Raw genomic sequence first — 56,269 nt, 5'->3', positions numbered from 1 at the left:
ACCGCCATCGTGATGGAAAACGATCTCTATCGTCATGCGCCGGCGGCGCAGGTGGATGCGGCGTTGGCCAAGGTCAACAACCTGATCGTCGCCGACCACCAGCGCACTGCGATCATGGACAAAGCCAACCTGATCCTCTCCTCGGCCAGCTTCGCCGAGAGCGACGGTACGCTGATCAACCAGGAAGGCCGCGCGCAGCGCTTCTTCCAGGTATACGATCCGGCTTACTACGACGACGCCAAGAAGAATCAGTTCACCGTGATGCTGGAAAGCTGGCGCTGGATGCACTCGCTGCACTCCACCTACACCAGCCGCCACGTGGACTGGACCCAGCTCGATGACGTGATCGCCGCTTGCGTTGCCGCGTTGCCGCAGCTGCAGGGCATCGTCGACGCTGCGCCGGACGCGACTTTCCGCATTCGCGGTCAGAAGCTGGCGCGTTCGCCGCACCGCTCCAGCGGCCGTACCGCCATGCGCGCTAACATCAGTGTGCACGAGCCGCGTCAGCCGCAGGATAAAGACACCATGTTCGCCTTCTCGATGGAAGGGAACAACAGCCCGCTGGCCGATCGTCAGCAGATCCCGTTCGCCTGGGCGCCAGGCTGGAACTCACCGCAGGCATGGAACAAGTTCCAGGCCGAAGTGGGCGGCAAACTGCGCCACGGCGATCCGGGCGTGCGTCTGATCGAAGCGGGGGAGGGCAGCCTCGGTTACTTCGATCGCGTGCCTGCCGCGTTCAATCCGGTCGACGGTTGGCGTGTCGCGCCTTACTACCACCTGTTCGGCAGCGACGAAATGTCGCAGCGCTCTCACGTGATCCAGCAGCGCATGCCGGAAGCCTACGTGATGGTCAACCCGGCCGACGCGGCGACGCTTGGCGTCAACGCGGGCAGCCTGGTGGAGTTCAGCTGTGCGGGCCAGACCCTGCGTCTGCCGGTGCGTCTGAGTGAAACCCTGACCCAGGGCCAGGTTGGTTTGCCGCTCGGCTTGCCAGGGATCCCGCCGATCTTGGTGGGTGCTAAGGTAGACAATCTGCGGGAGGCAGCACGATGAGCTGGTTTACCCCTGAGGTGATCGACATTCTGATCGCCATTCTTAAAGCGGTCGTGATCCTGTTGGTGGTCGTGGCGTGCGGGGCATTCATGAGCTTCGGCGAACGCCGTCTGCTCGGCCTGTTCCAGAACCGCTACGGACCGAACCGCGTAGGCTGGGGCGGCTCGCTGCAGCTGGTCGCCGACATGATCAAAATGTTCTTCAAGGAAGACTGGGTACCGAGATTCTCCGACCGGGTGATCTTCACCCTGGCGCCGATGATCGCCTTTACTTCCCTGTTGCTGGCATTTGCCATCGTTCCGGTCAGCCCGACCTGGGCGGTGTCCGATCTCAACATCGGTATTCTGTTCTTCCTGATGATGGCCGGCCTGGCGGTGTACGCCGTGCTGTTCGCCGGATGGTCGAGCAACAACAAATACTCGCTGTTGGGCGCGATGCGCGCCTCCGCGCAAACCCTGAGCTACGAAGTGTTCATCGGCCTGTCGCTGATGGGCGTGGTGATGCAGGCGGATTCGTTCAACATGCAGGCCATCGTTGAATCCCAGGCGCACGTCTGGAACGTCATTCCGCAGTTCTTCGGCTTCGTGACCTTCGCGATCGCCGGCGTGGCGGTGTGCCACCGTCACCCGTTTGACCAGCCGGAAGCCGAGCAGGAACTGGCCGACGGTTACCACATCGAATATTCCGGCATGAAGTTCGGTCTGTTCTTCGTGGGGGAATACATCGGTATCGTCACCGTGTCCGCCCTGATTGTGACGTTGTTCTTCGGCGGCTGGCAGGGTCCGTTCCTGCCGCCATTCATCTGGTTCGCGTTGAAAACGGCCTTCTTCATGATGATGTTCATCCTGATCCGTGCCGCGCTGCCGCGTCCGCGTTATGACCAGGTGATGTCCTTCGGCTGGAAAGTGTGCCTGCCGCTGACGCTGCTGAACCTGCTGGCAACCGCCGCGGTCATTTTGTACAACGCTCAATAAGGGGTGAATAAACCATGACATTGAAAGAGTTAGTGGTTGGTTTCGGCACCCAGGTGCGCAGCATTTGGATGATTGGCATGCATGCCTTCGCCAAGCGCGAAACCCAGATGTATCCGGAAGAACCGGTTTACCTGCCGCCGCGCTACCGTGGCCGCATCGTGCTGACGCGCGATCCGGACGGCGAAGAGCGCTGCGTCGCCTGTAACCTGTGTGCGGTTGCCTGCCCGGTCGGCTGTATCTCGCTGCAAAAAGCAGAACAGAAAGACGGCCGTTGGTATCCGGAGTTCTTCCGCATCAATTTCTCGCGCTGCATTTTCTGTGGCCTGTGCGAAGAGGCTTGCCCGACTACCGCTATCCAGCTGACGCCGGATTTCGAACTGGGTGAGTACAAGCGTCAGGATCTGGTGTACGAAAAAGAAGATCTGTTGATCTCGGGGCCGGGTAAATATCCGGAATATAACTTCTACCGGATGGCCGGTATGGCGATTGACGGCAAAGCCAAAGGCGAAGCCGAAAACGAAGCCAAACCGATCGACGTCAAAGGTCTGTTGCCCTAAGGAGCCAGCAAGCATGGAAATTGCATTTTACCTGGCAGGTTTGATTGCGGTGGCCGCGACGATTCGCGTGATCACCCATACCAACCCTGTACATGCGCTGCTGTATCTGATCGTCTCGTTATTGGCGATCTCGGCAGTCTTCTTCTCGCTCGGCGCCTACTTTGCCGCCGCGTTGGAAATCATCGTCTATGCGGGCGCCATCATGGTGCTGTTCGTGTTCGTGGTGATGATGCTGAACCTCGGCAACGTGCAGCAGCAAGAGCGCGACTGGATGAAGCCGACGGTGTGGATCGGGCCTGGCCTGTTGTCGCTGGCGCTGCTGGTGGTATTGATCGTCGCTATTCGCAGCGTATCCGACCAGGGTATCAGCGGCGAGATGGTCGACGCGAAGGCGGTGGGCATCAGCCTGTTCGGGCCTTACGTATTGGCGGTTGAGCTGGCCTCAATGCTGCTGTTGGCGGGTCTGGTTGTCGCCTTCCATATCGGCCGCGAGCACAAGCCTGGCGAGGTGCTGAGCAACGCGCCGGCGAGTGGCGAAATGGCGAGAAGAAAATCGGAGGAGCAAGCATGATCCCTCTTCAACACGGCCTGATCCTGGCGGCTATCCTGTTTGTGCTCGGGCTGACCGGGCTGCTGGTGCGCCGCAACCTGCTGTTTATGCTGATCAGCCTGGAAGTGATGATCAACGCTGCGGCGTTGGCGTTTATCGTGGCGGGAAGCTACTGGGGCCAGGCGGACGGTCAGGTGATGTACATCCTGGCGATCAGCCTGGCGGCAGCCGAGGCCAGTATCGGCCTGGCGCTGCTGCTGCAGCTCTACCGTCGTCGTCATACCCTGAATATTGATACTGTCAGTGAGATGCGCGGATGAACCTATTATATTTAACAATTCTGCTACCGCTGATCGGGTTCCTGCTGCTGGCATTTTCCCGCGGTCGTTGGTCTGAGAACACGGCGGCTACCGTCGGCGTGGGCTCTATCGGCCTGGCTGCGCTGGTCACGGTGTATGTGGCGATGGATTTCTTCGCCCAGAAAGCCGCCGGCGTGCAGCTGTTCGAGCAAAGCCTGTGGACCTGGATGGCCGTCGGCAACTTCAATATCGGCGTGACCCTGGTGCTGGACGGCCTGTCGCTGACCATGCTGTCGGTGGTCACCGGCGTCGGCTTCTTCATCCACATGTTCGCCTCCTGGTACATGCGCGGTGAAGAGGGCTACTCGCGCTTCTTCGCTTACACCAACCTGTTTATCGCCAGCATGGTGGTCTTGGTGCTGGCGGACAACCTGCTGCTGATGTATCTGGGTTGGGAAGGCGTGGGCCTGTGCAGCTACCTGTTGATCGGTTTCTACTACAAAGATCCGGCCAACGGCGCGGCGGCGATGAAAGCCTTCATCGTGACCCGCGTGGGCGACGTGTTCCTGGCGTTCGCGCTGTTCATCCTCTACAACGAGCTGGGCACGCTGAATATCCGCGAGCTGATGATCCTGGCACCGCAGAAACTGGCGGTGGGCGATACGGCCATCACTTGGGCGACCCTGATGCTGCTGGGCGGCGCGGTCGGTAAATCGGCGCAGCTGCCGTTGCAAACCTGGTTGGCGGACGCGATGGCGGGCCCAACCCCGGTTTCCGCACTGATCCACGCGGCGACCATGGTGACCGCGGGCGTCTATCTGATCGCCCGTACGCACGGCCTGTTCCTGATGGCGCCAGAAGTGCTGCACCTGGTGGGCATCGTCGGTGCGGTCACTCTGCTGCTGGCCGGCTTCGCCGCACTGGTGCAGACCGACATCAAGCGCGTGCTCGCTTACTCCACCATGAGCCAGATCGGTTACATGTTCCTGGCGCTGGGCGTGCAGGCATGGGACGCGGCGATCTTCCACCTGATGACCCACGCGTTCTTCAAGGCGCTGCTGTTCCTGTCGTCCGGTTCGGTGATTCTGGCTTGCCACCACGAGCAAAACATCTTCAAGATGGGCGGCCTGCGCAAGAGCATCCCGCTGGTGTACGTCTGCTTCCTGGTGGGTGGCGCGGCGCTGTCTGCGTTGCCGCTGGTCACGGCCGGCTTCTTCAGTAAGGACGAGATCCTGGCGGGCGCGATGGCCAACGGCCACATCAACCTGATGGTGGCCGGCCTGGTCGGCGCGTTCATGACCTCGCTGTACACCTTCCGTATGATTTTCATCGTGTTCCATGGCGAAGAGAAAATCAAAGCGCATGCCGGTAAAGGCATCACTCACCACCTGCCGCTGCTGGTTCTGCTGGTGCTGTCCACCTTCGTCGGCGCGATGATCGTGCCGCCGTTGCAGGGCGTGCTGCCGGATACGACCGAGCTGGCGCACGGCAGCGTGCTGACGCTTGAAATCACCTCCGGCGTGGTGGCTATCGTCGGCATTCTGCTGGCGGCCGCGCTGTGGCTGGGCAAACGCAGCCTGGTCAACAGCATCGCCAACAGCGCGCCGGGGCGTTTCTTCTCGACCTGGTGGTTCCATGCCTGGGGCTTCGACTGGCTGTATGACAAAGTGTTCGTCAAGCCGTACCTGGGCATTGCGAAGCTGCTGCAGCGCGATCCGCTGAACTCGCTGATGAACCTGCCGGCCGTCTTCTCCCGCTGGGGGAACCGCGGTCTGACGGTGAGCGAGAACGGTCAGGTGCGTTGGTATATAGCGTCTATGGGTGTGGGTGCAGTGGTCGTATTGGCTCTGTTGATTTTGGTTTAATTGAATAATTTAAACAGACGCATTTTTCGGGCGTAGCGCCGGGCAGGCGCTACGTACAAAGTTTGAAATTATTCGTATAAGGGACACAAAACGCCATGCTATTACCTTGGCTAATTCTTATCCCCTTTATCGGCGGTCTGCTGTGCTGGCAGCTTGAGCGCTTCGGTACTAAGGTGCCGCGCTGGATAGCGCTGATCGCAATGGGGCTGACGTTGGCGCTCTCTCTGCAGCTGTGGATGCAGGGCGGCTATACCTTGACCACGCCGAAAGGCATTCCGCAGTGGCAGAGCGAATTCCTGCTGCCGTGGATCCCGCGCTTCGGCATCTCCATCCACCTGGCGCTGGACGGCCTGTCGCTGCTGATGGTGGTGTTGACCGGTCTGCTGGGCGTGCTGGCGATCCTCTGTTCCTGGCGTGAATTCCAGAAGTATCAGGGCTTCTTCCACCTCAACCTGCTGTGGATCCTGGGCGGCGTTATCGGCGTGTTCCTCGCCATCGACATGTTCCTGTTCTTCTTCTTCTGGGAAATGATGTTGGTGCCGATGTACTTCCTGATCGCGCTGTGGGGCCACAAGGCGTCGGACGGTAAAACCCGTATCACCGCGGCGACCAAGTTCTTCATCTACACCCAGGCCAGCGGTCTGGTGATGCTGATTGCGATCCTGGGCCTGGTGTTCGTGCACTACAACGCGACCGGCGTGTGGACCTTCGATTACGAAGACCTGCTGCAAACGCCGATGTCCCACAACGTGCAATATCTGTTGATGCTGGGCTTCTTCATCGCCTTCGCGGTGAAAATGCCGGTGGTGCCGCTGCACGGCTGGTTGCCGGACGCGCACAGCCAGGCACCGACCGCAGGTTCCGTCGACCTGGCGGGCATCTTGCTTAAAACGGCGGCCTATGGCCTGCTGCGTTTCAGCCTGCCGCTGTTCCCTGAGGCTTCGCACGAGTTTGCGCCAATCGCCATGTGGCTGGGCGTGATCGGTATCTTCTACGGCGCCTGGATGGCGTTCGCGCAGACCGACATCAAACGTCTTATCGCCTACACCTCGGTTTCGCACATGGGCTTCGTGCTGATCGCCATATACACCGGCAGCCAGCTGGCTTACCAGGGCGCGGTGATCCAGATGATCGCGCACGGTCTGTCCGCCGCCGGTATGTTTATCATCTGCGGCCAGCTGTATGAGCGTCTGCATACCCGCGACATGCGTCAGATGGGCGGCCTGTGGGGGCGGATCAAGTTCATCCCTGCGCTGTCGCTGTTCTTCGCCGTGGCTACGCTGGGGATGCCGGGTACCGGTAACTTCGTCGGCGAATTCATGATTCTGTTCGGCAGCTACCAGGTGGTGCCGGTGATCACCGTGATTTCTACCTTCGGTCTGGTGTTCGCTTCGGTTTACTCGCTGATCATGATGCAGCGCGCTTATTACGGTGCGCCTAAATCCGACCAGCCGCTGCAGGGCATGACCGCGCGCGAGCTGTTCATCATTCTGCTGCTGGTGGTGTTGCTGGTTCTGCTGGGGGTTTACCCGCAGCCGATTCTGGATACTTCCAACGCGGCGATGAGCAACGTGCAACACTGGTTTGGTTCGTCAGTTTCAGCAATTTCAACAACAAGGCCGTAATTCGCCATGACAATAACTCCTCAACAACTGATCGCACTGCTGCCGCTGTTGATCGTCGGATTGACGGTGGTGGTTGTGATGCTAGGCATTGCGTGGCGACGCGACCACTTTATCAACGCCACCCTGACCGTGATCGGTCTCAACCTGGCGCTGCTTTCGCTGTACTTTGTCGGCCAGGCAGGCCCAATGGACGTCACCCCGCTGCTGCGGGTTGACGGTTACTCGATGTTCTACACCGGGCTGGTGCTGCTGGCGAGTCTGGCGACCTGCACCTTCGCGTATCCGTGGCTGGTCGGCTATCCGGATAACCGCGAAGAGTTCTACCTGCTGGTGCTGATCGCCGCCATGGGGGGCATCCTGCTGGCGAGCGCCAACCATCTGGCTTCGCTGTTCATCGGTATCGAGCTGATCTCGCTGCCGCTGTTCGGCCTGGTGGGCTACGCCTACCGCCAGAAGCGCCCGCTGGAAGCCGCCATCAAGTACATGTTGCTGTCCGCCGCCGCGTCGTCGTTCCTGCTGTTCGGCATGGCGCTGCTGTATGCCGAGTCCGGCGATCTGTCGCTGGCCGGCCTCGGCAAGAGCCTGCAGGAAAACATGATGCACCAGCCGCTGATCCTGGCCGGTATGGGCATGATGATCGTCGGTCTGGGCTTCAAGCTGTCGCTGGTGCCGTTCCAACTGTGGACGCCGGACGTGTATCAGGGCGCGCCTGCGCCGGTCTCGACCTTCCTGGCGACCGCCAGCAAGATCGCGATCTTCGCGGTCGTGATGCGTCTGTTCCTGTATGCCCCGGCCGCCGACAACGAGGCGCTGCGCATGGTGCTGTCGATCATCGCGTTCTGCTCTATCTTGTTCGGTAACCTGATGGCCATCAGCCAGACCAACATCAAGCGTCTGCTGGGCTACTCGTCGATCGCTCACCTGGGCTACCTGCTGGTGGCGCTGATTGCGGTGCAAACCCATCAGCTGTCGCTGGAAACCGCCGGCGTTTACCTGGCCGGTTACCTGTTCAGCAGCCTGGGCGCCTTTGGCGTGGTCAGCCTGATGTCCAGCCCGTACCGCGGCCCGGATGCGGATTCGCTGTTCTCTTACCGTGGTCTGTTCTGGCACAAGCCAATCTTGTCCGCGGTGATGACGGTGATGATGCTGTCGCTGGCCGGTATCCCGATGACGCTGGGCTTTATCGGTAAGTTCTTCGTGATCGCGATGGGCGTCAGCGCACACCTGTGGTGGCTGACCGGCGCAGTCGTGGTAGGCAGCGCCATCGGCCTGTACTACTACCTGCGCGTGACCGTCAGCCTGTTCCTCAGCGCGCCGGAATCGCTGCAGCGCGATACCCCGAACAACTGGGCGTTGACCGCCGGTGGCGTCGTGGTGCTGATCTCAGCCGCGCTGGTGCTGCTGTTGGGCGTCTATCCGCAGCCGCTGATTTCGCTGGTGCAGATGGCTCAGCCGACGTTCTGATAACGCTTCAGACGGTAAAAAGGTCGCTTCGGCGACCTTTTTTTATGGGGAAACGGCACTCAGCCGTAATGGGCGCTAAACGAGGTTTCCAGCGCCTGCACCACCGCGCGCACGCGGGCGGCGCGTTGCAAATCGGGATGCAGCACCAGCCAGATATCCACCCAGTCTTTGTTCTCCGGGAGCAGGCGCATCAGCTCCGGGTCTTTGTCCGCCAAAAACGCGGAGAGCAGGCCGATGCCCAGCCCGCTGCGGGTGGCGGAGCGCAGCAGCAGCTGCGAATTGCATTGCAGCACGACGTTGGGCTCGTGCAGAGCCTCGCCGCAGAAATTGTTCCAGTGGCGCGGCACCAGCTCGCGCGGGAACATCAGCAGATCGTGGCCGCGCAGCTGCTCGCCCCTGACCGGCATGCCGCGCCGCGCCAGGTAGTGCTGAGAGGCGTACAGACCCATTTCGATGGTGGCTAAGCGTTTGATGATCAGCTCATCGTCATCGGGACGGGCGCCGCGGATCGCCAGATCTGCGCCGTGGTAAGAAATATCGGCGATGTTGACCGCCGTCAGCAGCGTGACGGTGATGGCGGGGTAGCGTTCCCGCAGATCTTGCAGCGCCGGCATCACGAAGGCTTCGGCCAGGGTGTCGGTGGTGGCGATGCGCACGTTGCCGTTCAGGCTTTCGTCACCGCTGGCGGCTTTACGGTTGATCGCCTGCACCGCATTTTCCATCTTCATCACGTCCGCCAGCATTTCCTCCCCCAGCGGGCTGAGGGCGAAGGATTTCGGCGTGCGGATAAACAGCTTGGAGCCGAGCGCATCTTCGAAAGCGGACAGCCGTCGACCGACGGTCGCCTGATCGACATGCAGCTGGCTGGCGGCTTTGCGTAGCGTGCCACAGCGTGCGACGGCCAAAAAGAAGCGCGCGTCGTCCCAATTCATCATGCCATTTCCTCTCTGCAGATTTGTCGGCACCGTGGGGCACGGGCCAAGCCAGGCGAACAATAACGGTTTCTATCATAAAGCGTTGTTCCGTCCGGGGGGAGACAAAGACGGTTAACGGCCTGCACATCGGCGGTTATTTCTCCGGTGATGCAAGAATGCATCAGGGTGATTCATTCTTGACGATACTTCGCCCGTCGCCGTAACGCTATGATAAGCGCCGTTCCCGGCTCGTCGGGTGAGGAAAAACGTCGATGGCAGGCCGCCACCTGCCGACTTTGGGAGTTAAAGCATGTCAGAAAATACCGCCATCCAGGACACGGTGCCGAAAAACGCGCAGGCATCGCGCATGGGTATTCTATTGTTCCTGGCATTGGCACTGATGTCGGCATTGCTGAACAGCAGTGCGCCGACGCCGCTGTATCCGCTGTATCAGCAGCAGCTTGCGCTGAGCTCCGTCAGCCTGACCGTCGTTTACGGCGCTTACGCCGCCGGCGTGCTGATCGCTTTGTTCGGCGTCGGCAATCTGTCCGGCAAAGTGAAGGATTTGCGCAGCATGATCGTGCCGGCATTGCTGGTGGTGTTGAGCGGTGCGCTGCTGTTCGCGCGGGCTGATACCTTTGCCATGATGCTCATGGCGCGACTGTTAGCCGGGGTGGGCACCGGGGCATTGACCGGTGCGGCAAACATCGCGTTGGTGCGTTTTGGGCCACGAGACGGCGGTAAAAACGCCGCGCTGATCGCCACGTTGTCCTTTACCACAGGATTGGCGCTGGGCCCGATCTTCAGCGGCATCGCTTTGCAGACCGGTTTTCATCCCACGACGCTGCCGTTCGTTTTCATCATGGTCATTGCCGCCGTGGCTGCGTTGGGCGTGATGTTCTCGTGGCCGCGTGGCGTGGTTACGGCGCCGACCCATGCTACGCCGGCTGCGACAGAAAAAAGCTCGCTGCTCGATGGCCTGCGCGCCACCGGCGGTAAATTCTATGTCTGTGCCGGGGCGCTGTTTATCTGTTGGGCCCTGGCCGCCAGCATTTTGGCTATCGGCCCCAGCGTGGCGGAAACGCTGTTAGGCCTGCACGCTCGAGGCGTCTTTGGCTATGCGATTGCGGTTTATCTGTTGATCGCCGGTATCAGCCAGATCCTGAGCCGCCGCCTTAACGCCCGCCATTCGCTGTTGTTCGGTTGCCTGGCGCAGGTGCTGGCGGCGGTGGTATTCGCCGTGGCGATCCAGTGGCATTCACTGTGGCTGGCGGCTGCGGGGCTGGTGGTGGCCGGCTATGCTTACGGCGCCATTTTCGTTGGCAGCGCGACCCTGGTAAACCTGATTTCGCCGCCGGCCAGCCATGCACGTTTGCTTTCGCTGTTTTACGTTATCGCTTATATCGCCAACTGGGTGCCTATCTTGCTGGGGATCGTGGTCGACCGTGTCGATCTACAGCAGGCAACCCATCTGCTGTTCCTTAGCAGCACCACGGTATGCCTGTTGTTGGCATGGATGACGGTACGTGCTGGGTTCCCACGTTAATATTTTTGTGATTGAAGTCTCTTTTATTTAATTAATTATTCTTTAATTGCATTTATATTGTGATTTTAATCACATGAAATGACCGGCTTTCGGGTAAACTGCGCGCTTTCGTTTTGCCGCGGGTCACTTTATGAACGTTCTTTTCGCCATTGCCGTTACTACCGGGATCCTCTCCGGCGTGTGGGGCTGGGTTGCCGTCAGCCTAGGGCTGATCGGTTGGGCCGGTTTTCTCGGCTGCACGGCGTATTTCGCCTGCCCGCAGGGTGGGTTGAAAGGGCTGGTGATCGGCGCGTTGACCTGCTGCAGCGGCGTCTTCTGGGCAATGGCGATCATCCACGGCAGCGAACTGGCGCCGCAGTGGAATCTCTTGGGGTATCTGCTGACCGGCGTCGTGGCATTCCTGATGTGCATTCAGGCTAAACAGCAGTGGCTGGGGTTCGTGCCCGGCACCTTTATCGGCGCCTGCGCGACCTTCGCCGGCGGCGGTGATTGGCCGCTGGTGACGCTTTCCCTGCTGGTGGGCCTGCTGTTCGGCTATGCGATGAAAAACAGCGGTTTGTGGTGGGCGGCGCGCAGCGAAAAAGCCCGCGCTACGCCGCCGATGGGCTCGAATGCCGGCTCAAACGGTGCCGCCGAGTGAGAGGCGGTAATACAGATCGTGGCGCTCGGCGCAAGGTTCGCCCGCGATCCGCAACAGCAGCATTTCGGCGGCGGTTTTCCCCATGTCAAAGCGCGGCGTGATCACGCTGGCGATGCTCGGCGTGGTCGCCTGGCCAATATCCAGGCCGTGAAATCCCGATAACGCAACCTCTTGCGGCACGCGCACGCCGAGACGCAGACAGGCCTGCAACACGCCCACTGCCAGATCGTCGTTGGTGCACAGGATACCGTCGAGCTGCGGGTAGCGTTCGCGCGCCATCGCCAGCATGTCGGCGCCGATCGAAACCGAAGAGACCCGATGCGGCGCGATCTGACGCGGCGTTTGCCCCTGAGCCGCCATGGCGCGGCAGTACCCCCGATAGCGTTTATTGTCGCGGGCGTCCGACATGGCGCCAAAGTAAACGATATGCCGTTTGCCGCTGGCGAGCAGCGCTTCGGTCATGTCATACCCCGCCTGTTCATTATCGAACCCCACCGCAATCCGCCCCGGCGGCGCGTCGAGATCCATCACCTGCGCGAGGGGGATTTTGGCGGCGCCGAGGTAGGTCTCTGCGCGCAAGGTATGCGCAGAATCGGTGAGGATCAGCCCGGCGATCGGGTAGCTCAACAGCTGCGCGATCTGCTCTTCTTCCCGTTGCGGGCTGTAATCGTAGTTCATCACCAGCGTTTGGTAACCCCGTGCTTGGGTAACGGATTCGATGCCGGCCAGCAGATCGGCGAAGATCTGGTTGTTGAAGGAGGGGACCAGCACGCCGAGACGCGGTTTTCTGCCGGCCTGTGCGGCATCGGCGCCGGTGACGTTCAGCTCCCGCATGACCTGCGCAATGCGTTCGGCGGTGTCGGCCGCCACTTTTTCCGGCGTGCGCAGGAAGCGGCTGACGGTCATTTTGGTCACGCCGGCCAATTGTGCGATGTCCTGTAGCGTAACGCGGGGGTGTTTCATTCGGTGGCCTTCACGGGCGGCGCGGCAAGGGCGGATAGCGGTATGTTAACAAATCGATTTGGCGATAACAATGAATGCACCTCTATTGAAAATAGCCATTTTTCAATCGGATAGCTGATTTTTACCCGCGTGCTGCCTGCGTGAGATCACGTTAAGGGTAACAGGGTTTCGTAACATGATTTTCAGTGATTTCCATCACGTTTTTACCGGTAACAATCGGCTGAGATAGAGGCCTGTCCGATTGGAGGCCTGATGGCCGGGAATCACCATGAACAATCTGTTTTCACTGGATAACAAAATCGTCTTGATCACCGGCGCCTCGCGCGGCATCGGTTTTCTGCTGGCGCGCGGCCTGGCGCAGCAAGGCGCACATATTCTGGTCAACGCCACCACCGAAGAACATGCCCGGCACGCCGCCGAGCGCCTGCGCGAAGAGGGCCTGCGTGCCGATGCGGCGGCGTTCGACGTCACCGATTCCCAGGCGGTGCAGGCCGCCATCGACCGTATCGAAGCGGATATCGGCGCGATTGACGTTTTGATCAACAACGCCGGCATCCAGCGCCGCCACCCGTTCACCGAGTTTCCGGAGCAAGACTGGGACGACATCATCGCCGTCAACCAGAAGGCGGTCTTCATCGTGTCGCAAACCGTGGCGCGTTACATGGTGCCGCGCCGGCGCGGCAAGATAGTCAACATCGGCTCGATGCAAAGCGAGCTGGGGCGGGACACCATCACCCCTTATGCGGCGTCCAAGGGGGCGGTGAAAATGCTGACGCGCGGCATGTGCGTGGAGCTGGCACGCTACAACATTCAGGTCAACGGCATTGCCCCCGGCTATTTCAAAACCGAGATGACGCAGACGCTGGCCGACGATCCGGCCTTCACCGCCTGGCTGACCCAACGCACACCCGCCGCGCGCTGGGGCGATCCGCAGGAGCTGATCGGCGCGGCGGTGTTCCTGGCCGCCGACGCCTCCGCTTTCGTCAACGGGCAGCTGCTGTTTGTCGATGGCGGCATGTCGGCGGCGGTGTAACTTTTTTTCGTGGAGTCTTGAGATGAAAATTCAAACTCAGTCCTGCGTGGTCAATGGCAAACGAGACGTGGCGGTGATCGCGCAAGAAGTGGATTACCGGGGGCAGGGAACGCTGGTGAAAATCAGCCGCGGCGGTATCTGCGGCTCGGATCTGCATTACTTTCAGGAAGGCAAGGTCGGCAATTTTCAGGTGCGTCAGCCGATGGTGCTGGGCCATGAGGTGATCGGCGAGGTGGTCGCCAGCGATTCACCGCGGCTGCCGGTCGGGCAGAAGGTGGCGCTCAATCCCAGCAAACCCTGCGGGCAGTGCAAATACTGTCTGGAGCAGCAAAGCAATCAATGCGTCGAGATGCGTTTTTTCGGCAGCGCGATGTATTTTCCGCACGTTGACGGCGCTTTTACCCAATACAAAGTGGTGGATAGCGCGCAGTGTGTCCCTTACGGCGCCGATCGCGACGACAGGGTGATGGTGTTCGCCGAACCGCTGGCGGTGGCGATCCACGCAGCGAAACAGCCCGGCGACGTGACGGGAAAAAAGGTCTTCGTGTCCGGCGTCGGCCCGATCGGCTGCCTGTTGGTGGCGGCGCTGAAAGCGCTGGGCGCCGCCGAGATTGTCTGTGCCGATCTCAGCCCGCGCTGCCTGGCGATCGCCAGGCAAATGGGGGCCGATCGGTGCCTGCATGCCGCGGACGACGATGTTAGCGATTATCAGCAGGGCAAGGGGTATTTCGACGTCGCCTTCGAAGTGGCGGGGCATCCGCAGTCGCTGCAGCGCTGTCTGGAGATCACCCGCGCCAAAGGCACCGTGGTGCAGGTGGGCATGGGTGGCAGCTTTCCCGATTTCCCGCTGATGTTGTTGATCGCCAAGGAGTTGAACCTGCTCGGATCCTTCCGCTTCGTGGCGGAGTTTGCGCTGGCGGTGGCGTGGCTGGCCGACGGCGTGGTCGATCCGCTGCCGTTGCTGTCGGCGGAGTTCGCCAGCGGGCAGCTGGCGCAGGCGCTGGAGTTTGCCGGCGATAAGCGCCAGGCCGCCAAGGTGCAATTGGTGTTTTAGGGTAAAAGTCCGATGGCCGCAGGCGGCGATCCTTGTCTATAGTGTAGGAACGCTTAATTTTTCAACCACGGAGATCTCACGATGGCAAGACATACGGATGCTGAGCAAACTACGCTGGATGACGATCTGAGAATGCTGACCGAGACGCTGGAAGAAGTGCTGCAATACACCGGCGATCGCGCGGATCAGGCTTACGTCGACATCAAGTCGCACGCCGAGCAGGCGCTGAGTGAGGTCAAGGCGCGCTGGGCGAACACCGGTGAATCCTACTACGCGCGCGCCAAAGAAGCGGTACATCGCACCGACGACTACGTGCGGGATAAACCCTGGCACAGCGTAGGTATCGGCGCCACCGTTGGGCTGGTGCTGGGGCTGCTGCTGGCCCGTAAATAATGACGGCATCGGGGCGGCGCAGGCCGCCTCGTGCTTTTCTGCAGACTGTGTTGTTCATCTCGCTGTTTCCCCGCTGGCTTTCCCTTATCCCGCCTATACTTCCCGCTAGCCGTCGTCGGAGCGCCACTATTTGCCTTGTTTTTGTATGGACGGATTGAGCCGGCGCCGCCGCAAGTGTAAAGTATTTGTGTCTTTATTGTTTATTTTTTGTTATAAATCAAATAATTATCTGGTGTAAACACCCAGGGATATACGGCGTTCTTGCGCTGGCGCAAAAGCCGTGAAAATAACACCTCATATAATACAGAGCGTAACTACAGGCGCGGCGTCCGTCGGCTGCGCCGGAGACGATCTCTGCTAACTGACTTGTGAGCGAACTATGTCGACAAGTGTTTTTAATCGCCGGTGGGCGGCTGTGCTGCTCGAGGCGCTGGCCCGCCATGGGGTGCGGCATGTTTGTATCGCTCCGGGATCGCGCTCCACGCCGCTGACGCTGGCCGCTGCGGCCAACCGATCGTTTATCTGTCATACCCATTTTGATGAGCGCGGGCTCGGCCATCTGGCGCTTGGGCTGGCGAAGGCGGCGCGTGAGCCGGTGGCGGTGATTGTCACGTCCGGCACCGCGGCGGCGAACCTTTATCCCGCGTTGATCGAAGCTGGCCTGACCGGTGAGCGGCTGGTGTTTCTCACCGCCGATCGGCCGCCGGAACTGATCGACTGCGGCGCCAATCAGGCGATCCGTCAAAGCGGCCTCTACAGCAGCCACCCGACGCTGGCGATCGATCTGCCGCGTCCTACGCCGGATATTCCGGCAGCGTGGCTGGCCTCCAGCGTCGACAGCGCGATGGCGCGCCTGCAGCACGGCGCTTTGCACATCAATTGCCCGTTCGCCGAGCCGCTGTACGGCGGCGACGAACGTCACTATGCCGATTGGTCCGCCGCGCTGGGCGACTGGTGGCAGAGCGATCGTCCGTGGCTGCAGGAAAGCGAGACGCATGCGGCGCCATTGCCGCAGCCGGACTGGTTCTTCTGGCGGCAGAAACGCGGCGTGGTGCTGGCCGGGCGCATGAGCGCGCAAGAGGGCGCTCAGGTGGCCGAATGGGCCGCAACGCTGGGCTGGCCGCTGATCGGCGACGTGCTGTCGCAGACCGGGCAACCGCTGCCCTGCGCCGATTTGTGGCTCGCTCACCCGCAGGCGCAGCGCGTACTGCAAGATGCGCAGTTGGTGGTGCAGTTCGGCGGCAGCCTGACCGGCAAACGCCTGCTGCAGTGGCAGGCGCAGTGCCGGCCGGAAGAGTATTGGGTCATCGACGAGCTGCCGGGGCGGCTCGATCCGGCCCAGCACCGGGGGCGGCGCCTGCGCGCCGGCGTGGCGCAGTGGTTGGCGCAGCACCCGGCACAGCCGCGCGCGCCGTGGGCCGCCGGGCTGGCCGCGCTGGCGGATAAGGCGCTGACGGCGGCATCCACGCATCTGCACGATAACTTTGGCGAAGCGCAGCTGGCGCATCGCCTGCCGGAACTGCTGCCGGAGAACGGCCAGCTGTTTCTCGGCAACAGCCTGGTGGTGCGACTGATTGACGCGTTAACGCCATTGCCCGTCGCCTACCCGGTATTCAGCAACCGCGGCGCCAGCGGCATCGACGGCCTGATCTCTACCGCCGCCGGCGTGCAGCGCGCAACCGCCAGGCCGACGTTGGCGGTGGTGGGCGATCTTTCCGCTCTGTATGACCTCAATGCGCTGGCGCTGCTGCGCCAGAGCTCGGCGCCAACGGTGTTGATCGTCGTCAACAACAACGGCGGCCAAATTTTCTCGCTGCTGCCGACGCCGGAAGAGGATCGTCAGCGCTTTTACTGCATGCCGCAGAACGTCGAGTTTAGCCACGCGGCGGCGATGTTCCAGCTGGGTTACGCGCGGCCGGAGAACTGGAGCCAGCTGCAACAGGCGGTTGAACAAGGCTGGCGGCGCAGCGGCGCCACGCTTATCGAACTGCAGGTGCCGCCGAGCGCGGGGGCCGAAAGCCTGCAATACCTGGTGCAACAGATGGCGGTGCAATGATGCTGGCGACGCGAATTTTGCAACAGGGCGAAGCGGGCCGCCCGTGGCTGGTGTGGCTGCATGGCCTGCTCGGCAACAACAATGAATGGCGGGTGATCGCCGCACGCTGCCCGGAATGGCCGTCGCTGGCCATCGATCTGCCCGGCCACGGCGATTCCGTGGCGGTGAGCTGCCACGGCTTCGACGACATCAGCGCGCAGATTGCCGCCACGCTGCAGCTGCGCAATATCGAACGCTATTGGCTGGTGGGCTACTCGCTCGGCGGGCGCATCGCCATGTATCACGCCTGCCACGGCCGCCATGCCGGCCTGCAGGGGGTGATCGTCGAGGGCGGCAACCCGGGGCTGGAGGACGAAGAGCAGCGCCGCCGGCGCTGCGAACAGGATGCGCTGTGGGCGGCGCGTTTTCGCAGTGAGCCGATCGCCGAGGTCCTGGCGGACTGGTATCAGCAGCCGGTGTTCAAAGAGCTTAGCCACGTGCACCGCCAGGCGCTGATCGCCGCGCGCTCGGTCAACAGCGGCCCGGCGATCGCCGACATGCTCGAAGCCACGTCGCTCGGGCGGCAGCCCTATCTGGCGCCGCAGCTGCGCCAACTGAGCGTGCCGCTGCAGGTGCTGTGCGGTGAGAACGACCCCAAATTTCAACGGCTGGCGCGCGACGCCGGGTTGCCGTTGCGCATCGTGCCGCAGGCCGGGCACAACGCGCATCTGGCCAATCCGCAGGATTTCGTCGCCGAGCTGCAGACCTTTCTCGTTAACCCTGGTTAAAGGAACCGAATATGCTTTATCCGAATGAAGAACAGCTGTATGCCGCCATCGCCTGGCAGGATTGCACCGGCGATTTCGAAGACATTCTGTATCACAAGTCCGCCGACGGCATCGCCAAAATCACCATTAACCGGCCGCAGGTGCGCAATGCGTTTCGCCCGCAAACGGTTAAAGAGATGATCGACGCGCTGGCCAACGCCCGTTACGACGACGGCATCGGCGTCATTATTCTGACCGGAGCCGGCGATAAGGCCTTCTGCTCCGGCGGCGATCAGAAAGTGCGCGGCGACTACGGTGGCTATCGCGACGACAGCGGCGTGCATCACCTCAACGTGCTGGACTTCCAGCGCCAGATCCGCACCTGCCCAAAACCGGTGGTGGCGATGGTGGCCGGTTATTCGATCGGCGGCGGCCACGTGCTGCACATGATGTGCGATCTGACCATCGCGGCGGATAACGCCATCTTCGGCCAGACCGGCCCGAAAGTGGGCTCGTTCGACGGCGGCTGGGGTGCGTCTTACATGGCGCGCATCGTCGGCCAGAAGAAGGCGCGCGAAATCTGGTTCCTGTGCCGCCAGTACGATGCCGCTGCCGCGTTGGACATGGGCCTGGTCAATACCGTGGTGCCGCTGGCCGATCTGGAAAAAGAGACGGTGCGCTGGTGCCGAGAAATGCTGCAGAACAGCCCGATGGCGCTGCGCTGCCTGAAGGCGGCGCTGAACGCCGACTGCGACGGCCAGGCCGGTTTGCAGGAGCTGGCCGGCAACGCCACCATGCTGTTCTACATGACCGACGAAGGGCAAGAAGGGCGCAACGCGTTCAACGAGAAGCGTCAGCCGGACTTCAGCAAATTCAAGCGTAACCCGTAATGAGCGGGGTAAACCGCAGTGCGGCGCTTTACCGTTACAGCCTGCCAATGGAGGCGGGCGTGGTGCTGCGCAATCAGCGGTTGAAAACGCGTGACGGATGGGTGGTGCAGCTGCGTCAGGGCGAGCGTGAAGGCTGGGGCGAGATCGCGCCGCTGCCGGAATTCAGCCAGGAAACGTTGGCGCAGGCCGAACAGGCCGCGTTGGACTGGCTGCAGGCCTGGTTGGCGGGCAACGAACCGGATGACAGCACGCTGCCCTCGGTGGCCTTTGGGCTCAGCTGCGCGCAGGCCGAGCTGGAGCAGCGTTTGCCGACGCAGGCGGATTTTCGCAAGGCGCCGCTGTGCACCGGCGATCCGGACGAGCTGTTCGAGATATTGAGCGCCTTGCCGGGCGAGAAAGTCGCGAAAGTGAAGGTGGGGCTGTATGAGGCGGTGCGCGACGGCATGATCGTCAACGTGCTGCTGGAGGCGCTGCCGGATCTGCGGCTGCGGCTGGATGCCAACCGCAGCTGGACCCGCGCCAAAGCCGACGGTTTCGCCAAATACGTCAACCCGGCGTGGCGCGATCGCATCGCCTTTTTGGAAGAGCCCTGCAAAACTCGTGATGAATCGCGCGATTTCGCCCGGGCGACCGGCATTGCCATCGCCTGGGATGAGAGCGTGCGTGAGGCGGACTTTGTGGTGCAGGCCGAGCCGGGCGTGGCAGCCATCGTGATCAAGCCGACGCTGGTCGGCAGCCTGGCGCGCTGCCAGGCGCTGGTGGCGCAGGCGCATGCGGCGGGGCTGACGGCGGTGATCAGTTCCAGCATCGAGTCCAGCCTGGGGTTAACCCAACTGGCGCGCATCGCCCGCTGGCTGGCGCCGGACACCGTGCCGGGGCTGGATACGCTGGGGCTGATGCAGGCGCAGGTGCTGCGGCCTTGGCCGGGCAGCGCATTGCCGCTGCTGGATATTTCGGCGCTGGAGTGCCTATGGCGCCGTTAAGCGATTGGCCGTGGCGACACTGGGCGCGCCTTCAGCCGCAGGCGACGGCCCTGTTGCTCGGCGAACAGCCGCTGAGTTGGCTGGCGTTGCAAGGCCAGGTGGATGAGCTGGCGGCGGATTTTCAGCACCAGGGCGTGGAGCCGGGCTGCGGCGTGGCGCTGTGCGGTAAAAACAGCTATCCGCTGCTGTTGGCCTATCTGGCGCTGCTGCAATGCGGCGCGCGTCTGTTGCCGCTCAATCCCGCCTTGCCGACGCCGCTGCTGACGCAGCTGTTACCCGAATTAGACATCACCTTTGCCTTCGGCCCGGATCCGTTGCCGGCGCTGCCGGAAGAGGTGATTCGATTGACGCCGCCCTCGACCGAGCCGCGCTGGCCGAACCTGCCGAGGTGGGATGTGCGGCGTCTGGCGACGCTGACGCTGACCTCGGGCTCCAGCGGCATGCCTAAAGCGGCCGCACACAGCTACGCCAACCATCTGGCCAGCGCCGACGGGGTGTTGCGGTTGATGGATTTTCAGCGCGAGGATTGCTGGCTGCTGTCACTGCCGCTGTTTCACGTCTCCGGCCAGGGCATCGTCTGGCGCTGGCTGGCGGCGGGTGCGCGGCTGGCAGTGCGCGAAATGCATCCGCTGGCCGAGGCATTAGTGGGCTGCACGCACGCCTCGCTGGTGCCGACACAGCTCTGGCGGCTGCTGGCGCAACCGCTGACGGGCACGACGCTGAAAGAGGTGCTGCTCGGCGGCGCAATGATCCCGGTGGCGCTGACCGAACGGGCGGAGGCGGCGGGGATCCGCTGCTGGTGCGGCTACGGCTTGACCGAACTGGCTTCCACGGTGTGCGCCAAGCGCGCCGATGCGCGGCCGGGCGTTGGCCTGCCGCTCGGCGGCCGCGAGATCAAACTGGTGGACGAAGAAGTCTGGATCCGCGCCGAGAGCCTGGCGCTCGGCTACTGGCGTCATGGGCATCTGCAGCCGCTGGCCGATGAACAGGGCTGGTTTGCGACCCGCGATCGCGGCGCGATGGCCGAGGGGGAACTGCGTATTCTCGGCCGGTTGGACAACCTGTTTTTCAGCGGCGGTGAAGGGGTGCAGCCGGAGGATATCGAACGCGTGCTGGCGGCGCATCCGCAGATCACGCAGGCGTTTGTGGTGCCGGTGGCGGACGCCGAGTTCGGCCAGCGGCCGGTGGCGGTGATCGACGGCGAACCGTCGCTGTCGCTGGCGGCGTTGCTCGCCTGGTCGCAGGATAAGCTGGCCAATTTCCAACGCCCGGCGGCGTTGCTCCCGTTGCCTGAGGAGCTGAAAAACGGCGGCATCAAGATTTCGCGCCGCCAGTTGCAGCAGTGGGTGGCGCAGCGTCTCTCTCAGGCATAAAAAAGCCGCCCGACAGGGCGGCTGAGCGGATGGCAGCAGGGGGTTATTTCAGCCCCAGCGCCTTGGCGACGCCGGCGCCGTAGTCCGGGTGCACCTGGGTGAATAGCTCGACCTGACGGCGCTGGATGTGTTCCGGCACCTGCGACAGTTCGCCGGCGATGCGGGTGAACATGCGCTGGTGCTCTTCGGCGCTCAGCAGGTTGAACAGCGCGCGCGGCTGGCTGTAGTAATCGTCGTCTTCACGATGATTCCAGTGGTCGGCCGCGCCCTCAATGCTCAGCGGTGGCTCGCTGAAGTCCGGCTGCTCCTGGAACAGGCCGAAGCTGTTCGGTTCGTAGGTGGCGCCGTTGCCGCTGTTGCCGTCCACGCGCATCGCGCCGTCGCGATGGTAGTTGTGGAACGGGCATTTGGCGCCGTTCACCGGGATCTGGTGGTGGTTGACGCCCAGGCGATAACGGTGCGCATCGCCATAGGAGAACAGACGGCCCTGCAGCATTTTATCCGGCGAGAAACTGATGCCCGGCACCACGTTGGCGGGGTTCATCGCCACCTGTTCAACTTCTGAGAAGTAGTTGTCGGGGTTGCGGTTCAGCTCGAAATAGCCAACGTCGATCAGCGGATAGTCGCCGTGCGGCCACACCTTGGTCAGATCGAACGGGTTATATGGCGTCTGCGAGGCTTCGTGTTCCGGCATGATCTGAATTTGCAGCTTCCAGCGCGGGAAGTCGCCGCGTTTGATCGCGTCGAACAGATCGCGCTGTGAGCTTTCGCGATCCTTGGCGATGATCGCTTCCGCTTCTTCATCCATCAGGTTTTCAATGCCTTGCTCGCAGCGGAAGTGGAATTTCACCCAGAAACGTTCGTTGGCGGCATTGATAAAGCTGAAGGTGTGGCTGCCGAAACCGTGCATGTGACGGTAGGATTTCGGAATGCCGCGATCGCTGAAGTCAATGGTCAGCTGGTGCAGCGATTCCGGCAGGTGGGAGAAGAAGTCCCACTTGTAGACGGGGTTGCGCAGGTTGGTATGCGGATCGCGTTTCACCACGTGGTTGAGATCGGGGAACTTCAGCGGATCGCGCAGATAGAACACCGGCGTATCGTTGCCCACCAAATCCCAGTTGCCTTCTTCGGTATAGAACTTCATGGCGAAGCCGCGAATGTCGCGCTCGGCGTCGGCGGCGCCGCGCTCACCGGCGACGGTGGAGAAGCGGATAAACATGTCGGTCTGTTTGCCGACCTCGGAGAAGATCTTGGCGCGCGTATAACGGGTGATGTCGTGGGTAACGGTAAAGGTGCCGTAGGCGCCGGATCCTTTGGCGTGCATGCGGCGCTCGGGGATAACCTCACGGTCGAAGTGGGCCAGTTTTTCCAGGAACCACACGTCCTGCAACAGCATCGGGCCGCGTTTGCCTGCGGTGATCACGTTATTGTTATCGACAACCGGGGCGCCGGCTGCGGTGGTCAGTCCTTTCTTGCTCATCACTTGCTCCTTATCGTAGTGCAGTTAAGTAAAGACTCGGGCGGTTTAAGCGTTCATCAGCATAGTCCTTTGGCGGGGCTTCTTCCCCTGACCTTGGTCAAAGCCATTACTAGTTGTAGCCCTATTGGCGAGCGGCGGCAAATAGGTCTCGGTTATCGTTGGCATCGCCTTGACGAATATAGAATCTTGTTTGCAAATATTTACATTTATTTGATTATTGAAGAATTTTTTCGCTTTTATCCCTTAAATACTCATTGCGCTTTGGTATAGACTCGTGACGTTATTATTATGCGTTGATTCGATCATTCGGTACGGATGACAAACCAGAGGGAAAGATGATGAAAAAGACTTGGGTCGCGTGCGCGGCAGGATTGCTGTTTGTGACCGGTGCGGCGAACGCCATCAGCGTGTCGGGCGAAGCCGGGCAGCACTACACCAACCTGGGCGTCGGCATGAGCACCGGCTCTTCAGGCCTGGGCCTGACCGGCAACTGGGCGCGCAGCGACCACGACGGCAACGTCGGCAGCCTGGGGCTGAACTTCGGCGTGCCGCTGGGGCCGTTGACGGCGACCGTGGGTGCCAAAGCGCTGTACCTCAGCCCGAAAGACGGGAAGAGCGGCGGGGCGGTGGCGCTGGGCGGCGGCCTGGAGTGGGAGATTAACCGTTACTTCAGCCTGCACGGCGAAGGGTACTTTGCGCCTGAATCCTTCACCAGCGGCGTGAAAGCCTATAACGAAGCCAGCGGCGGCCTGCGCTGGAAGTTCCGTCCGCTGAGCGTGGACGTGGGCTACCGTTACATGCAAATGGAAGGCAAAGACGGACGTCGTGACAATACGCTGGCCGATGGCCCTTATGTCGGTGTCGGCCTGAGCTTCTAAGGTCGGCTGACGGGCTGTGGCCCATCGCGTTTTCCGAATCCCTCGGTCATTGGCCGGGGGATTTTTATTTGTGCCATCAACGGGAAATCCATCCGGACTCTGAATGGCAAAAGATTAAATAATTTAAAGACTCGACGATCGGCATCGCCATATGGGGGCACATGCCGTAAAATTCGTAATATAAATACTTATATAACGATATGGACGTCATGACTTACCGAAATCCACTGGCGGCGCTGATGCCGCTGTTTGCCTCACTCTTTCCTTATACCGCTGCGGCGCAGGTCGATCGTGACGAGGTGTTGACCGTCACCGGCAGCGCGTTATCCCCCGCGACGGAAAGCGCATCCGGCGCCGGTTTTAAAACGCCGGAGATTGAACTTGGGCCGCTGGGCACCAGGGCGTGGATCGATACGCCTTATTCTTCTACCACCGTGACCCAACCGATGATCAAAAATCAGCAGGCGAAAAGCGTCGCCGAATTGCTGAAATATTCACCGAGCACGCAGATGCAGGCTCGCGGCGGCATGGACGTCGGGCGGCCTCAAAGCCGCGGCATGCAGGGCAGCGTAGTGGCGAACAGCCGCCTGGATGGGTTGAACATTGTCTCCACCACGGCCTTTCCCGTTGAAATGCTGGAACGGCTGGATGTGCTCAACAGCCTGACCGGCGCGTTGTATGGCCCTGCGAGCCCGGCCGGGCAGTTCAACTTTGTGGCTAAACGCCCGACGCCGCAACCGTTACGCGAGGTGACGCTCGGGTATCAGAGCCGCAGCGCCTTTAGCGGCCACGTCGATCTCGGCGGCCATCTCGACGACGACAATATGTTTGGCTATCGCATTAATGCCCTCAACGAAGAGGGTGAAGGCAGCGTTGACGACAGTACCTTGCGCCGTCGGCTGTTGGCCGTGGCGTTCGACTGGAATATCAAGCCGGGCACGCAGCTGCAGCTGGACGCCAGCCATTACGAATTCCTGCAAAAGGGCTACCCCGGCGGCTTCAGCTATGGGCCGAATGTTCCGTTGCCCCCCGCCTCTAATCCGCAAAATAAACACCTGGCGCTCGAGACGGCGGGCAACGATTTAACCACCGACACCCTCAGCACGCGCCTGGTTCATTACTTCAATGACGATTGGTCAGTCACGGGCGGCATAGGGTGGCAACAGGCGGATCGCGCCATGCGTTCGGTATCCAGCACTCTGCTCAACGGCAGCGGCGATATCAAACGGTCGATGAGCGACTCCAGCGCCTCGGGGCGATTTCGGGTGTTGAGCAACGCGCTGGCGCTGAACGGCCATGTCGATACCGGTTCGGTGGGGCATGAGTTGGCGCTCGCCACGACGGGCTACGTCTGGTCTATCTACAGCGGCAAGGGGGCCAGCCGGCGCTACGATTTGGGCATCGACAATATGTACCATCCGTCGGCGCTGCATGAGCCGGGCGACGGAAAAATCCCCAAGAACGGCGCACGCTATAAATCCAGCGAGAACAGCCAGCAGAGCGTGACGTTCGGCGATACGCTGACCTTCAATCCGCAGTGGTCGGCGATGCTCTATTTAAGCGAAAGCTGGTTGCAAACACGGAATTACAGCGCTGACGGCAAGAAAATCGAAGAAGACAATCAGCAGGGTTTGAGCCCGAATGCGGCGTTGATGTACAAAATCACCCCGACGCTGATGGCCTATGTCAGCTATGCCGACTCGCTGGAGCAAGGCGGTACGGCCCCGTTGGGGGAAGGCGTGAAGAACGAAGGGCAGACGCTCAAGCCCTATCGCAGTCGGCAATATGAGATTGGCCTGAAAGCCGACGTCGGGGAGATGAACCTCGGCGCCGCGCTGTTCCGCCTCAAGCGGCCGTTCGCTTATGTTGACGCCGAAGACCGGGTGTACAAGGAGCAAGGCGAACAGGTGAACAATGGCCTTGAGCTGACGGCCGCCGGGCGCGTGGGTGACGGGCTGAGCCTGTTTGGCGGCGTCACGCTGCTCGATCCGCAACTGAAAGAGACGGTTTCCGACAGCACGCGCGGCAAACGCGTGGTCGGTGTGCCGAAGGTGCAGGCCAATATGCTGGTGGAGTACAGCCTGCCGTCGATGCCGCAATGGGTCTATAGCGCCAACGTGCACTATACCGGCAAGCGAGCGGCGAACGACACCAACAGCGCCTGGGCTGACAGTTACACCACGCTGGACTTGGGGGCCCGCTACGTCACCCGCATTCATTCCGTGCCTGCGACCTGGCGGCTGGCGGTCAATAACGTCACTAACGAACATTACTGGGCCTCTATTTTCCCCTCGGGCACGGATGGTAATGGCGGTTCGTCGAGCGCCTTTCTCGGCAACGGCCGTGAAGTGCGCGCATCTGTCACGTTTGACTTCTGAGGGCGCTATGAGGATCGCATCGTTGTCTGCATGGGCACTGTTGGTTGGCGTGTTGTTGCACGGCGATTTGTGGGCTGCATCACCTGCGAGCGAAATGCGTATTGCCTCGCCGTGGCCCGCGCAAAACGCCATCATCGCGATGCTGGGTTATGGCGATAACATCGTCGGCACCTCGAATGTCGCGAAACAGATCCCGCTGTTTCGCCAAAGCCTGCCGCGCATTGACGCCGTTCCGGTGGTGAGTGTGAATAGTGGGCAAGCGTTGAATCCGGAACAAATCATCGCGCTTTGCACTCGGCTGCTGTTTGTGCCTGACAGCATGAAAGTGCCGCAATTGGATTTACTCGAACGGGCTGGGGTGCGCGTATTGGCGTTTAAAGCCAATTCGATGGCGGCTCTGCGCGCGCGAGTGTTAAAAACGGGGGCCGCGCTGGGGCCGGATGCACAGGAAAAAGCGTTGGCTTACGAGCGCTATTTTTCTCGTAATGTGGCGCGCGTCGCCGAGCGACTGAAGGATTTACCGCCAGGGCAGCGCATTCGCGTTTATCACAGCATGGGCAATCCGCTGACCACCTCAGGGCGACCGTCGCTTAACCAGGATTGGATGGATCTGGCCGGCGCCGCCAACGTGGCGGAAACGTGGTTTGGTCTGAAAAAAGAGGGGGCCGGCGAAGTGGCGTTGGAGCAGGTCGTGGCCGCCAATCCGCAGGTGATCGTGGCGATGAACAGGCGCGATGCCGAAGAGATACGCACGTCCGCGCAATGGCAGGGCATCGATGCCGTTTTGCGGCATCGGGTCGTGGTCAATCCCAAGGGGATGTTCTGGTGGTGTCGCGAGACCAGCGAAGAGGCGCTGCAGTTTTTATGGTTGGCGAAAACGCTGTACCCGGCACGTTTTGCCGACATTGACATGCGGGAAGAGACGAGAAGTTTTTATCGGGACTTTTTCGGTCTGTCGCTCACTGCGGCGCAGATTGACGCTATTCTTAATCCACCCGCTTGAACAGATTCGGGGGCCCAAACGGCCCCCGAATGCGTTACCCCACCGCCGGCAGCATGCCGCTGGCGATGCCCAGTTGAATCGCGATGACCGTCACCCCGCAGACAAACACCAACGCCAGCGCCGGCGTACCGCCCCAGACGCGATACTGCGCCTGATGTTTTTGGCGCGTTTTCCACACCAGCAGTGAAGGCAACAGCAGCGCCAGCACCGACAGGGCGATGGCGGCGAATCCCAACGCCAGCACGAAGCCGCGCGGGTAGAACAGCGCAAAGGCCAGCGGTGGCAGGAAGGTGATGGCACCGGTTTGCAGGCGGCCACGCACGTTGTCTTGCCGCTTGAACAGGTCGGCCAGAAAATCGAACAGCCCGAGCGCCACGCCGAGGAATGAGGTCGCCAGCGCCAGATCGGCGAACAGATGCACCGCCAGTTCAACGTGCGGCGAAGCCACCGCATCGCGCACCGCCTGCAACAGGCCGTTCAGCCCGGCCTGCTGCGCCAGAATGCCGACGAAGGTGTCGGAGCTGATGCTGCCCAGCGTCGCCAGCTGCCAGAAAATATAGGCGATCAGCGGGATCGCGCTGCCGATGATAAACACCCAACGCAGTTTGCGAATGTTGCCGCCCATGTAGTTGACGATGCTCGGCACGCTGCCGTGGAAGCCGAAGGAAGTGAAAATAACCGGAATGGCCGACAGCGCCAGGCCTTGCTCCAGCGGCAGCGTCATCAGATTGGTCTGGTGGATATTCGGCAACATCAGGCCGAGCATCACCACCAGAAACACCACTTTGGCGCTGAACAGGATGCGGTTGAACAAGTCGACCGAGTGGGTGCCGATGCAGACCACGCCGCCGGCCACCAGGGTGAACAGCAGCACGCCGAGCGACACCGGGAAGTCCTGCGACGTCCATTGGCTGATGCTGGTGGCGAGCAATTCGCCGGCGCCGCTGATATAGGCGGCGGTGAGGGCGTACATCAGGAACATCATGCTAAAACTGGTCAGCCACTGGCCGCCGCCGCCGAGATAACGTTTGGCGAGCGTGCCCAGACCGGTATCCGCTTGCTCATGCTGGTAAACCTCCACCAGCAGCAGCGCGGTGTAACACATCAACAGCCACAGCCCGATCAGTAAGGCCAGCGTGACGCCGAAGCCGACGCCGGCTGCTGCCAGCGGCATCGCCAGCATCCCGGCGCCAATGGTGGTGCCCGCCACGATAAAAACACTGCCAAGAGTGCGATTCTTCACGTTTTTTCTCTACCAGCCGAAAGATTTTGAAAATTATAGGTAACGATTTATGAGGATGGCAGGATAGTGGAAGCCCTAATTTGTGTCAAACCGGCGTTACGCATAGTGTACATAAATGTTTACATTGCGGCGGGCTGCATGGCGCATGAGGAACGGGCCCATGGCTGAAATTATCCGCAGGCGGCTAGTGAAAAGTTATTTACGGGCTTCTATAGTGGAATGACCAAAAAATGTGGGAGAGATCAATGTTAAGGGTGGAGATGCTCAGCACCGGCGATGAGGTGCTGCACGGGCAAATTATTGATACCAACGCCGCCTGGCTGGCGGACTACCTGTTCCAGCAGGGGGTGCCGATGAGCGGGCGTGAAACGGTCGGGGACAGCCTCTCTGCGTTGATCGAGATCCTGCAGGAACGAAGCCATATCGCCGATGTGCTGATCGTCAACGGCGGTCTGGGGCCGACCAGCGACGATCTCAGCGCGCTGGCCGCCGCGAAAGCCTGTGGCGTCGAGCTGGTCGAACGGGCCGACTGGCTGGCGCGCATGGAAGCCTATTTCGCCGAGCGCGGGCGGCCGATGGCCCCTTCCAACCGCAAGCAGGCGCAGATCCCGGCCAACGCGGAAATGCTGGATAACCCGGTAGGTACCGCCTGTGGGTTTGCGCTGCAGCTGAACAAATGTCAGATGTTCTTCACCCCCGGCGTGCCGTCGGAATTCAAAGTGATGGTCGAACAGCAGATCGTGCCGCGCCTGCGCCTGCGCTTCACCTTGCCGGCGCCGCCGCTGTGCCTGCGCCTGACCACCTTCGGTACCTCCGAGAGCGATCTGGCCGCCGAGCTGGATGGCATGCCGCTGCCGCCGGAAGTGGTGCTGGGCTACCGCTCATCCAGCCCGATTATCGAGCTGAAGCTGACCGGGCCTGAAAGCCGGCGTGCGGAAATGGAGCAGGCCTGGCGGCGCGTGCGCGAGGTGGCGGGGGACAACTGCATCTTTGAAGGCACCGCCGGGTTGCCGGCGACGCTGACGCAGCGTCTGAATCAGCAAGGGCTGAAGCTGGCGTTGAGCGAGCAGTTCAGCGCCGGGTTGATCAATCTGCAGCTGCAGAGCGAAGGGGCGCCGCTGGCGGGGGGCGAGCTGCTGCCGGCGCACTGCATCGAAACGCTGGAAACGACGCTGGCGCGCGCCCGCTCGCTGGCGGAATTGACCGGTGCGCCGTTGGCGTTGGCGGTCAGCGCCATGCGCGACGAGCAGGTGAGCATTGCGCTGCATACGCCGCGCGGCGGGATTGGCCAGACGGTGCGTTATCGGGCGTCGCGCCACGGCCTGCGGCTGCGGCAGGAGTCGGTGGCGATGCTGGCGCTGGATATGCTGCGCCGCTGGCTGAATGGGGGCCAGGCGTGCGGTAAAAACGCCTGGCTGGAGGTGGTGGAAATTATCGAGTGACGGTCATGACGCTGAGTCGCCGGCGTCACGGTTTTGCTGCAGCCGTTCGGACGCCAGGCGTGAAAGGCGTATCGCCGCCGCGCCCCGCGTTTGCAGATCTGCACCATAGTCCTTGAGCGCCTGCGCGGCGCTGCCGGCCTGCGCCAGATGCATCGCCAGGCTGGCGGCGTCCGCCAACGCGGTGTTGGCGCCGAGCCCGCCCGCCGGGCTCATGGCGTGCACGGCGTCGCCGAGAAAGGCGATGCGTTCGCTGTGCCACACCGGCATCGCCTGCGTGACCTGCACCGCCCGCACGCTGAGTGACTGAGGATCCGCCAGCGCTAACGCCGTTTGCAAAGCGGGGGCCCATCCCTGCGAGATATGCCTTACGCGCGCCTGCAGCGCAGCGCTTCCCTCCGCCCGCGCCGGCCCGCCGAGCCGTTCAGCCGTTCCGATACAGGCCCAATAGAGATAGTCGTCGACCGGCGTGAGGGGGCAGTCCGGCGCATAGTCGGCTGCCAGCTGCGCCATGGACGCCTGAAAGCGCATCGGTTCAATCACCAGCGACAAGCCGTCGGCGAAGACGACCGACACGCCGCGCAGCAATTCGGGGGCCAATTGGGCACGGGTCGCCGCATCGAGCGGCGTTTTGCCGTAGAGGGTGACCGCGCCGCTGTCTTCGGGCCCCGCCTCGGGCAGGCAGCGCCGCCGCACCAGCGAGTTGACGCCGTCGGCGGCGATCAGCACATCGACCCGCGCTTGTTCGCCGTTGGCGAACTGAAGCTCCACGCCCTGCGGCGTTTGTGCAAATTCACACAGGGTATAGCCGAAGCGCACCCGGTCTTGCAGACCGGTGAGCAGGATTTCGCGCAGCGTTTGCCGATGAATGCCGAGATCGCCGCTCGGTTCCTGCGCCTGCCGCGGGCTGGAGGGCAGCCAGTGCTCGGGGCGTCGGGCGTTGAGCGGGGCAAGCTGCGGATCCCATAGATTGCTCTCGCCGCTGTTTTGCGCGCTGCTGGCACAGAGCAACCGGTAATGCGCTGGCGGCAGACAGGCGGCCAGTGCCTGCTGGCCCGTCGGATCGATGCGCAGCCGGTAGCCCTGATCGCGCGCTTGCGGCGTGGTGTCACGTTCAAACACCGTGGCGTGGATGCCGAAGCGATGCAGTCCCTGAGCCAGACACAGGCCGCCGGGCCCGGCGCCGATAATGCCAATGCTGAGTGTTGTCATCATGTTCCCTCGTGAGTCAGTGGCCACAAACGGGAGCGGCCGGAAGCATTTCATTATGTCGGCGCAGGAAAAGGTTGATATAACGGTATCTGGACTAAAAATAGTGATAAGTGGCCAATATGAACGATAATCCTCACTTCGCCGACGCTGACTGCAGCGAATGGCGGGCGGGCCCCTGGCTGATCGCCCTTGGCGGCCGCGACGCGGCAGGCCGGGAGTATCGGTTGGGCACGCGCGAATACGGCTGGCATCAGCATGTACGCGGGCAGCTGTTGTGCGTCGAAAGCGGTTTGCTGCATGTGCGCACGGCGCACGGCGATTGGGTGCTGCCGCCGCAGCGGGCGGGGTGGATCCCGCCGGCGACGCAGCACCGGGTGCAGGTCTGCGGCGCGCTGAGCGGCTGGAGTTTGCTGCTGGCGCCGGAGGCCTGCAACGACCTGTCGAATGCACCCTGCGTCATCGGTATTAGCCCCGTGCTGCAGGCGCTGGCTCTGCGAGCAGAAGGCTGGGATAAACGCAGCGCGCTCACCCTGGAGCAGGATCGCATGGCGCAGGTGATGCGGGACGAGATACGTCTGGCGCCAACGGAGCCGCTGCATTTGCCGATGTCGTCCCATCCGCGCCTGGCCGGTGTTCTGCAGGCCTTGCTGGCGCAGCCGGGGAGCGAGCGTTCGCTGGAAGCCTGGGCCGAATGGGGAGCGATGTCGCCGCGTACTCTGCGGCGGCTGATGATCGGCGAAACGGGGCTGAGTTTTGCCCAGTGGCGCCAGCAGGCTCGGTTGTCATATGCATTGGCGAAGCTGGCCGAAGGTGAAACGGTGTTGCAGATCGCGGAAACGCTGGGGTATGCCTCGCCGAGTAATTTTATCGCCATGTTTCGCAAAGCCTTTGGCGATTCTCCGGCGCGTTATTTTTCCGCATCGGCAGGAAAGGGGCGCTAAGCGAAATACTTTGAGGATGGTTATATATCCCTTATTAATCATAATCTTATAGGGGATATTCGCGGCGAGGGAATGCTGTTACTCTTTTGGCGGGTGCTTGAGACTGTTCGTCTTGGGCATTGTGTGACCAGGCGGATAGATGAAAGCCCCAGACTGACTCTCAATCAGAATGGGGCTGCACATACCGCCTAGACACCGGTATGGTAGCCCCTTCACAGCAAGGAGGCAAGCATGCGCTTAAGGCATGTGTTTCACTCGCTAACCGTTGTATGTATTACGGTTTTGTTATTTATCTGGATGATAAGAGACTCGCTGTGCGAGCTGAAAATCTACCAGGAAAATATCACTATCCTGATCAGGTTGGCGTGTGAGGTGAAGCGGTAATCATAGGGCGGGGGCAACCCCGCCTTCTGGTCTCCAGGCGCGGTTTCCGGCACCCGACTTTACATTTCCAGCTCGATGTCCGTCAGCGGCATACAGCAGCAGGGCAGGATCTCGCCGGCATTGATAAACGCCAACGGCTGTTGGCGGTAGGCCACTTCGCCTTTCACCAGCTTCAGGCGGCAGGCGCCGCAATAGCCGGAGCGGCATTGGTACTCCACCTGCACGTCGTGCAGTTCCAGCACGTCGAGCAGGCAGTTTTCACTGTTGGGGCAGGAGAGCTGCGTGCCGGCGGCGCGCAGCGTTACGATTGGCGTCGCCATCGCTTACAGTTCGAAGTCGCTCAGGTCGTCGGCGTTGATCTCCGAGTCGATCTGGCCAACCAGGTAGGAGCTCACTTCCACTTCCTGCGGCGCCACCTGTACGTTGTCGGACACTAACCAGGCGTTGATCCACGGGATCGGGTTGGAACGGGTTTCGAACGGCAGACCGAGGCCGACCGCCTGCATGCGGATGTTAGTGATGTATTCCACATACTGGCACAGGATGTCTTTGTTCAGGCCGATCATCGAACCGTCGCGGAACAGGTATTCCGCCCACTCTTTTTCCTGCTGGGCGGCCAGCACGAACAGATCGTAGCACTGCTGCTGGCATTCTTCGGCGATCTCTGCCATTTCCGGATCGTCGGCGCCGGAACGCATCAGGTTCAGCATGTGCTGGGTGCCGGTCAGGTGCAGCGCTTCGTCGCGGGCGATCAGCTTGATGATTTTGGCGTTGCCTTCCATCAGTTCGCGCTCGGCGAACGCGAAGGAGCAGGCGAAGCTGACGTAGAAGCGGATCGCTTCCAGCGCGTTCACGCTCATCAGGCACAGGTACAGCTGCTTCTTCAGCGCGCGCAGATTGACGGTGACGGTTTTACCGTTCACCTGGTGGGTGCCTTCACCCAGCAGGTGATAGTAGCTGGTCATCTCGATCAGATCGTCGTAGTAGCCGGAGATGTCTTTCGCGCGCTTCTTGATCTCTTCGTTGGTGACGATGTCGTCGAACACCAGCGCCGGATCGTTGACGATGTTGCGGATGATGTGAGTGTAGGAACGGGAGTGGATAGTCTCGGAGAACGACCAGGTTTCCACCCAGGTTTCCAGCTCAGGGATCGAGATCAGCGGCAGCAGCGCGACGTTCGGGCTGCGGCCCTGGATGGAGTCCAGCAGCGTCTGATACTTCAGGTTGCTGATGAAGATGTGCTTCTCGTGCTCCGGCAGCGCCTGGTAATCGATGCGATCGCGGGAGACGTCAACTTCTTCCGGGCGCCAGAAGAAGGAGAGCTGCTTTTCGATCAGTTTTTCGAAGATTTCATGCTTTTGCTGGTCGAAACGCGCAACGTTTACCGACTGGCCGAAGAACATCGGCTCTTGCAGCTGGTCGTTTTTGGTCTGAGAAAAAGTGGTGTAAGCCATAAGCCTGAATCCATCGTAACGTGGCTAAATGAAGGGGCCGGAAAATTCCGGCCCGCTAGGTCAAACTTTAGATCTTGCAGGCGCCGCTTTCGCAGTCGTCATCGCCGGCCTTGGCAGGCTGCAAATCTTCCTGGGCGTCTTCCGCACCGTCGCGGGTGTTTTGGTAGTACAGCGTTTTCACGCCGAACTTGTAGGTGGTGAGCAGGTCTTTCAACAGCTGCTTCATCGGCACCTTGCCGCCCGGGAAGCGGGTCGGATCGTAGTTGGTGTTGGCCGAAATCGACTGGTCGATGAATTTCTGCATCAGCCCCACCAGCTGCAGATAGCCGTCGTTGCTCGGCATTTCCCACAGCAGCTCGTAGTTGTCTTTCAGACGCTCATACTCCGGCACCACCTGGCGCAGGATGCCGTCTTTCGACGCCTTGATGCTGATGTGGCCGCGCGGCGGCTCGATGCCGTTGGTGGCGTTGGAAATCTGCGAAGAGGTTTCCGACGGCATCAGCGCAGACAGGGTCGAGTTGCGCAGGCCGGTTTCCTGGATCTCTTTACGCAGGGTTTCCCAGTCGTAGTGCAGCGGCTCGTTGCAGACCGCATCCAAATCTTTCTTGTAAGTGTCGATCGGCAGGATACCCTGCGAATAAGTGGTCTCTTTGAACCACGGGCAAGCGCCTTGTTCCTGAGCCAGACGGTTGGAGGCTTTCAGCAGATAGTACTGAATGGCTTCGAACGTTTTGTGCGTCAGGTTGTTGGCGCTGCCGTCGGAGTAGCGCACGCCGTTCTTCGCCAGGTAATAGGCGAAGTTGATGACGCCGATGCCCAAGGTGCGGCGGCCCATCGCGCCACGGTGTGCGGCCTTGATCGGATAATCCTGATAATCCAGCAGGGCGTCGAGCGAGCGCACCGCCAGGGTTGCCAATTCTTCCAGGTCGTCCAGGCTGTCGATCGCGCCCAGGTTGAAGGCGGACAGGGTGCACAGCGCAATCTCGCCGTTTTCGTCGTTGACGTCTTCCAGCGGCTTGGTCGGCAGGGCGATTTCCAGGCACAGGTTGGACTGACGCACCGGCGCGATCTGCGGATCGAACGGGCTGTGGGTGTTGCAGTGGTCGACGTTCTGGATGTAGATGCGGCCGGTAGAGGCGCGCTCTTGCATCATCAGCGAGAACAGCTCAACCGCTTTCACGCGCTTCTGGCGAATGCTGTCGTCTTTCTCGTACTGGGTATACAGGCGTTCGAATTCGTCCTGATCGGCGAAGAACGCGTCATACAGCCCCGGCACGTCGGACGGGCTGAACAGGGTGATGTCTTCGCCCTTGATCAGACGCTGGTACATCAGGCGGTTCAGCTGCACGCCGTAGTCCATGTGACGCACGCGGTTGCCTTCAACGCCGCGGTTGTTTTTCAACACCAGCAGGCTTTCCACTTCCAGGTGCCACATCGGGTAGAACAGCGTTGCCGCGCCACCGCGCACGCCGCCCTGCGAGCAGGATTTAACGGCGGTCTGGAAGTGTTTGTAGAACGGAATACAGCCGGTATGGAAGGCTTCACCGCCACGGATTGGGCTGCCCAGCGCGCGGATGCGGCCGGCGTTGATGCCGATGCCGGCGCGCTGCGAAACGTATTTCACAATGGCGCTGGAGGTGGCGTTGATGGAGTCCAGGCTGTCGCCGCACTCGATCAGCACGCAGGAGCTGAACTGGCGGGTTGGGGTGCGCACGCCGGACATGATCGGCGTAGGCAGCGAAATCTTGAAGGTGGAAATCGCGTCGTAGAAACGTTTGACGTAATCCAGACGAGTTTCACGCGGGTAGTTGGAGAACAGGCAAGCGGACACCAGCATGTACAGGAACTGGGCGCTTTCGTAAATCTCGCCGCTGACGCGGTTCTGCACCAGATACTTGCCTTCCAGCTGCTTGACGGCGGCATAGGAGAAGTTCATGTCGCGCCAGTGATCGATAAAGGAATCCATCTGCTCGAACTCTTCAGCGCTGTAGTCTTCCAGCAGATGCTTATCGTATTTGCCCATCTCGACCATGCGAGTGACGTGGGCGTGCAGCTTCGGCGGCTCGAACTGGCCATAAGCTTTTTTGCGCAGGTGGAAGATCGCCAGGCGAGCGGCCAGGTACTGATAGTCCGGCGCATCGCGGGAGATCAGATCGGCTGCGGCTTTGATGATGGTTTCATGAATGTCGGCGGTTTTGATGCCGTCATAAAACTGAATGTGTGAACGCAACTCTACTTGAGAAACCGAGACGTTGTGTAATCCCTCTGCGGCCCAATCGATGACCCGGTGGATTTTGTCGAGATTGATGCGCTCTTTACGGCCATCGCGTTTAGTTACAAGCAGACTTTGGTTCATGTGGTGTTTTACCTGTCCGTATGGTGCCCCTAAGCAGAAGTGTAGTCGCTCTGCTCAGTATGTAAACACTATATATAGGGGTTGTATGTCGGTGAGGTAACAAGATAGTGAGAAAAAACGGCGTTTGCAAGTGAACAAAACCGGCCTAATTTGTGGATAACTTGGGGGTGAAATGTAACTTGCCGCGCGAAGCGCGCGCCGTGACTGGCGCGACAAGCTTGTCAATAAGCGCGATCAGATTTTACTGAAAAACTGAAAAAACCGATCGTTTGGCGCTTTATTAAACGTTAGAAAAAAACGGCATATTGATCTGATTTAATATTCTAAAAAACTGTTTACAACGGCTATTTTGATCGAAGTCGCGGAAATTAGGTATTTTTCCGAATGCTCCGCCGGCGCCGCCCCCCGGTAATGCAGGGCCGGCGCGGTTTACAACGCTTAGCCTTCGTGCTGGGTGTGCACCATGTAGTTCACGTCAACGTTGCGTCCAAGCTTGAAATGATCGGTGATCGGGTTGTAATGCAGGCCGATCATGTGCTTTTCGCGCAGCGGCGTGCCGTCGACCCAGCCGATCAGTTCGGAAGGGCGAATGAACTTCTTATGATCGTGGGTGCCCTGCGGCACCATCTTCAGCACGTACTCCGCGCCGATCACCGCCATCAGCCAGGCTTTGGTGTTGCGGTTGATGGTGGAGAAGAACACATGGCCGCCCGGTTTCACCAACTGGGCGCAGGCGCGCACCACCGAGGCCGGATCCGGCACGTGCTCCAGCATCTCCATGCAGGTGACGACGTCATAGCGTTGCGGGTTGGCCTGAGCGTGGCTTTCCACCGTCTCCTGCACGTAAGTGACGTTCATGCCGCTTTCCAGCGCGTGCAGCCGCGCGACCTGCAGCGGCTCCGCGCCCATGTCCAAGCCGGTGACCTTGGCGCCTTCGCGCGCCATGCTTTCCGCCAGAATGCCGCCGCCGCAGCCCACATCGAGCACCTGCTTGTCAAAAATGCCGTCGGCGCGCTGCATGATGTAGTTCAGGCGCAGCGGGTTGATGCGGTGCAGCGGTTTGAACTCGCCTTCCAGATCCCACCAGCGGGAGGCGACGGCCTCGAACTTGGCGATTTCCTGGTGGTCAACGTTTTGCACTCGGCTGGATGATTCTGCGTTCATGGGCTTGTCTGGCTCCTTGTTCTCGTTGCGCGGATTATACATGTTCCGGCGCGGCATCGTCTGCGCCGATGCGTTTTTAGCGCACTTATCTGCACAATTTCCGTGAAACAGCGGCGGTTATTTTCCCGTAAAGCGTGCTTTGTGATATAGTTTTACACCTTTGCCACTATGGCAGCGGGCAGATGAATCATTAGTAGAGGGATAGCAGCTCCATGAGCGACCTTGCCAGAGAAATCACACCGGTAAACATCGAAGACGAGTTGAAAAACTCGTATCTGGACTATGCGATGTCCGTTATTGTCGGACGTGCGCTGCCAGATGTTCGTGATGGACTGAAGCCGGTTCACCGCCGCGTTCTGTACGCGATGAGCGTACTGGGTAACGACTGGAATAAACCATACAAGAAATCGGCCCGTGTCGTCGGGGACGTGATCGGTAAATATCACCCACACGGTGACAGCGCGGTTTACGACACTATCGTGCGTATGGCCCAGCCGTTTTCACTGCGCTACATGCTGGTGGACGGCCAGGGTAACTTCGGTTCCGTCGACGGCGACTCCGCCGCGGCGATGCGTTATACCGAAGTGCGCATGTCCAAGATTGCTCACGAACTGTTGGCGGACCTGGAAAAAGAAACCGTCGACTTCGTGCCTAACTATGATGGCACCGAGCAGATCCCGGCCGTCATGCCGACCAAGATCCCGAACCTGCTGGTCAACGGCTCGTCGGGTATCGCCGTGGGCATGGCCACCAATATTCCACCGCACAACCTGGCGGAAGTCGTCAACGGCTGCCTGGCCTATATCGACGATGAAAACATCAGCATCGAAGGGCTGATGGAACACATCCCGGGGCCGGACTTCCCGACGGCGGCGATCATCAATGGCCGCCGCGGCATTGAAGAGGCCTACCGCACCGGGCGCGGCAAAGTCTACCTGCGCGCGCGCGCGGAAGTGGAAGCCGACGCCAAGACTGGGCGCGAAACCATCATCGTTCACGAGATCCCGTATCAGGTGAACAAGGCGCGTCTGATCGAGAAGATCGCCGAGCTGGTAAAAGAAAAACGCGTGGAAGGCATCAGCGCGCTGCGCGACGAGTCCGATAAAGACGGCATGCGCATCGTGATCGAAGTCAAACGCGACGCGGTCGGCGAAGTGGTGCTGAACAACCTGTATGCGCTGACGCAACTGCAGGTCACCTTCGGCATCAACATGGTTGCGCTGCATCAGGGCCAGCCTAAGTTGCTGAACCTGAAAGACATCCTCGAAGCCTTCGTGCGTCACCGCCGCGAAGTGGTTACCCGCCGCACCATCTTCGAACTGCGCAAGGCCCGCGACCGCGCCCATATCCTGGAAGCGCTGGCCATCGCGCTGGCCAACATCGATCCGATCATCGAGCTGATTCGCCGTGCGCCGACCCCGGCCGAAGCGAAAGTTGCGCTGGTGGCGCAGCCGTGGGATCTGGGCAACGTCAGCGCCATGCTGGAGCGCGCCGGTGACGACGCCGCCCGCCCTGAGTGGCTGGAGCCGGAGTTCGGCATCCGCGACGGAAAATACTACCTGACCGAGCAGCAGGCTCAGGCGATTCTGGATCTGCGCCTGCAGAAACTGACCGGCCTGGAGCACGAGAAGCTGCTGGACGAATATAAAGAACTGCTCAACTTTATCGCTGAGCTGATCTTTATTCTGGAAAGTCCAGAGCGCCTGATGGAAGTGATCCGCGAAGAGCTGGTGGCAGTCAAAGAGCTGTACAACGACGGCCGCCGCACCGAGATCACCGCCAATACTTCCGACATCAACATCGAAGACCTGATCAACCAGGAAGACGTGGTGGTGACCCTGTCTCATCAGGGCTACGTGAAGTATCAGCCGCTGTCCGACTATGAAGCTCAACGCCGCGGCGGCAAAGGCAAATCTGCGGCGCGTATTAAAGAAGAAGACTTTATCGATCGCCTGTTGGTGGCCAACACCCACGATACGATCCTGTGCTTCTCCAGCCGTGGCCGCCTGTACTGGATGAAGGTGTACCAACTGCCTGAAGCCAGCCGTGGCGCGCGCGGTCGCCCAATCGTCAACCTGCTGCCGCTGGAGGCCGATGAGCGTATCACCGCTATCCTGCCGGTACGCGAGTATGAAGAAGGGCGCCACGTGTTCATGGCCACCGCCAGCGGTACCGTGAAGAAAACTGCGCTGACCGAGTTCAGCCGCCCACGCAGCGCCGGCATCATCGCCGTCAACCTCAACGAGGGCGACGAACTGATCGGTGTCGATCTGACCGACGGCAGCAACGAAGTGATGTTGTTCTCCGCCAACGGTAAAGTGGTACGCTTCCCGGAAACGCAGGTGCGTTCGATGGGCCGTACCGCAACCGGCGTGCGCGGCATCAACCTCGGCGAAGGCGACAGCGTGATCTCCCTGATCGTGCCGCGCGGCGAAGGCGACATCCTGACCGTGACGCAAAACGGCTTCGGTAAACGCACCGCCGTGACCGAATATCCGACCAAGTCACGCGCCACCCAGGGGGTTATCTCCATCAAGGTGAGCGAGCGTAATGGCCAGGTGGTCGGCGCCGTACAGGTGGAAACCAGCGACCAGATCATGATGATCACCGATGCCGGCACGCTGGTGCGTACCCGCGTTTCGGAAGTCAGCGTGGTGGGCCGTAACACCCAGGGCGTGACGCTGATCCGCACGGCGGAAGACGAAAACGTCGTCGGCCTGCAGCGTGTGGCCGAGCCGGTGGAAGACGAAGAGCTGGACAGCCTGGAACCGGGCGCGGAAGCGGTGGAAGAAGACACCACGCCGCTGGACGATGGCGACGACGCGGCTGAGCCGATGGACGACGACAACGTTTAAAGCAAGGTGAGGGCGTCGGCATGCCGACACCCTAATGCACTGAGACAGAAGGGCCTGGCAGCGATGCTAGGCCCTTTTTCAGTTATATGGTTTAATTGGCGCACCGAGCCGCCGGCTGCCGCGCCGGCGAATGCGTGCACCGCCACTGACTTTCGTATGGTATCCGATTGAAATACTTAGCCTCTTTTCGAACTACGCTGAAGATATCCCGCTATCTGTTCCGGGTGCTGGCGATTTTGCTGTGGTCGTTGGGAGCGCTGCTCACCACCTTTTATATTCTGAATATCCTGCATCAGAAAGAGTCGGATATCCGGCAGGATTACAACCTTAACTTCGATCAGGCGCAGGGCTACATCCGCCATTCCGCCGACATCATCCGCGACATCAAGTATATGGCGGAGAACCGTCTCAACGGGTCGGTCAGCAGCCTGGACATGTTCAGCGGCGTGTTTCCCGGCAAGGGCAGCCCGCCGCAATTCTTTCCGCTGTACCCGGAGTCCAACTGCACGCTGAGCACCACCTACCGCAGTTCGCTCGATTCGCTGAGCGGCCTGATCCAGTATTGGAAAGAGAACTTCGTGGCGGCCTACGATCTCAACCGGGTGTTCTTCATCGGCGGCGACAGCCTGTGTATGGCGGAGTTCGGCGGCGGCAACGCGAGCGCCAATCGGGAAAACGTGCTGAAGTCGCTGCACGAGCGCATTCTGAAATACCGCAACGCCAAGAATCTGGACAAAGACAACAACCTGTATTGGATCAGCCCTAGCGCGCAGCGGCCGGACGTCGGCTATCTGTATGTGCTGACGCCGATTTATATCGGCAACAAGCTGGAGGCGCTGCTGGGCATCGAACAGACCGTTCGGCTGGAGGATTTCGTTACCGCCGGCAACCTGCCGATCGGCGTCACGCTGCTGGATGAGAACAACGAGCCGGTGCTGCGCCTGGCGGACGGCGATCGCTATGCCGCTTCGCTCAACAGCTATCCCGCAGAGCACGCCTACTTCGGCTATGTCGACAATTATCGCGATCTGATCCTGAAGAAAGCGCTGCCGCCTTCTTCGCTGAGCATCGTCTATGCGCTGCCGGTGAAAAGCGTAGTAGAACGCTTCAAAATGCTGATCCTCAACGCGCTGTTGCTGAACCTGCTGTCGGCCATCGTGCTGTTCACGCTGGCGTGGCTGTTTGAACGTAAAATGTTCCTGCCGGCGGAGGACAACGCCTTCCGCCTGGAAGAGCACGAGCAGTTCAACCGCAAGATCGTCGCTTCGGCGCCGGTGGGTATCTGTATCCTGCGCATCAGCGACGGCACCAATATCCTGAGTAACGAACTGGCGCACAACTACATCAACCTGTTGACCCACGAAGATCGCGATCGCATTACGCGCATCATTTGTGAACAGCAGGCGAATTTCGTCGATGTGATGACCAGCAACAACAACAACCTGCAGATCAGCTTTGTCCACTCGCGCTACCGTAACGAAGAGGTAGCGATTTGCGTGCTGGTGGACGTCAGCGCCCGCGTGAAGATGGAAGAGTCGTTGCAGGAGATGGCGGCGGCGGCGGAACAGGCCAGCCAGTCCAAATCGATGTTCCTGGCCACCGTCAGCCATGAGCTGCGCACGCCGCTGTACGGCATTATCGGCAACCTCGATTTGCTGCAAACCAAGGCGTTGCCGCAGGGGGTCGATCGGCTGGTCAATGCGATGAACAACTCTTCCGGCCTGCTGCTGAAAATCATCAGCGATATTCTCGATTTCTCCAAAATCGAGTCCGAGCAGCTGAAGATAGAACCGCGCGAGTTCTCCTGCCTGGAGGTGATCACCCATATCGCCGGTAACTATTTGCCGCTGGTGGTGAAGAAACGTCTGGGGCTGTACTGCTTTATCGAACAGAACGTGCCGGAGCGCATTTTCGGCGATCCGGTGCGGCTGCAGCAGGTGCTCTCCAACCTGGTGAACAACGCCATCAAGTTCACCGATACCGGCTGTATCGTGCTGCAGGTCTGCACCCGCGGCAGCTATCTGGAGTTCAGCGTGCGCGATACCGGCGTCGGTATTCCGGAAAAGGAAATTTCGCGCCTGTTCGATCCGTTCTTCCAGGTGGGCACCGGCGTGCAGCGCCATTTCCAGGGAACCGGCCTGGGGTTGGCTATCTGTGAGAAACTGATCAACTTGATGGACGGCGATATTGCCGTCGAGTCCGAACCGGGTCTGGGCAGCTTGTTCAGCATCCGCATTCCGCTGTTCAACGCTCAGTTCCCCATCCCGCAGGCCAGCGATACCTGGCAGGGCCGTCGGCTGTGGCTGGATATCCGCAATCAGCGGCTGGAAAGTTACCTGATGGCGATTCTGGGGGGCTACGGCGCCGATATCCAGCGCTATGACGGCCAAGAGACCGCCGCCGGAGAGGTGATGCTCAGCGATCATCCGCTGATGCTGGACACGCCGCTGCTGGCTCAGATCCAATTCTCTACCGAACATATCGGCCCATCGCTGGAAACCCGGCCGGGTTATTGGATGCACAGTACCTCCACGCCGCGAGAAACGCTGAGCTTGCTCAACCGGTTGTTCGGCGTCGGCAGCGGCGCGGCAGAGGCGCTGGTGCAGCTGCCGGTGCCCGCCAAGGCCAGTGCGGCGGACAACGGCGATATTCATCTGCTGGTGGTTGACGATCATCCGATCAACCGTCGCCTGCTGTCCGATCAGCTGGGATCGCTGGGGTATCAGGTGGTGACTGCCAACGACGGCGTCGACGCGCTCGGCGTGCTGAAACAGCACCACGTCGATATTGTGCTGACCGACGTCAATATGCCGAACATGGACGGCTATCGCCTGACGCAGGAACTGCGACAGATGCAGTTCAGCGCGCCGGTGATCGGCGTGACGGCGAATGCGCTGGCGGAAGAGAAGCAGCGCTGCCTCGAGGCGGGTATGGATAACTGCCTGTCGAAACCGGTCACGCTGGAGACGCTGGAACAGACGCTGGCTTACTACAGCCAACGGGTACGCTACAGCCGCAGCGAGGCTTGAAAAGCAAACAGGCACGGCGAATGCCGTGCCTGTTTGGTGCTAACCTGCCGTGAGGCGGGCTTTAGTCTTTGTCCAACGGCGTCATGCTGACGGAGGAGAGGTAGTTGAGCAGGGCGATGTCGTTCTCGACGCCCAGCTTCATCATCGCCGATTTCTTCTGGCTGCTGATGGTTTTGATGCTGCGGTTGAGTTTCTTGGCGATTTCGGTCACCAGGAAACCTTCGGCGAACAGGCGCAGCACTTCGCTCTCTTTCGGCGACAGGCGTTTGTCGCCATAGCCGCTGGCGCTGATCTTCTCCAGCAGTTTAGAGACGCTTTCCGGCGTGAATTTCTTGCCTTTCTGCAGGGCGGCCAGCGCCTTCGGCAGATCGGTCGGCGCGCCTTGTTTCAGCACGATGCCTTCGATATCCAGATCCAATACCGCGCTCAGGATCGCCGGGTTGTTGTTCATGGTCAGCACGATGATCGACAACTGCGGATAGTGGCGCTTGATGTATTTAATCAGCGTGATGCCGTCGCCATACTTGTCACCCGGCATCGACAGATCGGTGATCAGCACGTTGGCGTCCAGCTTGGACAGATTGTTGATCAGTGCGGTTGAGTCTTCGAACTCCCCAACGACATTCACCCATTCAATTTGCTCAAGTGACTTCCGGATGCCAAACAGTACGATAGGATGGTCATCAGCAATAATTACGTTCAGGTTATTCATGTTGTTGGCTACCTTGCTTCAGCAGTCTGCTGACGAAAAAATCAATCTGACTGATGTTATTCTCGATCTCGGGCGCATCACCTTCTGCGATGCGCTGTTCTAACGATTCGCACAGCTGCTTGCCGGGAAGCAGATTTAACATGGCAAACACGCCTTTAAGGCGGTGTGCGGTTTGTGACAGCGCATTGAAATCACTGCTGCCCGCCTCAGTATACAGTTTTTTGACATCGTCGGGTACTGTATCGACAAACAGCCCATAGTAATCACTTGATTTCAATTGTTTTTCATAGAGTTGGATATCTTCTGAGCTCAATGAAAGCGGGCTTTCTTCCTGTTCCAGCGCGGCCATTTGCTGTTCGATCAGCATCAGCACGGCGTCGATTAATGCGCCGTTCAGATTATAGTTCACCCGAATGTAGCGTTTATCCAGCGCTTGCCAGCCCGGCTCATCGGTCGCCAACAACAGGGTGTAGTCATCGGCGCGTTGTGGGTTATCGGTCAGCAGCACGTCATAATCGCGGTTGACCGCGCGATCTTCGGCGACGAGACAGTCGGCGCCGTAGGCCTGCAGCAGGCGGGTCACGATGCCGCGCACCTCATCCGACGTGACGTCCAGCAGGGCGGTGACGCCGTCGAGCAGCTTTTCCTGCTCCTGCGGCTCTTTTTTCTCCATCTCCATGGCGACGCGAATGGTATAGCGAGTGCCGATATCCACCTTGCTGCGAATGTCCAACTGGCCATTAAGTTTTTTGCACAGTTGGTTGCACAGGAAGAAGGTGAGCCCGGAACCGTGGTTGAAGCGGTCCACCAGCGTCTGGCTGAGGAAGGGATAGTTGAGGTTGCTGATCTCTTCGTTGGAGATGCCGGAGCCGGTGTCATTGATTTGGAAAATCAGGCGATCCGGGTGCTCGGGCTCATGGTCGACAACCAGCGAAATCTTGCCGCAGGCGGTGGTGATAATGGCGTAATGCACCAGCAGCGCAATCACTTTGCGCAGCGCGTTGGCGTCGCCGATATAGTTCTGCTCGACGTCCAGCTGGAAATGCTTGAACAGCGCCAGCCCCTTCTGATTAAGGGCGGGCAGGGCCTCCAGCAGCAACTCGTCGACCATCGCCGCCGGGTTGAACGGTTCACGCGTAGGCTGCCAGTCCTGGGTTTCCAGCCTGGTCAGCAGGGTAATGTTATCGATCAAACCCAGCACCGAAGCCGACTCCGCGGTTAACTGGCCCAGCAGTGCCTGCTGCTGCTCCTCATCCGGCCGGTTACGCAGACGATCGACCAGATCGTGCATATGGCGTACCGGCTGATTGAGCTCGATGCCCAGGTTGTGCAGCATCAGCTTGCGTGCCTGAACGTTCTTGTCATATTCGCGCCGCGCCTGCTGCAGCCGCTTGTTCACCATCACCTCTTTATCCTGATCGTGCATCAGGAACAGGTAGGTGTCCGGCGACAGCTGGCTGCGGAAGATACGGATTTCATACACTTCATTGTTGACCGTCGCCTGGATCACCCCGTGATGCTGTTCGGCCATATGGGCGATTTTTTGCAGGCTGAGGTGCGGCAGCAGGTGTTCGGCGATTTTGTTGCTGGCGATCACCGTATTGTTGGCGAAGCTGTAGACCAGCAGGCCGGAAGGCAGGCTGGAGACGATCTCCTGATTCAGCGCGCGCTCGGCTTCCAGCTCCACCGCCATGTTTTCGCTCGGGCGAATGTACTGGCGGCGGATAAAGTAGATGCTCAGCATCGACAGCGCCAGCAGCAGCAGGTTGATCGCGATCAGCCAGATGTTGTTGCGCAGCAGATCGATGGCCAGATTGATGGCCGAAACGCGATACACCACCTTCAGCGGCGCATTGGGCAGGGCGGCGCTGAACTCGACCCAACCGCCGCTCATCGTCGCATGGGTACCGAGAGCCGTTTCCGCCGGAATGGCGCTGTCGTCGAGATCGACGTCGTCCGGCAGCAGCAGGAAATTGGCGCGGGCCAGATTGGCCGGAATGATGTCGTTGATCGGCAAGTCGAAGGCGATCACCGTCGCCAGATGTCCCGGCTGATTAAAGGTGGTGCGAATCGAGAACGAATAGGCGTTCTGGAAACGCTGCTTGCGCAGATCGGAAAAGCTCTCGCGCTCGTCGAGCATGTTGGCCTGTTGCAGCATCTCGGCGCGGCGTTCGTCCGCCGAGGTGGTCAGGTAGCTCTCTCGAAAGCGCGAAGCCAGCTCTTTGAGCGGCTGGGTGGTGATCAGACTGAGGCTGTTGTCCTGGCCATTGAGGTAATACATGGCGTAGTTCTCGGTCTTGGCACCCCAGCGAGTGTCCAGGTAGTCCGAGATGTTGGCGATCATAGCCAGCGTGTTCTCGTCATGGCTGCCGAAGATCACCGCGTCGGTTTTCTTGTGCGGCTTCTCGACATAATAGACGTCGGGCCGCAGGCGGGTTTCCTGCAAACCGGGATCGCTGTTCTGTGCCGGCGCATTGCCGAATTTGTCATAGACCTGGTAAGTCATATAGCGATAGGTATCGATACGCTTTTGCAGCGAACCGGCAATGCTGTTCAGCGTGTACTTCTTTTCCGCCAGCCAGGCGTTGGTGTAGTTGTAACCATACAGGCCAATGCCGATCGCCAGCAGCACGATAAACAGCAGGAAGCAGCGGGTAATGTTGCTGGAGCTGATGGTCAGTTGTTTATTTTGCATAGTGGCTGCGCATTCCTGAATCAGCGAGTGACGGCCTTGGCGCTGGCGGTGACCGCCAACAGCAGGGCGGCTACGCAGGCGAAAGCCACCGTCAGGCTGGAAAACTGAGCGATAAAGCCGATCAGCGCCGGGCCGGCCAGAATACCGGCATAGCCGACGGTGGTGACGGAGGCGATCGCCAAATTGGCCGGCATGTCGCGCTGGTTGCCCGCCGCGCTGAACAGGATCGGCACGACGTTCGAGGCGCCCAGGCCGACCAGCATGAAACCGACCAGCGACACGGTGGCGTGATTGAAGGCGATGGCCAGGCTCAGACCGAGTGCGGCGCACAGGCTGCCCAGCAGCAGCACCCGGTAGCGGCCCAGCGAGTTCACCACCCGATCGCCATTGAGCCGGCCGAGCGTCATGGTGATGGAAAACAGCGCATAGCCCAGGCCGGCCTGGCTATGTTCGACGCCGCGCAGCGTGGTGAGGAACAGCGCGCTCCAGTCGAGCATCGATCCTTCCGCCAGAAACATGATAAAGCACAGGATGCCGATGAACATCACCCAGCCGCGCGGCAAAACGAACATCGGCCCGCCGTCGTCGGCACCGCTCTCACGCAGCAGATGCGGCTGGCGAGCGCCAGCAGCACTATCACCGCCAGTACGGTAAGCAGGGTGGATTGCAGCGGCGTCAGGCCCAGCCACAGCAGCGCGCTGACGCCACCGGCGCCAGCAATGCCGCCGATGCTGAAGAAACCGTGAAAACCGGACATCATCGCCTTGCCGCTGGCGCGTTCAACGATCACCGCCTGAACGTTCATCGCCACGTCGATCATGCCGATCGCTGCCCCAAACAGCAGCAGCGCCACGGCCATGCCGCCGAGGGAATCCATCAGCGCCAGCAGCGGCAGATCGATGCATAACCCGAGCCCCGCCATCAGGATCACCGCGCGGCAGCCCAGTTTGCCGGTCAGGAAACCGGTCAGCGGCATCGCCAGCATGGAACCGGCACCGATACAGAGCAGCAACAGGCCGAGCGAGCCGTCATCGATACCGATGCGCGTTTTGGCGAAGGGCACCAGCGGCGCCCAGGCGGCCATGCCGAGACCGGCGACGAAAAAGGCCAGGCGGGTGGCGATCTGTTGAGGAACGCCGGGCGTTTGCTGTTCATTGCACAAGGTGGCTGTCATGTAAGCGTCAGGATCTTGGGTCAAAAGAGTGGCGAAAGTTACTGACAGTTTTTATCACAATCCGCGATCCGGGTCGAAAAGATTCGCGTTTGGTTCCTCTCTGGCACCGCCTCTGCGCACCAGCCACAGGGCGATCGCCTGGACTATATACGCCTTTTGCCGTTGGTCGAGTGCGATACCCTGCGGTATGCCGTGCCACTTTTCCAGGCAGCCGCGGCAGCAGGTGGCGGTGGCGTGTTGGGCGACAAACACCGGGTGGCCGCGCATCGGCGTTTGCTTACCGTCATTTTTAGGATGGGCGGCGGCCAGGCGACTGTCGATGAAATCGCGGGCATGGCTGAGGATCAGCGGCAATCCCTTGTCGTCGAGGTAGGTTTGGTCCTTGGCATTTAAACGGAAACGGGCGCGGAAGGGGGAGCTTTGCAGCCGCTGCCACAGCACGTCGGGTTGAAAGGGCATCATGACTTTACTCGCTGAGGGTGAGCTTTTTTTCAGGCTATCAGAAGTGAAACTCCGCGGCTAATTATGCCTGCGGCGAGAAATAAAGGATGGGATAAAGCACGAAATGAAAAGCAAGCTCAATTTGTAGACTAAAATAACAGAAAAGATTAGCAATTAGTGCGGAAGTGAATTAGTGAAACTATATCATGAGGTTATTTATTTGCCTGCTATTTGTACGAGCTGAAATTGTGAGGCGAGTGTGGAGGAAAATAAAAAACCGGCCAGAAGCCGGTTAAAGGAATGCTGAAATTATCTTCGGATAATGAAGGTAATAATGAAAATAATGATGATAGCGAGGTGATTATAGCGGCTGCGTGCGGACAGCGTTTTGGCACAATGTGCTTATTGCCCGGTTCAATTGTATGGTTGCCTTTTTTTTCTTAAAGATATGTATAACTACATGATTTTTTATCAGTTAATCTATTCTTTGTCTTTAAGTGCTTTATTTTTTGTCTGTAAGGTTTTGTGAAAGTTCGCGCGTATTTACATTTTGAAACCTTTATTAATTACAATGAAACACTATCGGATACTTGGTATCATTTTCTTTCTGGATTAATATAACCCTTGTTACCAGAATGGTAATGCACAGTCGTGCTAATAATGCTCGAAAAGGGCAGTGGCCGTAGCTCGACATAATTAACGAGGATAATAACGATGAAACTTCGAGTACTCTCTCTGATGGTACCCGCACTGCTGGTTGCAGGCACAGCAGGCGCGGCGGAAATCTACAACAAAGACGGTAATAAACTGGATTTGTACGGTAAAGTCGACGGTCTTCACTATTTCTCCAGCAATGATGGCGCGGACGGCGATCAGTCTTATATGCGTTTTGGCCTGCGTGGCGAAACGCAAATCAGCGATCAGCTGACCGGTTACGGCCAGTGGGAATATCAGGCTAACCTGAACCACGCTGAAAACCAGGACAACAAGAACTTCACCCGTTACGGCTTCGCCGGTCTGAAATTCGGCGACTACGGTTCCTTCGACTATGGTCGTAACACCGGCGTGCTGTACGACGTCGCGGCTTACACCGACTTGCAGCCTGAGTTCGACGGCTCGACCTACGGCGCTGACCAGTTCATGTTCCAGCGCTCCAGCGGCCTGGCGACCTACCGTAACAACGGCTTCTTCGGTTTGGTTGACGGCCTGAACTTCGCCCTGCAGTACCAGGGTAAGAACGGCAGCCCAGAAGAAACCAACAACGGCCGTGATGTCCTGGGCCAAAACGGTGAAGGCTACGGCATGTCGATGAGCTATGACATGGGTTACGGCATCAGTGCCGCCGGTGCCTTCTTCAACTCTCGTCGTACCAGCGAGCAGAACGGCGGTGGCGGCTACCAGAACATTATGGGCCGCGGCGACAAGGCGGAAGGTTACTCCGGTGGCCTGAAATATGACGCCAACGACACCTACCTGGCCGTGATGTTCACCCAGTCCTACAACGCGGCGCGCTTCGGTAGCTCTACCAGCGATGCTTTCGGTTACGCCAACAAGGCGCAGAGCTTCGAAGCCTACGCGCACTACCAGTTCGACTTCGGTCTGCGTCCGTTCGTGGGCTATAACCAGACCAAAGGTAAGGATCTGGGCCGCGCCGGTAACGGCAAGGACTACGGTGATGAAGATCTGGTCAAATTCGTCGACCTGGGCGCGACCTACTTCTTCAACAAAAACATGTCCACCTATGTTGACTACAAAATCAACCTGCTGGACAACAACGACTTCACCCAAGCTGCCGGTATCAACACCGACAACGTGGTTGCCGTGGGCCTGGTTTACCAGTTCTAAGCACCTCAGTGTGAACGTCATCACGCGGCCTTCGGGCCGCGTTTTTTTTTGCCTGTAAAGCACGGATTGATCCGTTGTCGGCACGGGAAGCGCTTCGGCTAGCCCTCGCTCGGCCTACGCTGTCAGTACAGCAAACAGAGCGGAGGTGATATGGAACTCAAGATCGACAAGGTGATCGAAACGGTGCTGTACGTCAGCGATATTGAACGCGCGGACGCCTTTTATCGAGAGGTGCTGCAACTGCCGGCGATGGTTGCCAACGAACGGTTTCGCGCCTATAACGTCGGCGATCGAAGCGTATTGTTGCTGTTTATCGAGGGCGACTCGCTGCGTGGGGCGCACTATCCGACCGGGTTTATTCCCGCGCACGATGGCGTGGGGCCGGCGCATATCGGGCTGGCGGTAGCGAAAGACCAACTGCCGCATTGGGAACGGCATCTGATGGCCAACGGCGTGGAGATAGAGGGGCGGATGCGCTGGGAACACGGCGGGGAGAGCATTTATTTTCGCGATCCCGACGCTCATCTGCTGGAGTTGGTGACGCCGGGCATTTGGGCCAATTACTGATCGAACCCGCCTTGCGCCAACATGTCCAACGTAGCATTCAGCACCTGCAGCGCGGCCTGCGGTTGCCGCTCTATCTGCACTCTGACGATGGCGCCGTCGATCAGCATCGCCAACATCGCTGCGTGCTGTTCCCGCTGTGGGCCGGCGGGCAGGTGACGTGCCAGCTCGTCCGCCATCTGTCGCTTATGCTGGCTGGCGATGTGCAGGCTTTCCGGCAGCAGGTCGGCAAGTTCCACCGCCGTATTGATAAACGCGCAGCCGCGAAAGCGCGGATTATCGAACCATTCCGCCAGGCAGGGCGCCAGCGCCGCCAGCAACCCGCCGGTTTGCGCCACATGCCTGGCCAACGCTGTGCTGAACCAGGCTAGCCACTGCTGGTGGCGATAGGCCAAAAACGCCGTAATCAAGTCGTTCTTGCTGGGAAAATGGCGGTAAAACGTCACCTTGGTTACGCCAGATTCCTTGATGATGCGATCGATGCCGGTGGCGCGGATCCCCTCCTGATAAAACAGATCGTGCGCCGTCAGCAGGATGCGCTGGCGGGCGGGCAAGGCGTTGAGATCGGCGGTCATCATTTTCTCCTGGGCTATTTCCGACTGATTGTAGACAATTCTGTCTACATGCGCTAGCGTAATGTTGTAGACAGAGTTGTCTACATGCCTTCACTCAGGAGATGAACATGAGCATTAAACCCCCATTGCCGCCTTTTACCCGCGAATCCGCCATCGAGAAGGTGCGGCTGGCGGAGGATGCCTGGAACAGTCGCGATCCCGAACGCGTATCGCAGGTATATTCCCTCGATACCCATTGGCGTAACCGCGCGGAGTTTGTCGAAGGCCGCACAGCGGTAGTCGGTTTTTTACAACGCAAATGGGCAAAAGAACTGGAGTATCGGCTAATTAAGGAACTGTGGGCGTTTGATGGCGCGCGCATCGCGGTGCGTTTCGCCTATGAATGGCGCGACGATTCCGGCAACTGGTATCGCAGCTTCGTGATCTGACTTGAGATATTTGAAAGGGAAACTTGAGATAAATGTGGATCAACCTGGGACAAAGTGGATCTACTTGGGACGGGTCAGTGTAAATACATTTCATATAGTGAAACTGAGTACGGGCCTCAAAATTCGACAGACCCGCGTTCAGTTAAGACTTCAACGTCTGTTTGATTGCTCTGGCGCATCATCAAAAAGATTCCCCTGAACCCGTTCCAGTTCTTCCTTTTTAACGCGCTTCACAACGGCATAAATCCATTGTAACGATACCCCATATTTACGCGCCAGTTCGTGATGGTTCCGCCCGTTACACTCGTTGAAAATATCGCGGTCACGCTGGCTAAGCTTCCAGGACATCCCCAACGGCATATAGACGTTCTGGCCACCCCAGACGCGCATCATATTATTGGCAACCGCCTGGCCAATTTGCTCTGCGACTTCAGGGGAAACATCCAGTACCTGACGTATAGAGCTGGCAGTATGCGCGGCCAGGTCGACCAGAAGTTCCGGTGCTTTGGTTCGAAAAAGATGGTCATTCATGGCTTCTTCCTCGTCACTCGATTGAGCCATTTCTTGAGCTTCTCAATAGACTGGCTCGCATCGTCGTTTGACAACCATTGCAGGTTATCTATGCCGGTTTCTCGCTTTACCCATGCCAATAAAGCCTTTTCAGAACGGTCTCTCACTGCGCCATTATCGGCGAGTGTTAACCACAGGGCACGCAATTTCTTAATTTGAGGAAGTTCATCCGTTTTTATTATTGGCGCTTTAGCACTTTTAGCTGGCTTTATTTTCCAGCCTCTTTGCTTCATGGCATCAAGAACCCGGGAAAGCTGCATAATATCCATATCACGCGTTGAGCGTTTACCCGAATAAGCATACAGCATTTGCCGGTAGGTATCTTCGTCCAACCGTAATTGTTTGCTGGCAATATGAATAAGCTGTAGCAATTTTGCCTTAGTCATAACGTTGCTCCTCCGGCCGGTCAGGTGCGTTATTTTCATGCCAGCGACAGAAAAACAAATGGCAAAGCGCACCGTATAGTGCGCCCAGGATAAAAGCAATAACGAGTGTCATGATCCGACCTCACCAAGTTTTGCCTGCTCATGGCCGTCAACCGGCTGATGGAGGCGTACTTTGATTCCCTCACGATAGCCATCACGGCGGGCTTCAAGCGTGCCTCTGGCATTACGGGCTTCACGACCATTGACGGACTCAGTGGCACCATAGCGCTTTGTCAGCCACAGGCGCGTCAGCTCCTCTTCCCGAGCCGTCATCGCCAGCTTCTCGACCTCATTCAAGACAGCAATGATCCACCCTTCTGCGAACTTGTCCCCACGGCTGGTTTTCGTGGTGATTTTTAAACGTTTATTTTGAGTGGAGAGATAGGCCCGACGGGCCCTGATGAGCTGGCGAGCCAATACTTCGAATGTGTAAGCCGCCAGGCCGGCGCGCGTCTGCGGCCCGCAAAATGTGATGCGGGTTTTTAGGCCCGAAAGAATAATGGACTCAACGCCGAAGGCAGTGCGGATGATGCCAAGAAGCCCGATCATGTAGGCAGGAGGGCGCTGCCCCCCTACCGGCCAAAACTCACTGATTTCTTCCCCAAAGTCGGCAAGTTCCAGCTCTGACTGGCTGATGCCGTAGGCGCCCATCAACTTCTGGGCACGCTGCAGTGCCAGGGCCGCTTCGTGTGGGTTGTCGGATTTTGATAGCGCCAGCAGTTTCTTTAACTTGTCGAGTATGCGCGCCTGGATATCACTCATGGGAACCCCCTTGTATGGCGTTTGACTTTGGTTCAAGCCCATCCAACACGGTCACGCTTTCAATCGGGTAGTTGATGAATCGTCGTTCGCCTCCTATCAATAATTCAACCTGCTGCCCGACAATGAACTCGGCATTCAGTACCGCTTTACCGCTCCAGATACGGTTCTGAAAAGGCCCGGCCTTGGCAATGACACCGTTGTGAACAATGAACCAGAGAAAATCCTGGCCGTGATCGGCCAGTTCAAGGCGGACGGGGGCGTTATTTTTCGGCATAAGTCACCCCCAGACGGTTAGCCAGGCGTTGCAGTTTCTCTGATTTGCGGGCATCAATAAGTGTGACCATGCCAGTCTGCCGGAACTGCGCGATAAGAATTTCAACATCGGCGATCTCGCCGGCCAGTCGACGTTCCAGCGTGCTATGGTTCAGTGTACGACACGCTTCTGCCGACAGCTCGCTGGCCTCTTCGGCCAGCTTACAAAGTTGCGCTTCGTAGCCATACTGGCGCATGGCTTCCGCGTAGAGTTCGTTTTCAGTCATCGTTAGCCTCACTAGGTATGGGCTGCAGCTCGGCGTTCGCCAGGGCGGTGGCGTATTGTTGGCCACATGCTGGGCAGGCCAGCACCAGGTCAACGATCCAGTCGCCGAACTCTGGCGTCTGGGTCACATTGGCCTGAACCAGCGCCAGTCTTTCGACCGGCGCGTTGCAGCGTGGATTGCGGCAGTTAATCGTCATGGGGCACCTCACCAGCCAGGCGCGCGTCAATCAATGTGGTAATGGCTGCAAGCTCTACTGCTGCGCTGTTGAATTCGCTGCGAGCGGTACCCAGACGGCCTTCTTCTGCCAGGCGCATGGCGCGGTTGATGCGTTTTTCCACCTTGCGGCGCTGGCGCTGAATTTGGGGGTAAATCATTTCGTCACCTCCTGCTCAAACGGTGCGATATTAAAGACCTCCTTGCCGTCATTAATAACGATGCCTTTAATATCTTTCACGGCGTTTTTATCCGAGAGAATGGCGTTTTTATTAATGGATTCCTTGGTCAAAATAAAACGGGTTAATTTGAGGCGTTTCAGCGTTTCGATTACGACCTCTGCACCCTTGATGGTGACTGACGGGTTGCCTTTGCGCCAGCTCACCTCGCCGGTGATAAGGTTAGCGGTCTTGGTCTTGCCGCCTTGTGTCAACGTGTCGCGGTTAACCTCGCACCAGGCTTGAACGCCGGCCTGCAGCGTTGACAGTTGAGCGCTCAGCGCTTCAATGACGGGAGCATGCTGATTGGTGATCCGGCCGATGCAGTCATTCATTTCGGTTTCGATACGCGTTATTTCGCGCTGGATATCGCCAATCTGTTTGATGCCGGAAATAACCTCATCCCGGGATTGCGGCGCATACGAAGCCGCCGCCGCTTTAAGCGACTTTTTGCCTTTTGCCATTTTTAATAACCTTTTATTAAAGTGAGAATAATTGCTCTAAATAATTACAACGTCATTGTGTTTGTTATCTGACCTCCCAACTCACGCGACAATCCGCATCCTGGAATTGCCAACGCTCAAACCGTCCGCCGGCATCCACGCCTTGGGCATAACGTACCGCCTGACCGTTTTCCTGCTTACGGCGGCAGTGGGTATCCGGCAGCACAGTAATGGTGGCGCGAGTACTGCTACTGAGTTCGACGCGCTCTACCACAAACCCCTGGGCAGTCAGCCGGGCCAGCGCCTTGCCGGCGGCAGCCAGCTGTTTCTGCAACCGGGTGGTATGGCAGGGAATAACAAACCGGTGCTGTTTCATCATGCCACCTCGCTGACGTACATTTTGCTGTAGTGAATCGACGGCGCGTCACAGTTGATGATGGTGATACCTTCACTGCCGTCCAGCGGCGGCCAGCCCTCAACATGACCGTGTCTGAATGCGTCGTAGAGCCCGGCCTGCAGCCAGTCGTCGTTCATGGCCTGGTGGAAGCAGTGTGCGCCCAGCATTTTGAGCACCGTCAACAGCAGGTTGCCATCATTTTCCGCCAGACGCTCGTCTGCGTATTCAAATGCCTCATTCATCCGATATAGCGTGTCGAGAGTACACACCGCCGGGTCAATCTCGACGGTCAATGCAGGCCCGTCTTCGTGGGCCGCCCAGATAATGTCGTAGCGCTTGATGGTGTTCATGGCATTATTTCCCTGTCAGTTTGATAACGTTGGCATCCACACGTGGGATGTCGTCTCTGGCGGCCATATTCATGGCGGCGGTCACCAGATTGGCGATGGCCAGCGGGTATAGCAGGCTGACGGTTTCCCGTCCGCCATTGCGGCTCAGGCACAACCGGTTGCGGATTTCGTTTATGGCGCTGGCGTCCAGCACCTTCCCGACGTCACCGCCGGCGCGCTGGAACTTGAACGCCAGGAAAGCCTCAAGGTTGTCGCCCAGGTGCGGCAGGTTGACCACTTCGCAGCGCTGAACCACCTCTCGCACGGCGGCGTTGCGGCCGGATAAGCTGAGTTCAAGTTCGGGCTGACCAATCAGGATGATGGACAGCAGCTTGCGGTGGCCGTCCTCCAGCTCCAGAAAGCGCTTCAGGTGTTTGAGTGTCGGTTGGGGCAGGGAATGCGCTTCCTCAATAATCAGCACGTGGGCGTTATCTCTCCCACCGGCACTGCTGGCGCGCGCATTCTCTTTGAGCACCCGATGTACCTGACTGAAGCGGGCTTCACGCGACAGTTTTGGCCGCTCGGTGGGCGCTACTTCGCGAATAATGGCCTCGGCGATGCTGGCGGCCTTCAGCGTCTGCCCGGTGCGGTCGTTGTCTTCCATGGCCAGCACGTAAGGCTCAATCACCGTAATGTCGTCACCGCTGTTGCGGATGCGGTCAATCAGGTCGCGGCGCAGGGTAGACTTGCCCGAACCGGATTCGCCGACCACCGCAAGAAAGCCCCCGAAACGCGCGGTCTGGTACATCGCCTCGCGCACGTAGTGAATATCCGGCGACTTGAACACGTCGTCGGATGAGCGCAGCGCGTAGTCGTCGAAGGGGTTTCGCACCAGGCCAAAATGTTTCTTTGCTGCTGGTGTCAGCACCTGTTTTCTGAGTATCATGTCGTCGTCCTCATGGATGATGGATGAATAGGAAGAAGCAGTACCGGTACGGGAAGGCGTATCGTTTTCTCGTACCACTTCAAAACACCCCGCCGTGGTCATTCCCTGTTTTTCCAGTACCCTGCAAATCCGTTCCCTGACGGCGTCGCTTTCCTGTTTCGGCCACTGGTTATGGTTGACAATTTGCGCCAGTGCAGCC

At 59.5% G+C, this 56,269-nt stretch carries 52 protein-coding genes and 2 pseudogenes (1 of these 54 cut by a window edge); 29 read left to right on the top strand and 25 right to left on the bottom strand.

Annotated elements, in window-relative coordinates; translation table 11 throughout:
- The 8 genes from nuoG to nuoN form a co-directional block, all read left to right on the top strand.
- Window positions 1–1,053: the end of an NADH-quinone oxidoreductase subunit NuoG gene (gene nuoG, locus AC4PR2_RS11830; RefSeq protein ID WP_031300541.1), read on the top strand. The gene continues 1,686 nt to the left of window position 1, outside the view; the window shows 1,053 of its 2,739 coding nt (coding positions 1,687–2,739); its start codon lies beyond the left edge, outside the window; the stop codon is at window positions 1,051–1,053.
- On the top strand, window positions 1,050–2,027 hold the full coding sequence (gene nuoH, locus AC4PR2_RS11825) for an NADH-quinone oxidoreductase subunit NuoH (protein ID WP_004936022.1): 978 nt from the start codon (window positions 1,050–1,052) through the stop codon (window positions 2,025–2,027). The genes nuoG and nuoH overlap by 4 nt, the downstream gene beginning before the upstream one ends.
- Window positions 2,028–2,041: 14 nt before the next feature.
- Window positions 2,042–2,584, top strand: coding sequence for an NADH-quinone oxidoreductase subunit NuoI (nuoI, locus tag AC4PR2_RS11820; protein ID WP_025160170.1), 543 nt, complete (start codon window positions 2,042–2,044; stop codon window positions 2,582–2,584).
- A gap of 13 nt (window positions 2,585–2,597) precedes the next feature.
- A complete protein-coding gene (nuoJ, locus tag AC4PR2_RS11815) occupies window positions 2,598–3,155 on the top strand; it encodes an NADH-quinone oxidoreductase subunit J (protein WP_019453717.1) in 558 nt (185 codons plus the stop codon).
- Window positions 3,152–3,454 (top strand): NADH-quinone oxidoreductase subunit NuoK, encoded by a 303-nt coding sequence (gene nuoK / locus AC4PR2_RS11810; RefSeq protein WP_004936014.1) that lies wholly within the window; start codon window positions 3,152–3,154, stop codon window positions 3,452–3,454. Before nuoJ ends, nuoK begins: the two co-directional genes overlap by 4 nt.
- Entirely contained in the window at window positions 3,451–5,298 is a 1,848-nt protein-coding gene (nuoL, locus tag AC4PR2_RS11805; protein WP_019453716.1) for an NADH-quinone oxidoreductase subunit L, read from the top strand. Before nuoK ends, nuoL begins: the two co-directional genes overlap by 4 nt.
- Window positions 5,299–5,393: 95 nt before the next feature.
- The gene (nuoM, locus tag AC4PR2_RS11800) at window positions 5,394–6,923 is read left to right on the top strand and encodes an NADH-quinone oxidoreductase subunit M (protein ID WP_492175154.1); all 1,530 of its coding nucleotides are present in this window, start codon (window positions 5,394–5,396) and stop codon (window positions 6,921–6,923) included.
- Window positions 6,924–6,929: 6 nt separating this feature from the next.
- Window positions 6,930–8,387: an NADH-quinone oxidoreductase subunit NuoN gene (gene nuoN / locus AC4PR2_RS11795; protein WP_033635324.1), complete on the top strand. Its 1,458-nt coding sequence runs from the start codon at window positions 6,930–6,932 to the stop codon at window positions 8,385–8,387.
- A 59-nt stretch (window positions 8,388–8,446) separates the two neighbouring features.
- Here the strand turns inward: nuoN and AC4PR2_RS11790 are convergent, their stop codons facing one another.
- The gene (locus AC4PR2_RS11790) at window positions 8,447–9,322 is read right to left on the bottom strand and encodes a LysR family transcriptional regulator (RefSeq protein ID WP_492175153.1); all 876 of its coding nucleotides are present in this window, start codon (window positions 9,320–9,322) and stop codon (window positions 8,447–8,449) included.
- A gap of 289 nt (window positions 9,323–9,611) precedes the next feature.
- On the opposite strand from AC4PR2_RS11790, the gene AC4PR2_RS11785 reads away from it, so the two are divergent.
- Window positions 9,612–10,847 carry an MFS transporter gene (locus tag AC4PR2_RS11785; RefSeq protein WP_060439364.1) on the top strand — a complete coding sequence of 412 codons (1,236 nt, stop codon included), beginning with the start codon at window positions 9,612–9,614 and terminating at the stop codon, window positions 10,845–10,847.
- Window positions 10,848–10,977: 130 nt separating this feature from the next.
- Window positions 10,978–11,487 (top strand): DUF1097 domain-containing protein, encoded by a 510-nt coding sequence (locus AC4PR2_RS11780; protein ID WP_033635316.1) that lies wholly within the window; start codon window positions 10,978–10,980, stop codon window positions 11,485–11,487.
- Here AC4PR2_RS11780 and AC4PR2_RS11775 read toward each other — a convergent pair.
- Complete coding sequence (locus tag AC4PR2_RS11775; protein WP_193159319.1) at window positions 11,467–12,450, bottom strand: LacI family DNA-binding transcriptional regulator; 984 nt, start codon at window positions 12,448–12,450, stop codon at window positions 11,467–11,469. The two genes, AC4PR2_RS11780 and AC4PR2_RS11775, sit on opposite strands and share 21 nt — an antisense overlap.
- Window positions 12,451–12,718: 268 nt before the next feature.
- On the opposite strand from AC4PR2_RS11775, the gene idnO reads away from it, so the two are divergent.
- The 8 genes from idnO to menE all read left to right on the top strand — a co-directional run bounded on the left by idnO (window position 12,719) and on the right by menE (window position 20,978).
- Entirely contained in the window at window positions 12,719–13,483 is a 765-nt protein-coding gene (gene idnO / locus AC4PR2_RS11770) for a gluconate 5-dehydrogenase (RefSeq protein ID WP_100396419.1), read from the top strand.
- A 22-nt stretch (window positions 13,484–13,505) separates the two neighbouring features.
- Window positions 13,506–14,537, top strand: coding sequence for an L-idonate 5-dehydrogenase (idnD, locus tag AC4PR2_RS11765; protein WP_492175152.1), 1,032 nt, complete (start codon window positions 13,506–13,508; stop codon window positions 14,535–14,537).
- An 81-nt stretch (window positions 14,538–14,618) separates the two neighbouring features.
- Window positions 14,619–14,930 carry a stress response protein ElaB gene (gene elaB / locus AC4PR2_RS11760; RefSeq protein WP_025160172.1) on the top strand — a complete coding sequence of 104 codons (312 nt, stop codon included), beginning with the start codon at window positions 14,619–14,621 and terminating at the stop codon, window positions 14,928–14,930.
- A 379-nt stretch (window positions 14,931–15,309) separates the two neighbouring features.
- Entirely contained in the window at window positions 15,310–16,986 is a 1,677-nt protein-coding gene (gene menD / locus AC4PR2_RS11755) for a 2-succinyl-5-enolpyruvyl-6-hydroxy-3-cyclohexene-1-carboxylic-acid synthase (RefSeq protein WP_087763400.1), read from the top strand.
- Complete coding sequence (menH, locus tag AC4PR2_RS11750; protein WP_060420066.1) at window positions 16,983–17,753, top strand: 2-succinyl-6-hydroxy-2,4-cyclohexadiene-1-carboxylate synthase; 771 nt, start codon at window positions 16,983–16,985, stop codon at window positions 17,751–17,753. Before menD ends, menH begins: the two co-directional genes overlap by 4 nt.
- Window positions 17,754–17,764: 11 nt before the next feature.
- Window positions 17,765–18,622 (top strand): 1,4-dihydroxy-2-naphthoyl-CoA synthase, encoded by an 858-nt coding sequence (menB, locus tag AC4PR2_RS11745; protein WP_033635308.1) that lies wholly within the window; start codon window positions 17,765–17,767, stop codon window positions 18,620–18,622.
- Window positions 18,622–19,605 (top strand): o-succinylbenzoate synthase, encoded by a 984-nt coding sequence (gene menC / locus AC4PR2_RS11740; RefSeq protein ID WP_443014440.1) that lies wholly within the window; start codon window positions 18,622–18,624, stop codon window positions 19,603–19,605. Before menB ends, menC begins: the two co-directional genes overlap by 1 nt.
- Window positions 19,593–20,978 (top strand): o-succinylbenzoate--CoA ligase, encoded by a 1,386-nt coding sequence (gene menE / locus AC4PR2_RS11735; RefSeq protein WP_159318299.1) that lies wholly within the window; start codon window positions 19,593–19,595, stop codon window positions 20,976–20,978. The genes menC and menE overlap by 13 nt, the downstream gene beginning before the upstream one ends.
- Window positions 20,979–21,021: 43 nt before the next feature.
- On the opposite strand, the gene katA is transcribed toward menE, so the two are convergent.
- On the bottom strand, window positions 21,022–22,458 hold the full coding sequence (gene katA / locus AC4PR2_RS11730; protein WP_100396414.1) for a catalase KatA: 1,437 nt from the start codon (window positions 22,456–22,458) through the stop codon (window positions 21,022–21,024).
- A gap of 338 nt (window positions 22,459–22,796) precedes the next feature.
- Here katA and AC4PR2_RS11725 point away from each other — a divergent pair, with 338 nt between their 5' ends.
- From AC4PR2_RS11725 to AC4PR2_RS11715, 3 genes are all read left to right on the top strand, one after another.
- Window positions 22,797–23,336, top strand: a complete 540-nt coding sequence (locus AC4PR2_RS11725; protein ID WP_049200187.1) for a YfaZ family outer membrane protein — start codon at window positions 22,797–22,799, stop codon at window positions 23,334–23,336.
- A 209-nt stretch (window positions 23,337–23,545) separates the two neighbouring features.
- A complete protein-coding gene (locus tag AC4PR2_RS11720) occupies window positions 23,546–25,714 on the top strand; it encodes a TonB-dependent receptor (RefSeq protein WP_373275084.1) in 2,169 nt (722 codons plus the stop codon).
- A gap of 7 nt (window positions 25,715–25,721) precedes the next feature.
- Window positions 25,722–26,717 carry an ABC transporter substrate-binding protein gene (locus AC4PR2_RS11715; RefSeq protein WP_492175167.1) on the top strand — a complete coding sequence of 332 codons (996 nt, stop codon included), beginning with the start codon at window positions 25,722–25,724 and terminating at the stop codon, window positions 26,715–26,717.
- A 34-nt stretch (window positions 26,718–26,751) separates the two neighbouring features.
- On the opposite strand, the gene tyrP is transcribed toward AC4PR2_RS11715, so the two are convergent.
- Window positions 26,752–27,960, bottom strand: coding sequence for a tyrosine transporter TyrP (gene tyrP, locus AC4PR2_RS11710; RefSeq protein WP_060420079.1), 1,209 nt, complete (start codon window positions 27,958–27,960; stop codon window positions 26,752–26,754).
- A 245-nt stretch (window positions 27,961–28,205) separates the two neighbouring features.
- Here tyrP and AC4PR2_RS11705 point away from each other — a divergent pair, with 245 nt between their 5' ends.
- On the top strand, window positions 28,206–29,402 hold the full coding sequence (locus AC4PR2_RS11705) for a nicotinamide mononucleotide deamidase-related protein YfaY (protein ID WP_401427242.1): 1,197 nt from the start codon (window positions 28,206–28,208) through the stop codon (window positions 29,400–29,402).
- 3 nt (window positions 29,403–29,405) lie between these two features.
- On the opposite strand, the gene AC4PR2_RS11700 is transcribed toward AC4PR2_RS11705, so the two are convergent.
- Window positions 29,406–30,614: an FAD-dependent oxidoreductase gene (locus AC4PR2_RS11700; protein WP_308345043.1), complete on the bottom strand. Its 1,209-nt coding sequence runs from the start codon at window positions 30,612–30,614 to the stop codon at window positions 29,406–29,408.
- A 116-nt stretch (window positions 30,615–30,730) separates the two neighbouring features.
- On the opposite strand from AC4PR2_RS11700, the gene AC4PR2_RS11695 reads away from it, so the two are divergent.
- Window positions 30,731–31,552 carry an AraC family transcriptional regulator gene (locus AC4PR2_RS11695; RefSeq protein WP_060439385.1) on the top strand — a complete coding sequence of 274 codons (822 nt, stop codon included), beginning with the start codon at window positions 30,731–30,733 and terminating at the stop codon, window positions 31,550–31,552.
- Window positions 31,553–31,783: 231 nt separating this feature from the next.
- Window positions 31,784–31,936 (top strand): Hok/Gef family protein, encoded by a 153-nt coding sequence (locus AC4PR2_RS11690; RefSeq protein WP_004935921.1) that lies wholly within the window; start codon window positions 31,784–31,786, stop codon window positions 31,934–31,936.
- 59 nt (window positions 31,937–31,995) lie between these two features.
- Here AC4PR2_RS11690 and yfaE read toward each other — a convergent pair whose 3' ends face one another.
- The 4 genes from yfaE to ubiG all read right to left on the bottom strand — a co-directional run bounded on the left by yfaE (window position 31,996) and on the right by ubiG (window position 36,910).
- Window positions 31,996–32,256 (bottom strand): class I ribonucleotide reductase maintenance protein YfaE, encoded by a 261-nt coding sequence (gene yfaE, locus AC4PR2_RS11685; RefSeq protein WP_033653779.1) that lies wholly within the window; start codon window positions 32,254–32,256, stop codon window positions 31,996–31,998.
- 3 nt (window positions 32,257–32,259) lie between these two features.
- Window positions 32,260–33,390, bottom strand: a complete 1,131-nt coding sequence (nrdB, locus tag AC4PR2_RS11680) for a class Ia ribonucleoside-diphosphate reductase subunit beta (RefSeq protein ID WP_019453694.1) — start codon at window positions 33,388–33,390, stop codon at window positions 32,260–32,262.
- 67 nt (window positions 33,391–33,457) lie between these two features.
- Window positions 33,458–35,746, bottom strand: coding sequence for a class 1a ribonucleoside-diphosphate reductase subunit alpha (nrdA, locus tag AC4PR2_RS11675; protein WP_033648028.1), 2,289 nt, complete (start codon window positions 35,744–35,746; stop codon window positions 33,458–33,460).
- A 438-nt stretch (window positions 35,747–36,184) separates the two neighbouring features.
- Window positions 36,185–36,910, bottom strand: a complete 726-nt coding sequence (gene ubiG, locus AC4PR2_RS11670; protein ID WP_047730871.1) for a bifunctional 2-polyprenyl-6-hydroxyphenol methylase/3-demethylubiquinol 3-O-methyltransferase UbiG — start codon at window positions 36,908–36,910, stop codon at window positions 36,185–36,187.
- A gap of 212 nt (window positions 36,911–37,122) precedes the next feature.
- Here ubiG and gyrA point away from each other — a divergent pair, with 212 nt between their 5' ends.
- Window positions 37,123–39,765, top strand: a complete 2,643-nt coding sequence (gyrA, locus tag AC4PR2_RS11665; protein ID WP_004935906.1) for a DNA topoisomerase (ATP-hydrolyzing) subunit A — start codon at window positions 37,123–37,125, stop codon at window positions 39,763–39,765.
- Between the two features lie 167 nt (window positions 39,766–39,932).
- A complete protein-coding gene (gene rcsC, locus AC4PR2_RS11660; protein ID WP_060420089.1) occupies window positions 39,933–42,794 on the top strand; it encodes a two-component system sensor histidine kinase RcsC in 2,862 nt (953 codons plus the stop codon).
- A 61-nt stretch (window positions 42,795–42,855) separates the two neighbouring features.
- On the opposite strand, the gene rcsB is transcribed toward rcsC, so the two are convergent.
- The 4 genes and pseudogenes from rcsB to AC4PR2_RS11640 all read right to left on the bottom strand — a co-directional run bounded on the left by rcsB (window position 42,856) and on the right by AC4PR2_RS11640 (window position 47,834).
- Window positions 42,856–43,506 carry a response regulator transcription factor RcsB gene (gene rcsB, locus AC4PR2_RS11655; RefSeq protein ID WP_004935900.1) on the bottom strand — a complete coding sequence of 217 codons (651 nt, stop codon included), beginning with the start codon at window positions 43,504–43,506 and terminating at the stop codon, window positions 42,856–42,858.
- Window positions 43,499–46,201 carry a phosphotransferase RcsD gene (gene rcsD, locus AC4PR2_RS11650; protein ID WP_492175150.1) on the bottom strand — a complete coding sequence of 901 codons (2,703 nt, stop codon included), beginning with the start codon at window positions 46,199–46,201 and terminating at the stop codon, window positions 43,499–43,501. The genes rcsB and rcsD overlap by 8 nt, the downstream gene beginning before the upstream one ends.
- A gap of 20 nt (window positions 46,202–46,221) precedes the next feature.
- Window positions 46,222–47,375: pseudogene (locus tag AC4PR2_RS11645) on the bottom strand (MFS transporter).
- Between the two features lie 54 nt (window positions 47,376–47,429).
- Window positions 47,430–47,834, bottom strand: a complete 405-nt coding sequence (locus tag AC4PR2_RS11640) for a DUF4186 domain-containing protein (RefSeq protein WP_060420851.1) — start codon at window positions 47,832–47,834, stop codon at window positions 47,430–47,432.
- Between the two features lie 696 nt (window positions 47,835–48,530).
- Between AC4PR2_RS11640 and ompC the strand changes: the two genes are divergently transcribed.
- Both ompC and AC4PR2_RS11630 read left to right on the top strand, forming a co-directional pair.
- A complete protein-coding gene (gene ompC, locus AC4PR2_RS11635; RefSeq protein ID WP_049200197.1) occupies window positions 48,531–49,661 on the top strand; it encodes a porin OmpC in 1,131 nt (376 codons plus the stop codon).
- Window positions 49,662–49,811: 150 nt separating this feature from the next.
- Window positions 49,812–50,228 (top strand): VOC family protein, encoded by a 417-nt coding sequence (locus AC4PR2_RS11630; protein ID WP_047730203.1) that lies wholly within the window; start codon window positions 49,812–49,814, stop codon window positions 50,226–50,228.
- On the opposite strand, the gene AC4PR2_RS11625 is transcribed toward AC4PR2_RS11630, so the two are convergent.
- Entirely contained in the window at window positions 50,222–50,800 is a 579-nt protein-coding gene (locus AC4PR2_RS11625; protein ID WP_102984342.1) for a TetR/AcrR family transcriptional regulator, read from the bottom strand. The genes AC4PR2_RS11630 and AC4PR2_RS11625 overlap by 7 nt on opposite strands.
- Window positions 50,801–50,907: 107 nt before the next feature.
- On the opposite strand from AC4PR2_RS11625, the pseudogene AC4PR2_RS11620 reads away from it, so the two are divergent.
- Window positions 50,908–51,219 (top strand): annotated as a pseudogene (locus AC4PR2_RS11620) (DUF1348 family protein); the annotation flags it as partial.
- A gap of 159 nt (window positions 51,220–51,378) precedes the next feature.
- Here AC4PR2_RS11620 and AC4PR2_RS11615 read toward each other — a convergent pair.
- The 11 genes from AC4PR2_RS11615 to AC4PR2_RS11565 form a co-directional block, all read right to left on the bottom strand.
- Window positions 51,379–51,759, bottom strand: a complete 381-nt coding sequence (locus AC4PR2_RS11615) for a Mor transcription activator family protein (RefSeq protein ID WP_072627882.1) — start codon at window positions 51,757–51,759, stop codon at window positions 51,379–51,381.
- Window positions 51,756–52,184, bottom strand: coding sequence for a gp16 family protein (locus AC4PR2_RS11610; protein ID WP_072627881.1), 429 nt, complete (start codon window positions 52,182–52,184; stop codon window positions 51,756–51,758). The genes AC4PR2_RS11615 and AC4PR2_RS11610 overlap by 4 nt, the downstream gene beginning before the upstream one ends.
- Window positions 52,185–52,292: 108 nt before the next feature.
- On the bottom strand, window positions 52,293–52,985 hold the full coding sequence (locus tag AC4PR2_RS11605) for a DUF2786 domain-containing protein (RefSeq protein ID WP_492175148.1): 693 nt from the start codon (window positions 52,983–52,985) through the stop codon (window positions 52,293–52,295).
- Window positions 52,978–53,259 (bottom strand): hypothetical protein, encoded by a 282-nt coding sequence (locus AC4PR2_RS11600; RefSeq protein ID WP_201884178.1) that lies wholly within the window; start codon window positions 53,257–53,259, stop codon window positions 52,978–52,980. The genes AC4PR2_RS11605 and AC4PR2_RS11600 overlap by 8 nt, the downstream gene beginning before the upstream one ends.
- On the bottom strand, window positions 53,246–53,524 hold the full coding sequence (locus AC4PR2_RS11595; RefSeq protein WP_072627878.1) for a nucleoside triphosphate pyrophosphohydrolase family protein: 279 nt from the start codon (window positions 53,522–53,524) through the stop codon (window positions 53,246–53,248). Before AC4PR2_RS11595 ends, AC4PR2_RS11600 begins: the two co-directional genes overlap by 14 nt.
- A complete protein-coding gene (locus AC4PR2_RS11590) occupies window positions 53,517–53,720 on the bottom strand; it encodes a hypothetical protein (protein ID WP_072627877.1) in 204 nt (67 codons plus the stop codon). The genes AC4PR2_RS11595 and AC4PR2_RS11590 overlap by 8 nt, the downstream gene beginning before the upstream one ends.
- A complete protein-coding gene (locus AC4PR2_RS11585) occupies window positions 53,710–53,898 on the bottom strand; it encodes a hypothetical protein (RefSeq protein WP_072627876.1) in 189 nt (62 codons plus the stop codon). Before AC4PR2_RS11585 ends, AC4PR2_RS11590 begins: the two co-directional genes overlap by 11 nt.
- A complete protein-coding gene (locus AC4PR2_RS11580) occupies window positions 53,895–54,419 on the bottom strand; it encodes a host-nuclease inhibitor Gam family protein (RefSeq protein ID WP_201884175.1) in 525 nt (174 codons plus the stop codon). Before AC4PR2_RS11580 ends, AC4PR2_RS11585 begins: the two co-directional genes overlap by 4 nt.
- A gap of 64 nt (window positions 54,420–54,483) precedes the next feature.
- Window positions 54,484–54,777 carry an HI_1482 family protein gene (locus AC4PR2_RS11575; protein ID WP_342170775.1) on the bottom strand — a complete coding sequence of 98 codons (294 nt, stop codon included), beginning with the start codon at window positions 54,775–54,777 and terminating at the stop codon, window positions 54,484–54,486.
- On the bottom strand, window positions 54,774–55,145 hold the full coding sequence (locus tag AC4PR2_RS11570) for a DUF2528 family protein (protein WP_308321700.1): 372 nt from the start codon (window positions 55,143–55,145) through the stop codon (window positions 54,774–54,776). Before AC4PR2_RS11570 ends, AC4PR2_RS11575 begins: the two co-directional genes overlap by 4 nt.
- A 4-nt stretch (window positions 55,146–55,149) precedes the next feature.
- Window positions 55,150–56,269: ExeA family protein (locus tag AC4PR2_RS11565; protein WP_492175147.1), on the bottom strand; the 1,120-nt coding region annotated here is incomplete at its 5' end.

The sequence above is a fragment of the Serratia sp. A07 genome (assembly GCF_058725505.1).
The sequence above is the reverse complement of the archived record's forward strand: the minus strand, read 5'-3'. Positions and strand labels throughout refer to the sequence as shown.

Excerpts from the sequence above, each read along its gene's own strand:
- nuoH (WP_004936022.1), top strand. The coding sequence starts at position 1,050 with ATGAGCTGGTTTACCCCTGAGGTGATCGACATTCTGATCGCCATTCTT.
- nuoI (WP_025160170.1), top strand. The coding sequence starts at position 2,042 with ATGACATTGAAAGAGTTAGTGGTTGGTTTCGGCACCCAGGTGCGCAGC.
- nuoJ (WP_019453717.1), top strand. The coding sequence starts at position 2,598 with ATGGAAATTGCATTTTACCTGGCAGGTTTGATTGCGGTGGCCGCGACG.
- nuoK (WP_004936014.1), top strand. The coding sequence starts at position 3,152 with ATGATCCCTCTTCAACACGGCCTGATCCTGGCGGCTATCCTGTTTGTG.
- nuoL (WP_019453716.1), top strand. The coding sequence starts at position 3,451 with ATGAACCTATTATATTTAACAATTCTGCTACCGCTGATCGGGTTCCTG.
- nuoM (WP_492175154.1), top strand. The coding sequence starts at position 5,394 with ATGCTATTACCTTGGCTAATTCTTATCCCCTTTATCGGCGGTCTGCTG.
- nuoN (WP_033635324.1), top strand. The coding sequence starts at position 6,930 with ATGACAATAACTCCTCAACAACTGATCGCACTGCTGCCGCTGTTGATC.
- AC4PR2_RS11790 (WP_492175153.1), bottom strand. The coding sequence starts at position 9,322 with ATGATGAATTGGGACGACGCGCGCTTCTTTTTGGCCGTCGCACGCTGT.
- AC4PR2_RS11785 (WP_060439364.1), top strand. The coding sequence starts at position 9,612 with ATGTCAGAAAATACCGCCATCCAGGACACGGTGCCGAAAAACGCGCAG.
- AC4PR2_RS11780 (WP_033635316.1), top strand. The coding sequence starts at position 10,978 with ATGAACGTTCTTTTCGCCATTGCCGTTACTACCGGGATCCTCTCCGGC.
- AC4PR2_RS11775 (WP_193159319.1), bottom strand. The coding sequence starts at position 12,450 with ATGAAACACCCCCGCGTTACGCTACAGGACATCGCACAATTGGCCGGC.
- idnO (WP_100396419.1), top strand. The coding sequence starts at position 12,719 with ATGAACAATCTGTTTTCACTGGATAACAAAATCGTCTTGATCACCGGC.
- idnD (WP_492175152.1), top strand. The coding sequence starts at position 13,506 with ATGAAAATTCAAACTCAGTCCTGCGTGGTCAATGGCAAACGAGACGTG.
- elaB (WP_025160172.1), top strand. The coding sequence starts at position 14,619 with ATGGCAAGACATACGGATGCTGAGCAAACTACGCTGGATGACGATCTG.
- menD (WP_087763400.1), top strand. The coding sequence starts at position 15,310 with ATGTCGACAAGTGTTTTTAATCGCCGGTGGGCGGCTGTGCTGCTCGAG.
- menH (WP_060420066.1), top strand. The coding sequence starts at position 16,983 with ATGATGCTGGCGACGCGAATTTTGCAACAGGGCGAAGCGGGCCGCCCG.
- menB (WP_033635308.1), top strand. The coding sequence starts at position 17,765 with ATGCTTTATCCGAATGAAGAACAGCTGTATGCCGCCATCGCCTGGCAG.
- menC (WP_443014440.1), top strand. The coding sequence starts at position 18,622 with ATGAGCGGGGTAAACCGCAGTGCGGCGCTTTACCGTTACAGCCTGCCA.
- menE (WP_159318299.1), top strand. The coding sequence starts at position 19,593 with ATGGCGCCGTTAAGCGATTGGCCGTGGCGACACTGGGCGCGCCTTCAG.
- katA (WP_100396414.1), bottom strand. The coding sequence starts at position 22,458 with ATGAGCAAGAAAGGACTGACCACCGCAGCCGGCGCCCCGGTTGTCGAT.
- AC4PR2_RS11725 (WP_049200187.1), top strand. The coding sequence starts at position 22,797 with ATGAAAAAGACTTGGGTCGCGTGCGCGGCAGGATTGCTGTTTGTGACC.
- AC4PR2_RS11720 (WP_373275084.1), top strand. The coding sequence starts at position 23,546 with ATGACTTACCGAAATCCACTGGCGGCGCTGATGCCGCTGTTTGCCTCA.
- AC4PR2_RS11715 (WP_492175167.1), top strand. The coding sequence starts at position 25,722 with ATGAGGATCGCATCGTTGTCTGCATGGGCACTGTTGGTTGGCGTGTTG.
- AC4PR2_RS11705 (WP_401427242.1), top strand. The coding sequence starts at position 28,206 with ATGTTAAGGGTGGAGATGCTCAGCACCGGCGATGAGGTGCTGCACGGG.
- AC4PR2_RS11700 (WP_308345043.1), bottom strand. The coding sequence starts at position 30,614 with ATGATGACAACACTCAGCATTGGCATTATCGGCGCCGGGCCCGGCGGC.
- AC4PR2_RS11695 (WP_060439385.1), top strand. The coding sequence starts at position 30,731 with ATGAACGATAATCCTCACTTCGCCGACGCTGACTGCAGCGAATGGCGG.
- AC4PR2_RS11690 (WP_004935921.1), top strand. The coding sequence starts at position 31,784 with ATGCGCTTAAGGCATGTGTTTCACTCGCTAACCGTTGTATGTATTACG.
- yfaE (WP_033653779.1), bottom strand. The coding sequence starts at position 32,256 with ATGGCGACGCCAATCGTAACGCTGCGCGCCGCCGGCACGCAGCTCTCC.
- nrdB (WP_019453694.1), bottom strand. The coding sequence starts at position 33,390 with ATGGCTTACACCACTTTTTCTCAGACCAAAAACGACCAGCTGCAAGAG.
- nrdA (WP_033648028.1), bottom strand. The coding sequence starts at position 35,746 with ATGAACCAAAGTCTGCTTGTAACTAAACGCGATGGCCGTAAAGAGCGC.
- ubiG (WP_047730871.1), bottom strand. The coding sequence starts at position 36,910 with ATGAACGCAGAATCATCCAGCCGAGTGCAAAACGTTGACCACCAGGAA.
- gyrA (WP_004935906.1), top strand. The coding sequence starts at position 37,123 with ATGAGCGACCTTGCCAGAGAAATCACACCGGTAAACATCGAAGACGAG.
- rcsB (WP_004935900.1), bottom strand. The coding sequence starts at position 43,506 with ATGAATAACCTGAACGTAATTATTGCTGATGACCATCCTATCGTACTG.
- rcsD (WP_492175150.1), bottom strand. The coding sequence starts at position 46,201 with ATGCAAAATAAACAACTGACCATCAGCTCCAGCAACATTACCCGCTGC.
- AC4PR2_RS11640 (WP_060420851.1), bottom strand. The coding sequence starts at position 47,834 with ATGCCCTTTCAACCCGACGTGCTGTGGCAGCGGCTGCAAAGCTCCCCC.
- ompC (WP_049200197.1), top strand. The coding sequence starts at position 48,531 with ATGAAACTTCGAGTACTCTCTCTGATGGTACCCGCACTGCTGGTTGCA.
- AC4PR2_RS11630 (WP_047730203.1), top strand. The coding sequence starts at position 49,812 with ATGGAACTCAAGATCGACAAGGTGATCGAAACGGTGCTGTACGTCAGC.
- AC4PR2_RS11625 (WP_102984342.1), bottom strand. The coding sequence starts at position 50,800 with ATGACCGCCGATCTCAACGCCTTGCCCGCCCGCCAGCGCATCCTGCTG.
- AC4PR2_RS11615 (WP_072627882.1), bottom strand. The coding sequence starts at position 51,759 with ATGAATGACCATCTTTTTCGAACCAAAGCACCGGAACTTCTGGTCGAC.
- AC4PR2_RS11610 (WP_072627881.1), bottom strand. The coding sequence starts at position 52,184 with ATGACTAAGGCAAAATTGCTACAGCTTATTCATATTGCCAGCAAACAA.
- AC4PR2_RS11605 (WP_492175148.1), bottom strand. The coding sequence starts at position 52,985 with ATGAGTGATATCCAGGCGCGCATACTCGACAAGTTAAAGAAACTGCTG.
- AC4PR2_RS11600 (WP_201884178.1), bottom strand. The coding sequence starts at position 53,259 with ATGCCGAAAAATAACGCCCCCGTCCGCCTTGAACTGGCCGATCACGGC.
- AC4PR2_RS11595 (WP_072627878.1), bottom strand. The coding sequence starts at position 53,524 with ATGACTGAAAACGAACTCTACGCGGAAGCCATGCGCCAGTATGGCTAC.
- AC4PR2_RS11590 (WP_072627877.1), bottom strand. The coding sequence starts at position 53,720 with ATGACGATTAACTGCCGCAATCCACGCTGCAACGCGCCGGTCGAAAGA.
- AC4PR2_RS11585 (WP_072627876.1), bottom strand. The coding sequence starts at position 53,898 with ATGATTTACCCCCAAATTCAGCGCCAGCGCCGCAAGGTGGAAAAACGC.
- AC4PR2_RS11580 (WP_201884175.1), bottom strand. The coding sequence starts at position 54,419 with ATGGCAAAAGGCAAAAAGTCGCTTAAAGCGGCGGCGGCTTCGTATGCG.
- AC4PR2_RS11575 (WP_342170775.1), bottom strand. The coding sequence starts at position 54,777 with ATGATGAAACAGCACCGGTTTGTTATTCCCTGCCATACCACCCGGTTG.
- AC4PR2_RS11570 (WP_308321700.1), bottom strand. The coding sequence starts at position 55,145 with ATGAACACCATCAAGCGCTACGACATTATCTGGGCGGCCCACGAAGAC.